This window comes from Falsihalocynthiibacter sp. S25ZX9, assembly GCF_041205405.1.
In the GTDB taxonomy this organism is placed as follows: domain Bacteria; phylum Pseudomonadota; class Alphaproteobacteria; order Rhodobacterales; family Rhodobacteraceae; genus Falsihalocynthiibacter; species Falsihalocynthiibacter arcticus.
Map to the genome: position 1 here is coordinate 1 of NZ_JBGFCD010000011.1, position 57,671 is coordinate 57,671.

At 54.7% G+C, this 57,671-nt stretch carries 54 protein-coding genes, 1 tRNA gene and 1 pseudogene (1 of these 56 running past the window's edge); 31 read left to right on the forward strand and 25 right to left on the reverse strand.

Features of this window, described 5'->3' with window-relative positions; translation table 11 throughout:
- Positions 1-220: 220 nt before the first annotated feature.
- The 4 genes from AB9F29_RS13080 to AB9F29_RS13095 all read left to right on the forward strand — a co-directional run bounded on the left by AB9F29_RS13080 (position 221) and on the right by AB9F29_RS13095 (position 2,474).
- Positions 221-550, forward strand: coding sequence for a DUF1330 domain-containing protein (locus AB9F29_RS13080; protein WP_335586530.1), 330 nt, complete (start codon positions 221-223; stop codon positions 548-550).
- Between the two features lie 87 nt (positions 551-637).
- Entirely contained in the window at positions 638-1,033 is a 396-nt protein-coding gene (locus AB9F29_RS13085) for a VOC family protein (protein WP_369755994.1), read from the forward strand.
- A gap of 296 nt (positions 1,034-1,329) precedes the next feature.
- Positions 1,330-1,788 carry an NUDIX hydrolase gene (locus AB9F29_RS13090; protein WP_369755995.1) on the forward strand — a complete coding sequence of 153 codons (459 nt, stop codon included), beginning with the start codon at positions 1,330-1,332 and terminating at the stop codon, positions 1,786-1,788.
- Positions 1,789-2,111: 323 nt separating this feature from the next.
- The gene (locus AB9F29_RS13095) at positions 2,112-2,474 is read left to right on the forward strand and encodes a nuclear transport factor 2 family protein (RefSeq protein ID WP_369755996.1); all 363 of its coding nucleotides are present in this window, start codon (positions 2,112-2,114) and stop codon (positions 2,472-2,474) included.
- Between the two features lie 267 nt (positions 2,475-2,741).
- Here AB9F29_RS13095 and AB9F29_RS13100 read toward each other — a convergent pair.
- Positions 2,742-2,855: pseudogene (locus tag AB9F29_RS13100) on the reverse strand (IS30 family transposase); the annotation flags it as partial.
- 4 nt (positions 2,856-2,859) lie between these two features.
- On the reverse strand, positions 2,860-3,837 hold the full coding sequence (locus AB9F29_RS13105; RefSeq protein WP_369755997.1) for a GlxA family transcriptional regulator: 978 nt from the start codon (positions 3,835-3,837) through the stop codon (positions 2,860-2,862).
- A 134-nt stretch (positions 3,838-3,971) separates the two neighbouring features.
- Between AB9F29_RS13105 and AB9F29_RS13110 the strand changes: the two genes are divergently transcribed.
- Positions 3,972-4,277, forward strand: coding sequence for a DUF1330 domain-containing protein (locus AB9F29_RS13110; RefSeq protein WP_369755998.1), 306 nt, complete (start codon positions 3,972-3,974; stop codon positions 4,275-4,277).
- A 485-nt stretch (positions 4,278-4,762) separates the two neighbouring features.
- Here AB9F29_RS13110 and AB9F29_RS13115 read toward each other — a convergent pair.
- From AB9F29_RS13115 to pdxH, 4 genes are all read right to left on the reverse strand, one after another.
- Positions 4,763-4,839: transfer RNA gene (locus AB9F29_RS13115), tRNA-Pro, on the reverse strand.
- A 41-nt stretch (positions 4,840-4,880) separates the two neighbouring features.
- Positions 4,881-5,366 (reverse strand): DUF192 domain-containing protein, encoded by a 486-nt coding sequence (locus AB9F29_RS13120; RefSeq protein ID WP_369755999.1) that lies wholly within the window; start codon positions 5,364-5,366, stop codon positions 4,881-4,883.
- A gap of 11 nt (positions 5,367-5,377) precedes the next feature.
- A complete protein-coding gene (locus AB9F29_RS13125) occupies positions 5,378-5,908 on the reverse strand; it encodes a cold-shock protein (RefSeq protein ID WP_369756000.1) in 531 nt (176 codons plus the stop codon).
- 125 nt (positions 5,909-6,033) lie between these two features.
- Positions 6,034-6,639: a pyridoxamine 5'-phosphate oxidase gene (gene pdxH / locus AB9F29_RS13130; protein WP_369756001.1), complete on the reverse strand. Its 606-nt coding sequence runs from the start codon at positions 6,637-6,639 to the stop codon at positions 6,034-6,036.
- 117 nt (positions 6,640-6,756) lie between these two features.
- On the opposite strand from pdxH, the gene fabI reads away from it, so the two are divergent.
- From fabI to trpE, 6 genes are all read left to right on the forward strand, one after another.
- On the forward strand, positions 6,757-7,566 hold the full coding sequence (fabI, locus tag AB9F29_RS13135; protein WP_039002141.1) for an enoyl-ACP reductase FabI: 810 nt from the start codon (positions 6,757-6,759) through the stop codon (positions 7,564-7,566).
- A gap of 3 nt (positions 7,567-7,569) precedes the next feature.
- Positions 7,570-8,181 (forward strand): LysE family translocator, encoded by a 612-nt coding sequence (locus tag AB9F29_RS13140; RefSeq protein ID WP_369756002.1) that lies wholly within the window; start codon positions 7,570-7,572, stop codon positions 8,179-8,181.
- A 36-nt stretch (positions 8,182-8,217) separates the two neighbouring features.
- Positions 8,218-8,721: a xanthine phosphoribosyltransferase gene (gene gpt, locus AB9F29_RS13145; protein WP_039002139.1), complete on the forward strand. Its 504-nt coding sequence runs from the start codon at positions 8,218-8,220 to the stop codon at positions 8,719-8,721.
- A gap of 15 nt (positions 8,722-8,736) precedes the next feature.
- Positions 8,737-9,921 (forward strand): aminotransferase, encoded by a 1,185-nt coding sequence (locus tag AB9F29_RS13150; protein WP_369756003.1) that lies wholly within the window; start codon positions 8,737-8,739, stop codon positions 9,919-9,921.
- Between the two features lie 88 nt (positions 9,922-10,009).
- Positions 10,010-11,863, forward strand: coding sequence for a SurA N-terminal domain-containing protein (locus tag AB9F29_RS13155; protein WP_369756004.1), 1,854 nt, complete (start codon positions 10,010-10,012; stop codon positions 11,861-11,863).
- Between the two features lie 61 nt (positions 11,864-11,924).
- The gene (trpE, locus tag AB9F29_RS13160) at positions 11,925-13,436 is read left to right on the forward strand and encodes an anthranilate synthase component I (RefSeq protein WP_369756005.1); all 1,512 of its coding nucleotides are present in this window, start codon (positions 11,925-11,927) and stop codon (positions 13,434-13,436) included.
- A 14-nt stretch (positions 13,437-13,450) separates the two neighbouring features.
- Here trpE and AB9F29_RS13165 read toward each other — a convergent pair whose 3' ends face one another.
- Positions 13,451-14,944, reverse strand: coding sequence for a divergent polysaccharide deacetylase family protein (locus AB9F29_RS13165; RefSeq protein WP_369756006.1), 1,494 nt, complete (start codon positions 14,942-14,944; stop codon positions 13,451-13,453).
- Between the two features lie 181 nt (positions 14,945-15,125).
- On the opposite strand from AB9F29_RS13165, the gene AB9F29_RS13170 reads away from it, so the two are divergent.
- From AB9F29_RS13170 to lexA, 6 genes are all read left to right on the forward strand, one after another.
- On the forward strand, positions 15,126-15,722 hold the full coding sequence (locus AB9F29_RS13170) for an aminodeoxychorismate/anthranilate synthase component II (RefSeq protein ID WP_369756007.1): 597 nt from the start codon (positions 15,126-15,128) through the stop codon (positions 15,720-15,722).
- Positions 15,719-16,735, forward strand: coding sequence for an anthranilate phosphoribosyltransferase (gene trpD, locus AB9F29_RS13175; protein ID WP_369756008.1), 1,017 nt, complete (start codon positions 15,719-15,721; stop codon positions 16,733-16,735). The genes AB9F29_RS13170 and trpD overlap by 4 nt, the downstream gene beginning before the upstream one ends.
- Positions 16,736-16,833: 98 nt before the next feature.
- Positions 16,834-17,643: an indole-3-glycerol phosphate synthase TrpC gene (trpC, locus tag AB9F29_RS13180; protein ID WP_369756009.1), complete on the forward strand. Its 810-nt coding sequence runs from the start codon at positions 16,834-16,836 to the stop codon at positions 17,641-17,643.
- Entirely contained in the window at positions 17,643-18,119 is a 477-nt protein-coding gene (moaC, locus tag AB9F29_RS13185; protein WP_039002132.1) for a cyclic pyranopterin monophosphate synthase MoaC, read from the forward strand. Before trpC ends, moaC begins: the two co-directional genes overlap by 1 nt.
- Positions 18,120-18,122: 3 nt before the next feature.
- Complete coding sequence (glp, locus tag AB9F29_RS13190) at positions 18,123-19,295, forward strand: gephyrin-like molybdotransferase Glp (protein WP_369756010.1); 1,173 nt, start codon at positions 18,123-18,125, stop codon at positions 19,293-19,295.
- A 171-nt stretch (positions 19,296-19,466) separates the two neighbouring features.
- Positions 19,467-20,162 (forward strand): transcriptional repressor LexA, encoded by a 696-nt coding sequence (gene lexA, locus AB9F29_RS13195; RefSeq protein ID WP_369756011.1) that lies wholly within the window; start codon positions 19,467-19,469, stop codon positions 20,160-20,162.
- Here the strand turns inward: lexA and AB9F29_RS13200 are convergent.
- The gene (locus tag AB9F29_RS13200; protein ID WP_369756012.1) at positions 20,156-22,279 is read right to left on the reverse strand and encodes a ComEC/Rec2 family competence protein; all 2,124 of its coding nucleotides are present in this window, start codon (positions 22,277-22,279) and stop codon (positions 20,156-20,158) included. The two genes, lexA and AB9F29_RS13200, sit on opposite strands and share 7 nt — an antisense overlap.
- A gap of 93 nt (positions 22,280-22,372) precedes the next feature.
- Here AB9F29_RS13200 and gltX point away from each other — a divergent pair, with 93 nt between their 5' ends.
- Positions 22,373-23,770, forward strand: coding sequence for a glutamate--tRNA ligase (gene gltX / locus AB9F29_RS13205; RefSeq protein WP_369756013.1), 1,398 nt, complete (start codon positions 22,373-22,375; stop codon positions 23,768-23,770).
- Between the two features lie 78 nt (positions 23,771-23,848).
- A complete protein-coding gene (gene gltA / locus AB9F29_RS13210; RefSeq protein WP_039002128.1) occupies positions 23,849-25,144 on the forward strand; it encodes a citrate synthase in 1,296 nt (431 codons plus the stop codon).
- A gap of 83 nt (positions 25,145-25,227) precedes the next feature.
- On the opposite strand, the gene AB9F29_RS13215 is transcribed toward gltA, so the two are convergent.
- The 10 genes from AB9F29_RS13215 to AB9F29_RS13260 form a co-directional block, all read right to left on the reverse strand.
- On the reverse strand, positions 25,228-26,004 hold the full coding sequence (locus AB9F29_RS13215) for an enoyl-CoA hydratase-related protein (RefSeq protein WP_369756014.1): 777 nt from the start codon (positions 26,002-26,004) through the stop codon (positions 25,228-25,230).
- 88 nt (positions 26,005-26,092) lie between these two features.
- Positions 26,093-26,566 carry a cytochrome c-type biogenesis protein gene (locus AB9F29_RS13220; RefSeq protein ID WP_335584195.1) on the reverse strand — a complete coding sequence of 158 codons (474 nt, stop codon included), beginning with the start codon at positions 26,564-26,566 and terminating at the stop codon, positions 26,093-26,095.
- A gap of 3 nt (positions 26,567-26,569) precedes the next feature.
- Entirely contained in the window at positions 26,570-28,555 is a 1,986-nt protein-coding gene (locus AB9F29_RS13225; protein WP_369756015.1) for a heme lyase CcmF/NrfE family subunit, read from the reverse strand.
- A gap of 91 nt (positions 28,556-28,646) precedes the next feature.
- Positions 28,647-29,216, reverse strand: a complete 570-nt coding sequence (locus AB9F29_RS13230) for a holin family protein (RefSeq protein WP_369756016.1) — start codon at positions 29,214-29,216, stop codon at positions 28,647-28,649.
- Positions 29,207-29,818, reverse strand: a complete 612-nt coding sequence (locus AB9F29_RS13235) for a holin-associated N-acetylmuramidase (protein WP_369756017.1) — start codon at positions 29,816-29,818, stop codon at positions 29,207-29,209. Before AB9F29_RS13235 ends, AB9F29_RS13230 begins: the two co-directional genes overlap by 10 nt.
- 90 nt (positions 29,819-29,908) lie before the next feature.
- Positions 29,909-30,346: a cytochrome c maturation protein CcmE gene (ccmE, locus tag AB9F29_RS13240; RefSeq protein ID WP_369756018.1), complete on the reverse strand. Its 438-nt coding sequence runs from the start codon at positions 30,344-30,346 to the stop codon at positions 29,909-29,911.
- A gap of 6 nt (positions 30,347-30,352) precedes the next feature.
- Positions 30,353-31,381, reverse strand: a complete 1,029-nt coding sequence (argC, locus tag AB9F29_RS13245; RefSeq protein ID WP_369756019.1) for an N-acetyl-gamma-glutamyl-phosphate reductase — start codon at positions 31,379-31,381, stop codon at positions 30,353-30,355.
- Between the two features lie 58 nt (positions 31,382-31,439).
- Positions 31,440-32,252, reverse strand: a complete 813-nt coding sequence (locus AB9F29_RS13250; protein WP_369756020.1) for a glutamate racemase — start codon at positions 32,250-32,252, stop codon at positions 31,440-31,442.
- A 39-nt stretch (positions 32,253-32,291) separates the two neighbouring features.
- Positions 32,292-33,161 carry a lysophospholipid acyltransferase family protein gene (locus tag AB9F29_RS13255; protein ID WP_369756021.1) on the reverse strand — a complete coding sequence of 290 codons (870 nt, stop codon included), beginning with the start codon at positions 33,159-33,161 and terminating at the stop codon, positions 32,292-32,294.
- A gap of 89 nt (positions 33,162-33,250) precedes the next feature.
- Positions 33,251-36,655, reverse strand: coding sequence for an indolepyruvate ferredoxin oxidoreductase family protein (locus tag AB9F29_RS13260; protein WP_369756022.1), 3,405 nt, complete (start codon positions 36,653-36,655; stop codon positions 33,251-33,253).
- Positions 36,656-36,812: 157 nt separating this feature from the next.
- Here AB9F29_RS13260 and AB9F29_RS13265 point away from each other — a divergent pair, with 157 nt between their 5' ends.
- The 5 genes from AB9F29_RS13265 to grxD all read left to right on the forward strand — a co-directional run bounded on the left by AB9F29_RS13265 (position 36,813) and on the right by grxD (position 41,571).
- Positions 36,813-37,715, forward strand: a complete 903-nt coding sequence (locus AB9F29_RS13265) for a LysR family transcriptional regulator (protein WP_039002117.1) — start codon at positions 36,813-36,815, stop codon at positions 37,713-37,715.
- Positions 37,716-38,123: 408 nt separating this feature from the next.
- Positions 38,124-40,283: a phosphoribosylformylglycinamidine synthase subunit PurL gene (gene purL / locus AB9F29_RS13270; RefSeq protein WP_369756023.1), complete on the forward strand. Its 2,160-nt coding sequence runs from the start codon at positions 38,124-38,126 to the stop codon at positions 40,281-40,283.
- Positions 40,264-40,824, forward strand: coding sequence for a hypothetical protein (locus tag AB9F29_RS13275; RefSeq protein ID WP_369756024.1), 561 nt, complete (start codon positions 40,264-40,266; stop codon positions 40,822-40,824). The genes purL and AB9F29_RS13275 overlap by 20 nt, the downstream gene beginning before the upstream one ends.
- Before the next feature lie 104 nt (positions 40,825-40,928).
- The gene (locus tag AB9F29_RS13280; protein ID WP_039002113.1) at positions 40,929-41,171 is read left to right on the forward strand and encodes a BolA/IbaG family iron-sulfur metabolism protein; all 243 of its coding nucleotides are present in this window, start codon (positions 40,929-40,931) and stop codon (positions 41,169-41,171) included.
- Between the two features lie 40 nt (positions 41,172-41,211).
- Positions 41,212-41,571, forward strand: a complete 360-nt coding sequence (gene grxD, locus AB9F29_RS13285; RefSeq protein ID WP_039002112.1) for a Grx4 family monothiol glutaredoxin — start codon at positions 41,212-41,214, stop codon at positions 41,569-41,571.
- Between the two features lie 55 nt (positions 41,572-41,626).
- On the opposite strand, the gene AB9F29_RS13290 is transcribed toward grxD, so the two are convergent.
- A complete protein-coding gene (locus AB9F29_RS13290) occupies positions 41,627-42,013 on the reverse strand; it encodes a cell division protein ZapA (RefSeq protein WP_039002111.1) in 387 nt (128 codons plus the stop codon).
- Positions 42,013-42,480: a hypothetical protein gene (locus AB9F29_RS13295; RefSeq protein WP_369756025.1), complete on the reverse strand. Its 468-nt coding sequence runs from the start codon at positions 42,478-42,480 to the stop codon at positions 42,013-42,015. The genes AB9F29_RS13290 and AB9F29_RS13295 overlap by 1 nt, the downstream gene beginning before the upstream one ends.
- Positions 42,481-42,763: 283 nt before the next feature.
- Between AB9F29_RS13295 and tkt the strand changes: the two genes are divergently transcribed.
- The 3 genes from tkt (at position 42,764) to gap (AB9F29_RS13310) (ending at position 47,378) form a co-directional block, all read left to right on the forward strand.
- Positions 42,764-44,785, forward strand: a complete 2,022-nt coding sequence (gene tkt, locus AB9F29_RS13300; RefSeq protein WP_369756026.1) for a transketolase — start codon at positions 42,764-42,766, stop codon at positions 44,783-44,785.
- Between the two features lie 280 nt (positions 44,786-45,065).
- Positions 45,066-46,070: a type I glyceraldehyde-3-phosphate dehydrogenase gene (gene gap, locus AB9F29_RS13305; protein ID WP_335584213.1), complete on the forward strand. Its 1,005-nt coding sequence runs from the start codon at positions 45,066-45,068 to the stop codon at positions 46,068-46,070.
- Positions 46,071-46,373: 303 nt separating this feature from the next.
- The gene (gene gap / locus AB9F29_RS13310; protein ID WP_039002107.1) at positions 46,374-47,378 is read left to right on the forward strand and encodes a type I glyceraldehyde-3-phosphate dehydrogenase; all 1,005 of its coding nucleotides are present in this window, start codon (positions 46,374-46,376) and stop codon (positions 47,376-47,378) included.
- Between the two features lie 80 nt (positions 47,379-47,458).
- Here gap (AB9F29_RS13310) and coaD read toward each other — a convergent pair whose 3' ends face one another.
- The 3 genes from coaD to AB9F29_RS13325 all read right to left on the reverse strand — a co-directional run bounded on the left by coaD (position 47,459) and on the right by AB9F29_RS13325 (position 49,429).
- Positions 47,459-47,947, reverse strand: a complete 489-nt coding sequence (gene coaD, locus AB9F29_RS13315; protein ID WP_039002106.1) for a pantetheine-phosphate adenylyltransferase — start codon at positions 47,945-47,947, stop codon at positions 47,459-47,461.
- Positions 47,948-48,043: 96 nt separating this feature from the next.
- Positions 48,044-48,478: a CBS domain-containing protein gene (locus AB9F29_RS13320; RefSeq protein WP_335584215.1), complete on the reverse strand. Its 435-nt coding sequence runs from the start codon at positions 48,476-48,478 to the stop codon at positions 48,044-48,046.
- Positions 48,479-48,538: 60 nt separating this feature from the next.
- Positions 48,539-49,429: a LysR family transcriptional regulator gene (locus AB9F29_RS13325; protein WP_369756105.1), complete on the reverse strand. Its 891-nt coding sequence runs from the start codon at positions 49,427-49,429 to the stop codon at positions 48,539-48,541.
- A gap of 111 nt (positions 49,430-49,540) precedes the next feature.
- Here AB9F29_RS13325 and AB9F29_RS13330 point away from each other — a divergent pair, with 111 nt between their 5' ends.
- From AB9F29_RS13330 to mmsB, 4 genes are all read left to right on the forward strand, one after another.
- Positions 49,541-51,040 carry a CoA-acylating methylmalonate-semialdehyde dehydrogenase gene (locus tag AB9F29_RS13330; RefSeq protein WP_369756027.1) on the forward strand — a complete coding sequence of 500 codons (1,500 nt, stop codon included), beginning with the start codon at positions 49,541-49,543 and terminating at the stop codon, positions 51,038-51,040.
- 118 nt (positions 51,041-51,158) lie between these two features.
- Positions 51,159-52,307 carry an acyl-CoA dehydrogenase family protein gene (locus AB9F29_RS13335; protein WP_369756028.1) on the forward strand — a complete coding sequence of 383 codons (1,149 nt, stop codon included), beginning with the start codon at positions 51,159-51,161 and terminating at the stop codon, positions 52,305-52,307.
- Entirely contained in the window at positions 52,304-53,356 is a 1,053-nt protein-coding gene (locus AB9F29_RS13340) for an enoyl-CoA hydratase/isomerase family protein (RefSeq protein WP_369756029.1), read from the forward strand. The genes AB9F29_RS13335 and AB9F29_RS13340 overlap by 4 nt, the downstream gene beginning before the upstream one ends.
- Positions 53,353-54,228: a 3-hydroxyisobutyrate dehydrogenase gene (mmsB, locus tag AB9F29_RS13345; RefSeq protein ID WP_369756030.1), complete on the forward strand. Its 876-nt coding sequence runs from the start codon at positions 53,353-53,355 to the stop codon at positions 54,226-54,228. The genes AB9F29_RS13340 and mmsB overlap by 4 nt, the downstream gene beginning before the upstream one ends.
- A 57-nt stretch (positions 54,229-54,285) precedes the next feature.
- Here the strand turns inward: mmsB and uvrA are convergent, their stop codons facing one another.
- Together uvrA and lpdA are read right to left on the reverse strand one after the other, a co-directional pair.
- Positions 54,286-57,147, reverse strand: coding sequence for an excinuclease ABC subunit UvrA (uvrA, locus tag AB9F29_RS13350; protein ID WP_369756031.1), 2,862 nt, complete (start codon positions 57,145-57,147; stop codon positions 54,286-54,288).
- Between the two features lie 170 nt (positions 57,148-57,317).
- Positions 57,318-57,671, reverse strand: partial view of a dihydrolipoyl dehydrogenase gene (gene lpdA / locus AB9F29_RS13355; protein WP_335584221.1) — the final stretch only. 1,038 nt of this gene lie beyond the right edge of the window; only the last 354 of its 1,392 coding nucleotides appear in the window; the start codon falls outside the window, past its right edge; its stop codon occupies positions 57,318-57,320.

The following is a 57,671-nucleotide window of genomic DNA, read 5'->3' on the forward strand; positions in this document are numbered from 1 at the left end:
CCGATCCCAAATCTCAGCACGCTGTTCAGTTGAATAATAAATCCTACGACGATATTTCATGGCAAACACTCCATCTCTTCCTAAAGATTAAAGTGTTGCGTCGACCAGTTGAGGCCACCGCCCAAGGTGGACTTTGAATGTGGTGGGCAGACAGGAGTAGAAATCCCTTCTATGCTTGTCCCCGCTAACCAACAAAAACTAAATAGTAAGGGAGTGAAAAATGACTGTTTTTTTAATTGCCGACGTAAAGGTAACTGACGACGCATGGATTCCAGAATATGCAACCAAGGTTCACGACATAGTTGCAAAACACGGCGGCAAGTATCTATCGCGCAGCGGAAATATCGAAACGATTGAGGGTGAGGGTCTGGATACAACCTTGATCGCTCTCATTCAGTTCCCGTCCCGAGAGGCGCTTGATGCGTTTGCAAATGATCCCGAATACGCTCCGTTCGGAAAAGCGCGACAAGCCGGAAGCGTGAGCCGCTTTCATGTCATCGACGATACGGATCTTGCGGGCGCAATACCGTATCTTCCCGCTGCAGAGTAGCTGTCCCAATTGTGATTAAATGATTTCAAAGAAAGTCTCGGGGGCTCTTAAGTCTGCGAGACGATTTCAATCTAAGGAAAACAGAAAATGGCCAAGGCAATTCATAGCATGATCCGTGTAAAGGACAGGAAGAAATCCGTTAATTTCTATGAAGAGGCTTTCGGCCTAAGTGTGGCAGATACTTTCGATTTTGAAAATTTTACCCTAATCTACTTGTCTAATGAAGAGACCGAATTTGAGGTCGAACTCACCGTCAACAAGGCACAGAGTGGTCCTTATGATCTTGGGGATGGATACGGCCATATAGCGTTCAGTGTTCAAGATATCCATGCGGAACACGAGAGGCTGTCCGCGCTAGGTTTTCTTCCTGGCGACGTCAAATCGTTAGATCACGACGGAAAAAAGCTCGCTACATTTTTCTTTCTAGAAGATCCGGATGGCTACAAGATCGAAATATTGCAACGCGCAGGTCGATACATCTAGATAACTGATTTACTGCAGTACGATAGCAGGTCAAAGGCCCGCATTGAAGTGCGGCAGCTTTGTCCGCAGAGCGGAAGTTGGAACCTAACGCAGCGAACGGCGGGTCTGAGCCAACTTTCGCCGCGATTGCTTACAAAGCCAACGCTAATTGGGAAGGCGAGCGGTCGCTGTGCGGACTTTCCTGCCGTTCGTTTTCTTAGTTTCAATGTCCGCCTATAAGCCTATAAGAAACTAGGAAGGTTGAAGCGAGCCAAAAAGTTCACTCATCGCTGCCATGAGCGGAAAGGCAAACAGGCGTGACAAAAGCTCCGAAGGTTGCTGCTTTAGCTGTGATAGTCCGCGCGGATCAGGTTCTGCTGGTAAGGCGGAAAAATGAACCGGATGCTGGTCTCTGGGGCTTTCCTGGCGGGCATGTGGACCTTGGTGAAACAGCCCTTTCAGCTGCAGCCCGTGAATTAAAGGAAGAAACTAGCGTCATTGGCCGTCCCTTGCGATATCTCACGAATGTTGACGTCATTATCAAAGACGGGTCTGGTTTCGTAATATTCCATTTTCTTTTGGCGGCAGTGCTGTGTGAATATTTTAGCGGTGAACCCAAGGCAAGCGATGATGTCAGCGAGGCCGCATGGGTCCCCGTCGATGACGTTTTTTTCGGAAAAATTTCTTGCAGTGAGCATGTGGATGACGTCATTCGTATGGCGACAAGTTCTCAACTGTTATCTCAAAATGGCCACTCTGGGCACTTCGATAAGTAGGTCGAATTGGGCTCGTTGCTTCCGTTAGCTGCAAAACCCACGAAGGTCGGCTCTGGGCCGTTCGCGTCGCCTAAATTAGGGCTCAGTTCGAAACCATCGTGCTAACGCAGCGTTCGACACGAAGGGCGGAAAGAAGTCATTCGCTGCGCGGTGCATCAAGGTCGGAAATGCGGACTTTCCGGTCATTGCCCTAAATCGTTGTGGGCCATGATTGGCTCCGCAAAACTTCCCATAGGCACAGAATGAGGTGCCCGTTACGATGATTACAACCTCTCGATTTTGTGATAAGATCAGACTCCAACAACAAAAGTCAGGGGAAGAACATGTCAGATATTGATACAGTAAAAGCTCTCGACGCAGCAATTATCGATGGGATTAACGCGAAGGATGCGAACAAAGCAACTGCACCCTATGCCAAAGACGGCGCGATCATGCCGCCCGGAGCACCGACGATGTCGGGTCATGATGCCATCCGTGGCTATTGGCAGGCAGCAATTGACGGAGGCCTGAGCGACGTCGTGGCTAGTCCCACCTCTGCTGATGTCAGTGGGAACTTTGCTGTGACGATGGGAACGCTTGCCGCCTCGATGGGAGGGCAAGAGCTCGCCGGGAAATACATTTTGTATCTCCGAAACGGTAACGACGGCTGGAAAGTCCAGTGTGACATCTGGAACTTTGACGCGTAAAGTTAGTGGGGGGGGGTATCCCCCCTGCCAACCAATTCGGCTATTCGGCGATCAAGTCAAAACCATCGGGCATCGGCATGGCGTTGAAAAACTTTGCGAAATTCGCCCAAACGGCGCAGACCTTCTCCTAGTTGCTTTCGATACTTCCCATTTTCATACCTAGCCAACCTTCTGGAAGGAGCTATTCGCAGCGCCTCGAACCAACGACAGCTGTGCTGAAAACGGACTCTCGCTCAGATACCGCATTCAACAATAAGGGCGGTGGGTTCAACTGATGGACGCAACACACTGTCCAAGCTTCTCAGCTGGGGTTTGATATTGCAAGTTCTTGCGGGGCCGTTCGTTCAGTTGTCGTGCGATTGCGTTGAGTTTCGCTTGAGACTGACTAAATCTGACCGAACTTTTGCCTGTAAACGACCGGTGTAACGCTGGTATTACTTTTGAAAACCCTCCGGAAGAAACTGACGTTCTCATAGCCAGCATTCCGGGATATGTCCTCAAACGATTGATCGGTATTTATTAGGGCCTTTTTTGCCGCTTCGATCCTTACTAGTTGCAAGTACTTTATGCCGGTCTCACCTGTCGCTAACTTAAAGCGCCGGTTAAACTGCCTCAGACTCACGCCGGTTCTTGCCGCGAGTTCCTGCAGATTGACGTTTTTTTGATAATTTTCCTCTATCCAGTCCTGAGCCTTCAGTATTCCTCTGTCACTGTGATTTTTTTCCGGGACGAACACAGAAAATGGCGCTTGGGAGATCCGGTCCAGATCCGCCATCGTGCAACGCGCGCTTTGCAGAGCAATTTCCCGGCCACAAAATTTCCGGATCAGATACAGCGATAAGTTCAAATCCGCTGTGATCCCGCCGCCACAGAACAAATTTCCCTCATCGGTGACCATCAGGTCTGTGCGCAGCTTTACTTTCGGATAGGTCTTTTTGAATTGCCGGGCCATACCCCAATGGGTGGTCGCGCTTTTGCCATCCAGCAGGCCTGTGGCCGCCAGAGTGAACGCGCCGGTGCAGACACTTGCCAAGTCCGCCCCCTTTTTACTCCATTTTCCGAGCCAGTCCACGCGTGCAATGTGGGCCTCGCTTTGCAGATCAAAAAAGAAACCCTGCGATGGGATAATGATCAAATCCACGTCCTTAATGTCGTGCATTGCGCAGGCAGGCACGACCGGAACCTGATTAAGCGCCATGACCGGTTGTCCGTCAGAGGTGACAATTTTTACCTCAAAAGCCGGATCAGGGCGCTTGCCCATTGTCACATTCCACATCACCCCCGCTTGCAGGAACATATCCATTGGCGAGGCGATTGTTGATAGAACGCACCCTTCCGCAGCCAGAATAACAACTTTTTTCATACCAAATATGTCCTGATCAGACTTTAAATAGCCTTTATGGCGCTAAAATCCAGTTCCGTCATGCCCTAATGTTATCCCATCGCCGTGCGGCCAAAAACCGCGCATTCCGTGGAATTAAACCTAAGGATGAATCAATGCCCGCATATATGATGTCGAAAGTGACCGTGACCAACAAAGAGAAATTTGAAAGCTACCTCACAGAAACAAAAACCGTAGGCGCGAAATACGGCGGCAAACCAGTGGTTGTCGGCTCGCAACCCAAGATGCTGAATGGCAAAAGCGATGGCCATCACATGGTGTTCGTCGTTGAATTCCCGACGATGGAAAAGCTCGACGCCTGGCATAGCTCAGACGAATACCAAGCGATTGTATCCCTGCGCGACGAAGGATCAGATCAACACATGGTGGCCTATCAAGGTAAGGTGATGTCGCCGTCATAACGATCCAAGATGGGCGTTATGCAGATTGCAGTGTGACGCCCTTAAATCCCAGTCTCAATACTCCGAGTTACCCAAATACTTGAACTAGGATGTTGAACGGCAGCTTTGTCCGACGTTTCAGTCGACAAAAATGCTGCACCATGCATCAATGGCCGCTTCGATGGGCTCACCGCAACATCCTGAGGTGGTCGTGAACGGCGGCTTTGGGCCGAAAGCGCCATTTGAGCCTCATCGCTCGTACGGCTGCTTTGTCCGCATATCAAGCATTGGTACATATGATAGCGAATAGCCGCTTTCACCAAAATCACTTTGTTAAAAAATCGCCGTCACCATTGCTGAAAACCTTGGCAAGCCACAACGAACTCATACGGTTACCGCAAGTATCTGCGTCGAAGAAAAGAACAAAATGATTAGGAAACCGTAAACCGTATATGTAAACGGCTTGCTGGGATTTGATGAAAAGCAATGTAAGTCATTGCTTTAATTGGTCGGGACGGAAGGATTCGAACCTTCGACCTACGGTACCCAAAACCGTCGCGCTACCAGGCTGCGCTACGCCCCGACTGAGGGCTTATTAACCACCAGTCGCGGGAATGAAAAGCCCTAAGACGCGTTGCAGGGCCAAGAAGTTGAAAATTGATCAAAAAAACTGTGACGAATTTGGCTTCCTGCTTTAATTCCAAGGGTTTCGGCCATGCCGCCGTTTATTTCAAGAACGGCGATTGATCCGTCTGGTCCGGGAATATGCGTCTCGTCCAAGGGTTTTGCGCGCTCGTGAATGGCCAAGACTTCGCCATTGGGGGCGATAAAAAGCAAATCGAGTGGAATCAATGTGTTTCGCATCCAAAAGGCCATGGGACGCGGCGAATCATACAGGAAAAGCATGCCCGACATCCGTGGCATTTCGGTACGGTGCATCAGACCTTGCGCACGGGATTCGTTGGTATCAGCGATTTCGATTTGAAACTGGGCCTGCCCCCATAGCCCGCGCAATTCGGCGGTGGTGGGGCTGCAATCGGCTAGTCCCGCCGAAGCTATAAACCCCGACAGAACAAAAGGCGCCGTAAAGCGCAAAACATGTGTAAACATGCGAGACGTTGTTAGGTTTCTAAATCGCTGGATAACACAGCCTCCCAAGATGTCACGGACGCGGCCATTTGGCCCCGTTCGCCGTCCACGACCCGCATAGCAACCGCTTCTCCGGGTTGAAGGTCTGCAAGCCCCGCAAGGTGCAACACTTCCACGTGTACAAAAACATCTTCAGGATAGCCAAAAACATTGGCAAATCCAAATCCTTTAGTGCGATCAAACCATTTTATCCGCGCCGGAAGTAAGGGACCGGCTTCTCTTGCAACCGAATCAGAATCCCCTTCGCCCGTATCACTGTTTTTTTGGGGCGGTTTGATGGCTAAAACCCGCGTGGCCTGTATGCCGCGGCTGGTATCATGGATCTCGATTTCGACTTCAGCCCCTTCTGAGATAGAGCTTTGTCCAAAATTACGCAGCACGTTTGCATGCAAAAGGATGTCCGGCCCGTCGTCGTCGCAGACGACAAAGCCAAACCCTTTTACAGGATCAAACCACTTCACGTACCCATGAACGATACGTCCTATTGTTAATTCTATTGTCATCCCAATACGCCTATTTGGCGCCTTTTATTATGTCCTGCCCACGGTCCTTTTCGGCAAACACCGCCAAGGTTACAAGAGGTAATTTGAGATGTAGTCTAGAAGAAGTTAACCCCACGTCAACTAAACTATGGGTTGAGACGCACAATTTTCCAATCGGAATCAGCGTCTTCCCGAGTCCAACGGAACCGGTCATGGAGGCGAAATTCGCCATCCGCCCAAAACTCGATCTCTGTTGGTTTAATGCGGAATCCCCCCCAAAACGGGGGCCGCGCGGGGGCTGGCCCCTTGGCGAGGGTGATTTTTGCTACTTTCGCGACCAATGCGGATCGTGAACTCAAAGGTTGTGATTGATCCGACGCCCATGCGCCGAGTCGGCTTTTCAGGGAACGGCTGGTAAAATAGGCGTCCGCCTGTGGCCCCTCCTCCCGCTCTACATTTCCCCGCACACGGATTTGCCGCCGCAAGCTCTTCCAATGCATCACAAAACTAGCGGTACCGCTTTGGGCGATTTCCTGCCCCTTTGCGCTGTTGTAATTCGTATAGAAAACGAACCCAGCGGACTCTATTTCTTTGAGCAAAACCATGCGCACATTGGGCATGCCTTGGGAATCCACAGTCGCCAAAGCAATGGCGTTCGGATCGTTCGGCTCGCTAGTTTCCGCCTCGGAAAGCCACCTTTGGGCAATCACAAAAGGGTCGTCACCCGCAAAAATATCTCTTGTCTCGCTCATGGTCGCCTCAAAGTTTTCTGACTGGTCTATTGGTTGGAGCACGCCAACAGACTTGATGCAACACTGACTATCGCTTATGGCAGGTATAATTTGGGGCGTATAAACGTAGGATAACACATGAAACTGATGGACGGTAAACGTGGCCTTATTATGGGGCTCGCCAATGACAAATCTATCGCTTGGGGCATCGCAAAGACCTGTGCTGAACATGGGGCCGAGCTGGCATTCTCTTATATGGGGGATGCTTTTAAAAAGCGCGTAGAGCCACTGGCCGCGACCTTGGGTGTGACCCAGCTTTTTGATTGCGACGCCTCTAACGCCGAGTCGTTGGACGCGATGTTCGCGGGCATCGAAGAAGCGTGGGGCGAAATCGATTTCGTGGTTCATGCCATCGGCTTCTCGGATAAAAACGAATTGCGTGGCCGCTATGTTGACACGTCGGCGGCAAACTTCCGCATGACGATGGATATCTCGGTTTACACGTTTACTGCCGTTGCACAACGCGCAGAAAAACTCATGAAATCAGGCGGTTCCATGCTGACCCTCACCTATTATGGTGCCGAGCAAGTCATGCCGCATTATAATGTCATGGGCGTGGCCAAAGCGGCGCTTGAGGCTTCGGTGAAATACCTCGCCGAAGACCTTGGCAAAGACGGAATCCGCGTGAATGCAATCTCTGCGGGCCCTATCAAAACACTGGCCGCTTCTGGGATTGGCGATTTCCGTTACATCATGAAATGGAACGAATTGAACTCGCCCCTGCGCCGCAATGTCACCCAAGAAGAAGTCGGCAAGGCTGCACTCTATCTGCTTTCGGACCTTGGATCTGGAACAACGGGCGAGAATCTGCACGTTGACGCGGGCTATCACGTGGTCGGCATGAAAGCCGTCGATGCGCCCGATATCGACGCGACAAAAGGCAGCTAAACCATGCCCCTCGCCGCCTTTATTGCTGTCGCGCTTCTGCACCTTATGGCTGCTATCAGTCCGGGCCCCTCGGTCCTGATGGCGGCGCGCACGGGAGTCACCCATGGCTTTCGCGCAGCAACGGGTGTGGCCATCGGCATCGGAATCGGCGGCGTTATTTGGGCGGCGGCGGCCTTATTCGGCCTGTCGCTGCTTTTCGCGTATGCACCAATTTTATTGACTGTTTTCAAACTCGCGGGCGGCGCTTTCCTCGTTTATATGGCGATTAAACTGTTCAAACAGGCCGATACCCCCCTCAATACGGGCACCTCTGTGACGGCACCAAGTCTGGGTCGCGGCGTCCTTTTGGGGTTGATCACACAGTTGGCAAATCCCAAACCCGCGATCCTTTTTGCAGCCATCTTTTTGGGGACAGTGCCTTCGGACGCAGGCGCAACTGTCATCGCTGCTTTGCTCGCAATTGTCTTCTTTAACGAGACTGTTTGGAATATCCTTGTGGGGCGGATTTTCTCTCTCGAACGCACGCGGCGCAATTATCTCAATCTCAAAGGCACCATTGATCGCATTTTCGGTGGCCTCTTGGGGGCTTTAGGGCTAAAAATCGCCCTTACCTAAGTTACTTTATCTGCATGCAACCATGAAAGAGCTGCCATGACCGATCGTTTGCCACATGAAAAAGGCTTCCACATTAGCTGGGATCAAATCCACCGTGACTCGCGCGCTTTGGCGTGGCGGCTTGACGGCAAGGGGTCTGTGGATGGGTCTTGGCGAGCTGTTGTTGCGATCACACGCGGCGGCATGGCCCCCGCAATGATCATGGCGCGCGAATTGGATATCCGCACCGTGGATACAATTTCGGTCAAATCCTACGACCACCAAGACCAAAGCAAGGCGGAAATCCTCAAAGCGCCCGACGCGGCCCTGATGGGCGATGGCGAAGGCATTTTGATTGTCGACGATTTGGTCGATTCTGGCCGCACCCTTGAATTGGTCCGCGCACTCTACCCCAAGGCCCATTTCGCCACAGTATATGCCAAGCCAAAGGGCCGCGCGATGGTGGACACGTTCATCACCGAAGTTTCCCAAGACACATGGATTTTCTTTCCGTGGGACATGGCATTGCAATACGTCCAACCCTATCGCGGCAAAGATTAATTTTTAAGGTACAGCATGAAATTTACCCTCAATCCTTTGATGGAATCCACTGCTGTGCCTCCGGTAATGGAAGCGCGACGTTGGCTTGACGGGGTTTCCTTCTCAGCCGACCAGCCGTTGATCAACGTCAGCCAAGCCGCTCCCGTGGACACTCCGCCCGCCGAAATGCGCGCCGCGATGTCCGAGGCAATTTTGACCCAGCCCGACTCGCATCTCTATGGTGCCGTTTTGGGCCGTCAGGATTTACGTGCCGCCCTTGCCGCGCGTTGGGCCAAGGCTTATGGCGGCGAAGTTATCGCAGAAAATGTCGCAATTACATCGGGTTGCAATCAGGCCTTCGCAGCAGTGATCGCCTGTTTGGCGGGCAAAGGAGATGAGGTCATCATTCCGACTCCGTGGTATTTCAACCATCAAATGTGGTGCGATATGCAGGGGGTGCGTGCCGTGCCCCTGCCAGCGCAATCTGATCTTTTGCCCGACCCCGACGAGGCCCGCGCGCTGCTTACGCCCCGCACAAAAGCCATCGTTCTAGTCAGCCCCAACAACCCCGGTGGCGTCGAATACCCTGCCGAGCTGATCGCCAGTTTCCGCGACCTCGCACGTGAAAACGGCATCGCCCTGATTATCGACGAAACCTATCGCGATTTTCACAGCAAAACCGGCGCGCCGCACACCCTTCTGAACGATCCCGATTGGGATGACACGGTGATTTCGCTCTATTCGTTCTCCAAATCCTACCGCCTCACGGGCCACCGCGTTGGCGCAATCATCGCCGCTCCGCGCTTTCTGGTTGAGGTCGAGAAGTTCCTCGACACCGTCGCCATTTGCCCCAATCAACTCGGCCAGATCGGCGCGCTTTGGGGGATCGAAAATCTTGACGATTGGCTCTCAGGTGAACGCCTCGAAATTTTGGATCGACGCGCCGCGATCATCGAAGGGTTCCCCGCGTTAAAAGCACAAGGTTGGGAGCTCATGGGGGCGGGTGCGTATTTTGCCTATTTGCGCCATCCGTTTCAAATACCGTCAAACGAATTGGCCAAAAACTTGGTTAGTACAGCGGGCGTTCTCTTGCTTCCCGGCACGATGTTCCGCCCTGCGGACGACCCAAACGGAACGCGCGAAGTACGCGTGGCCTTCGCCAATGTTGATCGTGCCGGAATAACGTCGCTGTTTGAACGTTTAACGGCACAAAAAACCTAACCTTTTACGCTCCCGCGCCCTTACGCCCTTGCTCCCGTAGAACCAAACCCTTAAACATTCTGCAACAAGCGAAAAAGGGTAGGAAAATATGGCTATTGGCGGCAAACGTGGCATCTCACAGTTCTTTGTGTGGATCCTAATTCTCGGGCTTATTGTCGGGCTTGCGGGCTTTAGCATTACGAATTTCGGCGGTGGATCTACCCCCGTTGCCAAAGTGGGCAAAACCGAAGTCACCGCCGATGAGTATTACCGCGCCCTCAACAGTGAATTGAATCGGTATACTGAGCAATTCGGCACGCAAGTGACCCTTTCAATGGCCAATCAATTTGGCATTGACCAGAACCTGCGCCAACAGCTTTACGCCACGGCCGCCATCGACAATGAGGTGAAAAACCTTGGCCTTTCCGTCGGCGATGAACAGGTCGCGCTTGAGTTGCTTGAGCAACCCGAGTTTCAAGGCATTGATGGCAATTTTGACCGTGCGGGTTATGATTTTTTCCTTCAGCGCAATGGCCTTTCAGAGAAGCAGTTCGAAAATACGCTGCGTGTTGAAACTGCGCGAACATTGTACCAGCAAGCCATGGCGACGGGTATTGTGGTTCCTGAATCGCTGGCCGATCTGTCGATGGAATACATTGCCGGACGCCGCGATTTTGCATGGGGTGTTTTGAACGAAACAAACCTCGCAGAAGACATTCCAGAGCCGACCCTTGAAGAGTTAACCGCTTATCATGCTGAAAACCCAGCGGATTTCACCCTTCCTGAGAAGAAACGCATCACATACGCGTGGGTTTCACCCGCCGATTTGATCGACACTATTGAGGTGCCAGAGGAAGACCTGCGCGCCCTTTATGACGACCGCGCGGAAATCTATATCGTACCTGAGCGCCGGATGGTCGAGCGTCTTGCCTATCCTGACCTCCCAGCTGCCGAGGCCGCAAAAACCCGTCTAGATGATGGCGCCGCGACCTTTGGTGATTTGGTCACTGAACGCGGACTGACACTCTCGGATATCGACTTGGGCGATGCAACTCGAGCCGATCTTGGCGATGCTGCAGACGCCGTTTTTGCCATGACCGAGCCGGGTGTTTTGGGACCCTTGGAAACCAGCCGCGGCCCAGCTTTGTACCGCATGAACGCCATTTTGACGTCACGCGAAACCTCCTTTGAGGACGCCAACGACGAGTTGCGCACAGAATTGGTGGAAGACGCCGCGCGGCGGTCAATTGAAGACAGTCTTGAAGATTTGGACGACCTTTTGGCCGGCGGAAACTCCCTCGAAGATCTTGCGAATGAAACCAATCTTACGTTGGGCACCATCGACTGGTCTGAGGATGTCACCGAAGGTTTGGCGAGCTATGACGCCTTCCGCACAGCTGCGGCAGAGCTGAATGCGGGCGACTTTGAAAAGGCGATCCTGCTAGATGATGGCGGTGTTTTTGCCATGCGTCTCGACGAAGTCCTTGCGCCCCGCTTGCAGGATTTGGCGGACGTGCGCCCCGAGGTTACCGCCGCATGGCGCGACGCGCAAATTCGTGCCGCGCTCACCGAAATGGCAACCACATTCTTGGCCGAGTTCGAAGCCAATGAGGCCCCTGAAACCATGGGCATGGACATCACCATTGAAACCGGCTTGACGCGCACCGCCTTTATCGACGGCACGCCGGACGATTTCTTGCAGCGTGTATTTGCGCTTGCGGATGGTGAAGTTGCGTCCTTCCCCCATGAAGACAGCGTTATTTTGGTGCGGGTGGACGGGCGCAGTGGTCCAGACATGGAAGACCCCGAAATCGTCGCCTTGCGGGAGAGTTTGGAACAACAGATGGCTCAATCCATGTCCAGTGACGTGTTGATTTCCCTGTCGGCAAAATTGACCACCGAGGCGGGATTGACGATCAATCAGGCTGTGATCAACTCTGTGCATGCAAACTTTCCACAATAATAACACAACCAGATAACGGCCCTGTTTTGCGGGGCCGTTTTTTCTTTCTATGGAGTTCTCCGTGTCCCTTACGCCATCTTTTGACAGTTTTGAAACGGGCTATAAAGCGGGCCGGAACCAAGTGGTTTTCACGCGCCTTGCCGCCGATTTGGACACACCTGTGTCGCTCATGCTCAAGCTGACACAGGGTCGCAAGGACAGCTTCGTTTTGGAAAGTGTGACCGGCGGCGAGACCCGTGGCCGCTATTCCATCATCGGCATGAAGCCCGATTTGATTTGGGAATGTGACGGAAAAAACAGCCGCCTAAACCGCGAAGCGCGCTTTGATCGCGAGGCGTTTGCGGCCTGTTCCGCAGACCCGCTGACTGCGCTGCGCCAAATTATCGAAGAGAGCCGCATTGATATGCCGCCCGAGTTGCCAAGTGCGGCTGCGGGCCTATTTGGCTATCTTGGCTATGATATGATCCGCCTTGTGGAGCACTTGCCCGACGTCAATCCTGATACGCTTGGCCTTCCCGATGCCGTGATGATCCGCCCCTCCGTGGTGGTGGTGTTGGACGGGGTGAAGGGCGAGGTCATTGTCGTGTCGCCCGCGTGGGCCAATTCGGGGCAATCCGCCCGCGCCGCCTATGCCCAAGCCGCCGAACGGGTGATGGATGCCGTGCGCGATTTGGAACGCCAGATGCCGGATGAAACACGGGATTTGGGGACCCAAGCCGAGCTTGGCGATTTGACGTCGAACTTCACCCATCAAGGGTATTTAGAGGCGGTCGAGAAGGCCAAAGAATACATCCGCGCGGGCGATATTTTCCAAGTGGTACCGAGCCAACGCTGGACCCAAGATTTCCCCCTGCCGCCTTTTGCGCTGTACCGTAGTTTGCGCCGCACCAACCCGTCGCCCTTCATGTTTTACTTCAACTTTGGCGATTTTCAGGTCATCGGCGCCAGTCCCGAAATTCTGGTGCGGGTGTTTGACAAACAGGTCACCATTCGCCCCATTGCTGGCACCCGTCCTCGTGGCAAAACCCCGCAAGAGGACCGCGAACTTGAGGCCGATTTGCTGGCCGACAAAAAAGAACTCGCCGAGCATTTGATGCTACTTGATTTGGGCCGCAACGACACGGGCAAGGTTTCAAAAATCGGCACGGTGAAGCCCACCGAGCAATTCATCGTCGAGCATTACAGCCACGTGATGCACATCGTTTCCAACGTTGTTGGCGAGTTGGCCGACGACCAAGATGCGCTCTCGGCCTTCTTTGCGGGCATGCCTGCGGGCACAGTTTCGGGTGCACCGAAGGTCCGCGCGATGGAGATTATCGACGAACTAGAACCGGAAAAACGCGGGGTTTACGGCGGCGGTTGTGGGTACTTTGCAGCCAATGGTGACATGGATATGTGTATCGCCCTGCGCACCGCGGTGCTTAAGGATCAGAAGCTCTATATTCAGGCCGGTGGCGGCGTTGTCTATGATAGCGACCCCGAGGCCGAATATATTGAAACCGTCAATAAATCGAAAGCGATACGGGCCGCCGCCGAGGGGGCTGGCCTGTTCACACGTTCGAGAAACTCCTAGATTTACCGCTAAATTTACTGCGGCGCGACCTCAAGCAAAACAGCCGAGATTGGCGCGATTTGAACCGAGGACGGACGGTCAACCAACGCCCAGGCTTTGAGCGCCGTCAGGGCGGTCACATCCCCGGGTGCAGTTACAACTGCCGCGCCTTTTTGCGTCGCCCTGAATATTGCCCGATTGAAAATCGTCCGCAGACGGTCTTGGGTTTCTTCGGGGGTGATCCCATAGAAAATCTGCACATGCGGTACGCCCGTTTTACTCGCCAATTGTACGGCGGTGTTTAGGCCAACATTCTCGGCCACGAGGCCATAGCCCCGATCGTGCAAAATCGCGATAACATGCTGCCACAGGCTGCGACTTGTACGGGAGGCTGTCTCGGAGGGCATTTCCATCATCGCAACGGCCATTGGCAAGCTCACTTGATACTGCGCGAGGGTCACTTCGACGTCCTGCGGCGATGCGTTTTCCGGCAAGCTGGACAGCACAATAATTTCCGCTCCGGCGTCGTAATACTCATAGGCCCGTGCAGAAGCGCCTTCCGAGGTGGGGTCGATCCCAATGCTGAGGGGCACGCCGAAATCGGCAATCAGGGCCAAGCGGTCGGCGTCTTCGCTGCGATCATCGCCTTCCAAAAGAAGAATACCGATCAGGGGTTTTCCAGTGGCTTGAAAGGGCGCGCGATTGTCGCGCAAAGCGCTGGGTGGGGGTATTTCGATTGTGTCGCTCCGAGCCTCTTGTTCGTCGTCTTGTGATACGCTGGGAAGACGGTTGATGCGCACACTAGGGGCGCGATTTGCAAGGGCGTTTTCTTGGTCGTTGAAGGTCCCGACGGGCGTGCCGAATCCCTCGGTAACGACAGGACGTTCGGTGGCACGTGGAGGTTGCGGGCTTTCAAACTGAACGCTCGGCGGCCCGTCCTCAGATTCGGCGTTGGATTGGGTGCGTTCGGGTTTAGATTGGGGTTGGGGCTGGTTTTCCTGTGGCAAAACTGCGGTCGACTCTGCGGGTTGCTCAAGCGTGCGGGCAGCGGGTGACGCAGGTTGGGTTTGTTGAGCTTCGATGGGCGCAGCATTCTGGGTCAAAACATCTGACTGTTCTTCGCTCTGCGGCGCAGGAAGGCCGGTTGCCCCCTCGCTCACATCCACGGTGGGATCCACAAGGATGACGATTTCAGCTGGAGTTGTTTCAAGCGGTGTTTGCACGGGTTTGGGCAAAGCGGGATCCACCACAATCGCGGGCGTGGTGGTGACAAGATCAGGCTCTGCTGGTGTTTCTTCAACGGCAGGCGTCTGCGGTGCATCTTGGGTTTGAACGGGGCTTTCGGATTGCGCGGCCTCAACCTCAGCGGGCACTTCTGGCGCCGCAACTTCTGGCGCGTCTTCTTGGCCCACAATTGGCGCCTCGGAATATTTCGCAGGATCAACATCAGGCGCAACAACAACTGCCACCACAATCAATGCCAATGCACAGGCCAACCCCAGCAATGCACCCTTTAACACTCCACCCATAGGTCCCGTCCTTTTGCCTGTATCGGCATGCTCTATCGGCCAATTTCCCCAAGTTTACAATGGTTCAAACATCAATTACTCACCGAATTCCTCGGTTAAGCCCTTGACCCTTGGGCGGCTCTCTGAACAACTATACCGCGATGATTGCGGGGAACCACCCCCTATTCCTAAAGGTGACAAAATGCTCCTGTTGATTGATAATTATGACAGCTTTACCTATAATTTGGTCCATTATTTGGGCGAATTAGGCGCAAATGTTAAAGTTATTCGCAATGATGACATGAGTGCGGTGGAGGCCATGGCTCTGCGTCCCGAAGCGATCTTGCTTTCGCCCGGTCCGCGCACCCCTGATAAGGCGGGCATTTGTTTGGATATGGTCAAAGCGGCCGCCGATGTGGAAATGCCCCTGATGGGGGTCTGTTTAGGGCACCAAGCGATTGGCGAGGCCTTTGGCGGTGATGTGATCCGCTGCCACGAAATAGTGCATGGCAAAATGGGCGCGATGCACCACGACAACACGGGCGTTTTCGCGGGGTTGCCAAGCCCATTTAAAGCCACGCGCTATCACTCACTGGTGGTTGATCCGGCCACCCTGCCCGCCAGTCTCGTCGCCAACGCGCGGCTTGAGGATGGCACGATTATGGGGCTGCATCACGCCACCTTGCCGATCCACGGTGTTCAATTCCACCCCGAGAGTATTGCCAGCGAACACGGTCATGCCCTGCTGAAAAACTTCCTCAATCTGCTCCCCTCCACACAGGAGCGCGCAGTCGCATGAGTGAAGCCATGAAGCCCCTGATTGCTGCCGCCGCGGAACGGTCCTTGAACCCTGAAGAAGCGCGCGCAGCTTTTGAAATCCTGTTCACGGGCGAAGCCACCCCAAGCCAAATCGGCGGCTTCCTAATGGCGCTGCGCACACGCGGCGAGACGGTCACCGAATACGCCGCCGCCGCCACGGTCATGCGCGAAAAATGTAACCCCGTGACCGCGCCCGATGGGGCGATTGATATCGTGGGAACCGGCGGAACCGGCAAGCCAACCTTGCAAATCTCCACCGCCAGCGCCTTCGTTGTTGCGGGCGCGGGGGTCGTTGTGGCCAAACATGGCAATCGCAAATTATCCTCAAACTCTGGAGCTGCGGATTCCCTGACGCAAAATGGCGTTGAAGTGATGGTCGGCCCCGCGGTTGTCGAGCGCGCCCTCAAGGAAGCGGGCATTGCCTTTATGATGGCACCGATGCACCACCCCGCCACCAAACACGTCATGCCCACCCGCTCGGAATTGGGCACCCGCACAATCTTCAACATCCTCGGCCCTTTGACCAACCCAGCGGGCGTAAAACTGCAATTAACCGGCGCGTTTAGCCGCGATTTGATCCGGCCTATGGCGGAAACGCTGCTGCGCTTGGGCACAAAACGCGCGTGGTTGGTGCATGGATGCGACTGCACGGATGAGCTGTCGATTACGGGCGTGAGTTGGGTCGCAGAAGTGCGCGATGGCCGGATATTCGAATTCGAAGTGCGGCCAGAAGATGCGGGCCTACCGACCCACCCATTTTCTGCGATCACGGGTGGCACCCCGCAAGAAAACGGCGATGCCCTCGCTGCCCTGTTGGCGGGAGATAAATCCGCCTATCGTGATGCGGTCTTGCTGAATTCGGCCGCCGCCTTGGTCATCGCAGGAAAATGCAATACATTGCGCGACGGTGTAGCCTTGGCTGCGGATTCGATCGACAGTGGCAAAGCGATCAAGAAGCTGATAAAATTGGCTAAAATTACTTCAGGGGTCTAGGCTTTCCCGCCGCATTTTCCCTGGTTTTTTGCGCGATTAAATCTTGGGAATGTACCTTTAAAGTTGCCCGCCGCCCTACCAAGGAATAGATAGAATTTATGAGCACAGTATTAGACAAAATCAAAGCCTATAAACTTGAGGAAATCGCCGCCGACAAGGTCGCGACACCCCTCGCCGAGATTGAAGCCCAAGCCAAATCCGCACCACCAACGCGCGGTTTTGCTTCCAGCTTGTTTCGCGCCACCCAACAAGGGTATGCACTGATTGCCGAGATCAAAAAAGCGAGCCCCTCCAAAGGGTTGATCCGAGAAGACTTTGACCCTGCCGCCCTTGCGCAAGCCTATGAAAAAGGCGGCGCAACCTGTCTGTCCGTCCTGACGGACACGCCGAGTTTCCAAGGCGAGAAGGTGTTTTTGACCCAAGCACGTTCGGCAACCGAACTTCCCGTACTGCGCAAAGACTTTATGTATGACACCTATCAAGTGGCCGAGGCCCGCGCGCTCCATGCCGACGCCATTCTGATCATCATGGCCACCGTTTCCGACGCCCAAGCCGCCGAACTTGAAGCGGCCGCAGTTGAATGGGACATGGACGTGTTAATCGAAGTCCACAACGAAGAAGAATTGGAACGCGCCGCCTTCCTTGACTCGCCCTTAATTGGCATCAACAACCGCGACCTCAAAACCTTCGAGACAACGCTCGACACCACGCGCAACCTTTCCAAATTGGTGCCCGCGGGACGCACGATTGTTTCCGAAAGCGGCTTGTCCAACGCCAAGGATTTGGCCGATTTGGCCCGTTACGGCGCGCGCACATTCCTGATTGGCGAAGCTTTGATGCGCCAAAAAGATGTCGAGCATGCGACACGGACGTTGCTCGCCAACCCGCCCATGCCCTCGGGTTTTTAATGGCGGGTCTGACGCATTTTGATGGGGACGGACATGCGCATATGGTGGATGTCTCCGACAAGGCTGTCACTAGCCGCGTCGCCACGGCGCTGGGTCATGTCAAAATGCTGCCTGAAACCCTTGCCATAATCACAGAGGGCCGCGCGAAAAAGGGCGATGTCCTTGGCGTCGCACGGCTGGCGGGAATTATGGGGGCAAAACGCACCTCCGATTTGATCCCGCTGTGCCATCCGCTTCCAATCACCAAAGTGTCGGTGGAACTGACGCCTGACCCCGCTTTGCCAGGGGTGCAAATCTCGGCGACGGTGAAAACCACGGGGCAAACGGGCATCGAAATGGAAGCCCTCACGGCGGTCTCGGTGACCGCGCTCACCCTCTATGACATGGTCAAAGCGGTTGAAAAAACCATGGTCATCGGCGACATTCGACTGGTGATGAAATCCGGTGGTAAATCCGGCCTTTTTGAAGCGGAATAACCCATGATTTCAGTTGAAGAGGCGCTCGCAAAGACATTGAATTTGGTTAGCGAGCTTGAGGTGGAATCCGTCCCGCTTCAGGAAGCCGCAGGACGTGTTTTGGCCCGCGATATCGTCGCCACCCGCAGCCAGCCCCCTTTCGCCAGCAGCGCCATGGACGGCTATGCGGTCAAGGGTGTCGAAGTCGAGCCATATGCGATGTTTTCCGTCATCGGCGAGGCCGCAGCGGGGCACGGATTTTCAGGCAACGTTGGCGCGGGCGAAGCGGTCCGCATTTTTACCGGCGCGCCGATCCCCAAAGGCGCAGATTACGTTATCATCCAAGAAGATGTCGCCGTGCGTGGCAAGTTGATCACCCTTGATAGCGAGATCGAAAATCACGATTACGTCCGCCCTCTTGGCGATGATTTCGCCGCTGGCGACCGCATTCAAGCGCCGCGCGTGTTACGCGCAGGCGATATCGCCCTCGCCGCCTCGATGAACGCCCCCACACTCCAAGTTTACCGCCGCCCGATCGTGGCCCTTATCGCTACAGGCGACGAGCTGGTTATTCCCGGCGAAGTCCCGGGACCGGACCAAATCATCGCGAGCAACAGTTTTGGCCTCAAAGCGATGTTGGAGGAAGCCGGCGCACAGGTTCGCCTGCTTCCCATCGCGCGCGATACAAAACCCAGCCTGACCCAAGCCTTCACCTTGGCGAAATCCGCCGATTTGGTCGTCACCATTGGCGGCGCGTCGGTGGGCGACCATGATTTGGTCGCAGATGTCGCGGCGGAATTGGGCATGGAACGCGCGTTTTACAAAATCGCCATGCGGCCCGGAAAACCCTTAATGGCGGGGCGCGTTTTGGACGTGCCTATGGTTGGCCTTCCCGGAAATCCGGTATCCTCGATGGTCTGTGGACAGATCTTCCTCGTGCCAATGATCCGCAAAATGATGGGCCATCCGGATGTGCTGCCGCGTGAGTTAACGGCCAAATCAACCCAAGACATGCCCGCAAACGGACCTCGCGCCCATTATATGCGCGCAATTATTTCGGAAGACGGCATCACCCCGCTTTTGCGCCAAGACAGCGGCCTGCTGACCGTTTTATCGGCAGCAAACGCCCTCCTAATCCGCGCCCCTCATGCGGGAAAAATCGACGCCGGCGCGATTGTCTCTTACTTGCCAATCTAAATACGCGCGTCACACGGTTGACACAAAACAAGAACATGGGTAGAACATAGGAGAACACAGGCGAAATTCGCGTGTGTTAACAATTGAATGCCCATCGTGCTGTGCCGCCCGCACACCCAAAGCTCGTAACATTGGCCTTTGAATGTTGGCCACGGCAAGAGGATGAGACAGATGCTGACGAAAAAACAATTGGAATTATTGGCTTTCATCGACAAACGGGTTGAGCGCGATGGCGTTCCCCCCTCGTTTGATGAAATGAAAGATGCCCTTAATCTTCGCTCCAAATCCGGCATTCACCGCTTGATTACGGCGCTTGAGCAGCGTGGATTTATTCGTCGGCTTGCGCACCGTGCCCGCGCCATCGAAATTGTGAAACGTCCGAATGTCCTTGAAAATCAACGCCAGAGCAGTTTTTCACCGCGTGTTATCGAGGGCGACCGCCCCGAGACGCCCGCAGCGGCGATTGACATCAAACAATCCTATGCGATTGAATTGCCCGTTATGGGACGCATCGCAGCAGGGACACCCATTGAGGCCATTTCGGAACAATCGCACAGCGTGGCCGTTCCCGGCCAGATGATCTCAAGCTCTGGGCATCACTACGCCCTTGAAGTCAAAGGGGATTCCATGATCGACGCGGGGATCAACAATGGCGACGTGGTGGTCATTCGTGAAACCAGCGACGCTGAAAACGGCGATATCGTTGTGGCCCATGTCGAAGGCTATGAGGCGACTTTGAAACGGTTCCGCCGCAAAGGGGATATGATCGCCCTTGAGGCCGCGAACCCCGCTTATGAGACCCGTGTTTTGCCCGCAGGCCACGTGAAAGTTCAAGGGAAGCTCGTCGGGCTGATTAGAACCTATTGAGTTTTCTGCGTTATTTTTGAGGAATTATTGGCGTCGCTCTTTTTAAATGAGCGGCGCTTTTTCTTTTCAACGGGCGACCATAGGCGCTGCCCTTCGAGTTGATGTGCGGTGATCATTTTAAGACCCGACGGAGTTTGATACACAGCAATGCTCCCTGTTTTGCGCAACGTTATGGGATCAATAAGCATACACCCCTCCAGCGGCTCGCTTTTGACGTTGGTGACAACCAAATCATGGGTTCGACACCCCGCCTCAAGCAGTTCATTCGCCTTTTTACCCGAAAGCTGGAGGATGCTATATCCGTTAAATTCCGTTGAAACCTTACCTTTCGCACGCTCAAATTTTCCGCGCTCGGACGCGACCAACTGCGCGCTCCCGTCTCCGTCGTTTTCAAGCCAACTGTCGGCGACAAAACTCGCCCCTTTGGCTTTGCTTAACGCGCGCCCCTGTGGTGTCATCACACCCACAAGCGTGCCGGTGTCAGAAATCAGGATGTCTGGACGGGTTGTTTGGCTCCATATGGCAAATCCGCCAATAAGAAGTGGCACGCCCAACAAACGCCCATATCCCCGCCAAATGATCAAAATGACACCGCCCAAAGCAAGCAAGGGCAGGACGATGGGATCGGGCGTCACCACCAATCGCAAGGCCCCTTCGAGATGCGATACGCGCTCGGCAACTTCAAGAATCCACCAAATACCCCAGCGCATGACCTCCAGCGCCAGCCCCTGCAAACCAAAGGGCACGAGCAACACCGCCACCACCGCGGCAGGCATGACCAAAACCCCCATAAGGGGAACGGTAATGACATTAGCGATCAGCCCGTATTGCGCGATTTGGTTGAAATGCACGGCTGCAATTGGGGCCGTTGCGAGGCCCGCGATGAAGGATGAAAGCACAACGGCGAGCGCGCCACGCAGGAATTTGGGAATCGGGAGGGAAGGAAAATCCCGCATCGCGCCAAAAACGGCCACCAAGGCTGCCGTCGCCGCAAAACTCATCTGAAATCCAGGACCAGTGAGGCTCTCAGGCTGAAGGACAAGGATAATAATCGCGGCAATGGCGACGGCACGCAACGTCAGCGCCCGCCGATTGAGCAGGATCGCGGACAGCATCACCGAGACCATAATGAAGGCGCGAATGGTCGCCACATTGCCGCCCGACATCGCCAAATAACCCGCCCCAAAGGTCAGAGCGACGAGCGCCGCAACTTTTTTAACTGGAACACGCATGGAAACGCTCGGGAAAAACGCGAAAATAATCCGCACGGCCGCGAAAACAAACCCCGTCAACATCCCCATATGGAGTCCCGAAATGGCAAGCAGATGTGCGAGATTACTGTTGCGCAGGTTTTGGAGGGTGGCGCGCGACATATCGGAGCGATCCCCTGTTAAAATCGCGGCGGCAAATGTCCCTTCCTCGCCGGGGATGGCCGCTTGAACGGCGGTCGAAATTTTGCGCCGAAAACGGTTTATCAAGAGGCCCGCTTTCCCGTGACGTGCAGCAGTCAAGGCGAGAACGGGGCTGCGGGTATAGCCAACCGCACCAAGCCCTTGAAACCATGCCATTTTGCGAAAGTTAAACCCGCCCGGTTCCACCGCACCCGAGGGCGGCGAAAGATGGCCCGAGAGGATGACCGTCAAGCCAAGATCCAGAGCAATGAACCCCTGATCGCCGTGCAAGCTAACGCGCACCTTGCTTGGCGTGCGTTCAGGCGATAAATTGTCGAGAATGACGCGATCGAGCGTCAGGCGGGTTGCTTCTGAGGCGGAGCGATCAATCTTGATGATCCGCCCTTGAATAGGGCCGTAATAACGAAACGTAAGTACCGGTTCTGAAACGGCATGACTGCGCGCACCGGCGAGTAAAACGCCAGAGAATACCAGCGCGATGGCCAACAGAAACGGTGCAAAGTTCTCGCGGATGGTGGAAGCCGTGAGAAATAATCCAACAGTCACAAGGACAAGCAAACCATAATGTGCGATATTGGGCTCAAACCTTAGGGCAAAATATAGCCCGATCCCCATACTTAAAAATACAGGCACCCAAGGGAACAGGTGCCCCCTCTGCCCCGCAATTAGAGGCTGTGTTTTCCAACTCTGCAGGTTAATCTGCACGTTACGATTCTGCCTTCTTGTCCTTCGGGCCATGGCGGCCTAAAACCTGCCTTAAGTCTTTCCACATCTTGGTTTCTAGAAAGTTAATGCCCCATGTCTCACGTCGTCACCCGCATCGCTCCTTCCCCCACTGGCTATATGCATATCGGGACGGCGCGCACGGCGTTGTTTAACTGGCTTTATGCGCGGGGACGGGGTGGAAAATTTCTGCTGAGGATCGAGGATACGGACCGCGCGCGCTCAACCCCTGAGGCGTCTGAGGCCATTCTGCGCGGCATGGCGTGGCTTGGGTTGGACTTTGATGGAGAGGCCGTTAGCCAGTTTGAGCAGGCCGCGCGTCACCGCGAAGTTGCTCTTGAAATGCTGGCCAAAGGTGCCGCTTATAAGTGTTTCTCTACTCAGGACGAGATAGCCGCTTTCCGCGCCGAAGCGCAGGCGGACAAACGCTCGACCCTTTTTCACAGCCCTTGGCGCGATATCCCCGCCTCCGAACATCCCGATTTGCCCTTTGTTATCCGCCTCAAGGCGCCGCGTGATGGCCAGACGGTCATTCACGACGAAGTTCAAGGCGACGTGACCTTTCAAAACGCCGATCTCGACGACATGATTTGTTTACGTTCCGACGGTACACCGACCTATATGCTGGCTGTGGTTGTAGATGATTATGATATGGGCGTGACCCATGTAATTCGGGGGGACGACCACCTCGCCAATGCCGCACGTCAGTCGCATATCTATCACGCGATGGGATGGTCCCTGCCCGTTTACGCGCATATTCCCCTTATTCACGGCCCTGACGGCAAGAAATTGTCGAAACGCCACGGGGCGACGGGCGTCGAAGAATACCAAGAAATGGGCTACCTCGCGGCGGGCATGCGCAACTATCTCGCACGACTTGGCTGGAGCCACGGCAACGACGAGTTTTTCACCGATGCCCAAGCTTTGGAGTGGTTTGACACCAATGGGATTGGCAAATCACCGTCCCGTTTGGATTTCAAGAAACTCGACAATATTAGTGGCCAGCATTTTGCCGTCGCGGACGATGCTGCACTGCTGCAAGAAATGTCAGAATATCGCGCGGTACAGGGCGAAATTCCCTTTGATGAGACAACAAACGCGATGTTTTTGACGGCGATGTATTGCCTAAAGGATCGCGCGAAGAAGTTCGGTGATCTCGTTGATAAAGCACACTTTATTACCGTGAACACACCAATAATCCCCGATGAAAAATCGGCAAAAAACCTTGATGATGTATCCCGTGGTATACTGATGGAATTGACGCCGCAGTTGCAAAATGCTACTTGGGACCGAGAGACTCTAGAGGCCATCGTGGCCGGGGTCGCTGAGGCTCATGAAATTGGCCTAGGTAAAATAGCAGCGCCCCTTCGCGCCGCTCTGGCGGGACGGACGGCAACCCCCAGTGTATTTGACATGATGCTCGTGTTGGGCCGCGATGAAACCATCGCTAGACTCACACAAGCATCCAACTAAGAGTGGGTTTCTCCCTCTTTTGGAACGTTAACATTTGGTCCGCATGATCCGCATGGGACCGATTTGAGAGGAACTAAAATGGTAGAGAGCACTAAAAGCGCGACGCTGACAATTGACGGAAAATCCTATGATTTGCCGATTTACAGCCCCACCGCAGGGCCGGACGTTATCGATATTCGCAAATTATATGCCCAATCTGGCATGTTCACGTTTGACCCTGGCTTCACGTCGACGGCCTCCTGCGAATCCGACATCACCTTCATTGATGGCGCCAAAGGTGAACTATTGCACCGTGGCTATCCCATTGACCAGCTTGCCGAAAAATCTCATTACCTCGAGGTGTGCTATCTGCTTCTTTATGGTGAATTGCCAACGGCCCCCGAAATGGAAGACTTTGAGAGCCGCGTGACGAATCACACGATGGTCCACGAACAAATGCACAATTTCTTCCGTGGGTTCCGTCGCGACGCGCACCCAATGGCGACTTTGGTGGGCGTTGTTGGTGCGATGTCGGCGTTTTATCACGACTCAACCGATATCAACGACCTGATGCAGCGCGAAATTGCATCGGTGCGGATGATTGCCAAACTGCCGACTATTGCTGCGATGGCTTATAAGTATTCCATTGGTCAGCCGTTCGTTTATCCGCGCAACGATCTGGATTACGCGTCAAACTTCTTGCACATGTGTTTCGCGGTTCCCGCGGAATCCTATGAGGTGAACCCCATTCTGGCCCGCGCAATGGACCGTATTTTCACGCTCCACGCAGACCACGAGCAAAACGCCTCCACATCAACCGTGCGTCTTGCCGGTTCCTCTGGTGCTAACCCCTTCGCCTGTGTCGCAGCGGGCATCGCCTGTCTTTGGGGGCCAGCTCACGGCGGCGCAAACCAAGCTTGCCTTGAGATGCTACAAGAAATTGGCACCGTCGATCGCATTCCAGAATTTATCGCGCGCGCCAAAGACAAGAACGATCCCTTCCGCCTTATGGGCTTTGGCCACCGCGTATACAAAAACTTCGATCCCCGCGCGACCGTGATGAAGAAATCGGCGGATGAAGTTCTTGAATTGCTGGGCGTTGAAAACAATCCAACTCTGCAGGTCGCCAAAGAACTCGAACGCCAAGCTTTGAACGACCCATATTTCACCGAGAAAAAGCTCTTCCCAAATGTGGATTTCTATTCTGGCATCATCCTCGAAGCGATGGGTTTCCCAACGTCGATGTTCACACCAATCTTTGCGCTCAGCCGTACCGTTGGTTGGATTTCGCAGTGGAAAGAAATGATCGGCGATTCCCAGCTGAAAATCGGTCGCCCGCGCCAGCTTTATACTGGTGCAACACGGCGGGACTATACCGACGTCGAAACGCGCTAAGCGGGTTCAGTCACAAAGAAAAAAGCGCCTCCAAGTGGGGCGCTTTTTTTTGTTTCTAACAATGGATACTTTCTGAGCGGGGATTATCGACCCTCAAATTTCGCTGTGCGTTTTTCCAGAAAGGCAACGACGCCTTCTTTGAAATCTCGGCTTTGTCCCGCACGTCCCTGAAGCTTGGCTTCAAGCGACAACTGCTCGTCCAAAGTATTGTCAAAACTGGCCCGTAGCGCTTCTTTGATGTGCGCGTAGGCTTGGGTCGGACCCTTGGCTAGGGTTTGCGCCCGTGCATTCCAGTGCCCCGCAAAATCTTCATCTGCGACGGCCTCAAAAATCATCCCCATGTCGCTGGCCTCTTCGGCAGTGATAGGCTCGGCAAAAAGCGCCGCCCCCATCGCCTTCGCAATGCCGATTTGTTTAGGCAGCCAATAGGTGCCCCCTGCGTCTGGGATGAGACCAATGCGCGCAAAAGCTTGCAGAAACACAGCACTTTCCGTTGCAATCACCACGTCGCAGGCCAGTGCAATATTAGCACCCGCGCCTGCCGCCGCACCATTTACAGCTGCCAAAGTGGGCACAGGGCACTCGTAAATCGCCCGCAATAGGGGCTCATATTCGTCGCGCAACGTCCGCTCTAAATCCGCATTTGCCGCTGAGACTTTATCGCCAAGGTCCTGCCCCGCGCAAAAGGCGCGCCCCTGCCCTGTCAAAACCACAGCCCGCGCGTTGAGTCCCATATCTAACAGGGCATGGGTCAGTTCAGCCCGCATGAGGGGGTTGAGCGCATTCATAACATCAGGGCGATTCATGGCAATAACAGCCAGCCCATCCCGCAGGCTCACTCGGATCATTTGATAGTTCATTGCAGGCTCCCTTGCCGATTTCCCTAAAGGTAGTGAACCAATGGGTTCAGAAAAAGGGCAACCTAGCGTAAATCTTTTAAAAATGGCGTTATCGGTTAATAATATCGTCCAAGCGGGCTGTTTCTTCCTCGGAGAGGTTGTCGACAGCCGGGTTTGATCCGTTTTCCTGCCGCCGCGCCGAGCGCCGCAAAAAAGTCACGGCAACCCCAAAAGCCAACAAAAACATCGCCGGTCCGGCAAACCACAAAAACAGGTTCATGCCCGTTTTTGTGGGGCTCAGGAGCGCAAATTCGCCATAACGATCAACGATATAGGCGACGGTTTGGTCGTCAGTGTCCCCTGCAACCAAACGTTCCCGCACAGCAAGGCGCAAATCGCGGGCGATGTCGGCACTGCTTACGTCGATGTTCTCGTTTTGGCATTGCATGCAGCGCAGCCCTTTGGAAATTTCCCGTGCACGCGCCTCCAAAACGGGGTCACTTAGCATCTCGTTGGGCTCAACGGCCCCCGCTTGAAAAACGGGAAGCATAAGAAGAATGACGACCAATATGATTTTTTTCATCGATTACTCCGCAGCCTGAGGTGCGACAGGGATCAACTTGCGCCGTGACACAGCCCCCACACGATACCGTCGATCCGACAGGCTCAATCCACCGCCAAACGCCATGATGATCGCCCCCGCCCAAATCCAATTCGCGAAGGGTTTGATATAAGTGCGAACCGCCCAACCACCATCGATTTGCGGATCGCCAATCACAACATAAATGTCGCGCAAAAAGCCATTGTCGATCGCGGCTTCGGTCGTGGGCATGCCTTGAACAGGATATACCCGTTTTTCGGGGTACAGCACAGCCACCGTCTTCCCAGCCTTACTTACCTGCATTTCCGCCAAGATTGTGGAATAATTCGGGCCTTGCCCCTGCGTGACATCCGCCAAGGTTATCTCATAGGCGCCCACTGTGAAGGGTTCGCCAACTTGGGTGACGCGGATGTCTTCTTGCTCCCATGCCGTCAGCATCGAAATCCCCAAAATCGTAACGCCAAACCCCGAGTGAGCAACGCTACGCCCCCAATCCCCGCGCGGGAGACGAAGCATGCGCCCAAGGCGCTCTTGAATGGATTGTCGTTTGCTTCCCGTACGTTGCCAAAGGTCCGTTGCGGCACCAACCAAGACCCACGACCCAAGGAACACGCCGATGGGGGCCATAATGCTGCGTTCTGATTGAATGGCCCAAACCAAAAGCGCCAAGGCAACAGCGAGCAGCAACCCTGCGCGTAGCGGGCGCAAGGCTTTGGACAGCTTCGCACGTTTCCACGGCAGGAGCGGCCCAATCGGCAGCAACAAGGCAATCGCGATAACAAAAGGGGTAAAGGCCGTGTCAAAAAACGGCGCCCCAACCGAGAGTTTGCGATCAAAGAACAACTCCGCAATCAGCGGCCAAATCGTCCCGACAAACACCACGAAACTGGCGACAGCCAACAGGATATTATTGAAAACAAGGGCGCTTTCGCGGCTCACGACGCCAAAAACGCCTTTGCTCGAAAGGACATTGGCGCGCGCAGCAAACAGCGTGAGAGCCCCGCCCATAAACAACCCAAGCAATGCGAGGATAAACACTCCGCGTTCAGGGTCGGTCGCAAAGGCATGCACTGACGTCAAAACACCAGAGCGCACGATAAACGTACCGATCAGGGAGAAGCCAAACGCCAGAATTGCCAGCAAAATTGTCCACGCCTTGAGGCTTTCGCGTTTCTCAACAACCACCGCAGAGTGCAGCAGGGCCGCCGCAATCAACCAAGGCATAAAGCTTGCGTTTTCAACAGGATCCCAGAACCAATAGCCGCCCCAGCCGAGTTCGTAATAGGCCCACCAAGAGCCAAGCGCGATGCCGATTGTGAGAAATATCCACGCCGCCAAAGTCCACGGGCGCACCCACCGACCCCATGCCGCATCAACCCGCCCTTCGATGAGCGCAGCAACGGCAAAACTAAACGCCATGCTGAGGCCAACATATCCGAGATATAAAAACGGGGGGTGAAACGCGAGTCCGGGGTCTTGGAGCAGTGGGTTGAGGTCTCCGCCATCAAAGGGCGGCACGGCAACTCGCGTGAAGGGATTCGACGTAAAGAGGATAAACGCGTAGAAACCAACGCCAATCGCCCCCTGAACCGCTAAAACACGGGCGCGCAGAGTTGCGGGCAAATTGTCACCAAACCATGCAGCACAGGCCCCAAAGCCGGCCAAAATAAGCACCCAAAGCAACATGGAGCCTTCATGGTTGCCCCAAACTCCCGCAACTTTATACAACATTGGCTTAAGGGTGTGTGAATTCTCGATCACCAGTTTCAGCGAAAAATCGGAGGTGACAAACGCATAGGTCAAAGCCAGAAAGGCATAGAAAACCAACAAAAACTGGGCCGTTGCAGCGGCAGACCCCACGGCCATCCACCCACTCCAGCCTTTATGCGCCCCGATAAGGGGAACCGTCGCTTGGACAAGTGACAACAAAAAGGCGAGGATAAGGGCGACATGGCCAAGTTCAATAATCATGCGGCGAATATGGCGACTCTTTCCCCTTTGATCAACGCAATACGCACGGTTTTACCCGCGCGTAATGTCACATTTAGATGATAGGTTCTGTTTAGGCTTTTGCCATCCGCCACGCACTCAACGCGGCATTTGCATCGGGAGTTAAAGCTTCGCTCGCCTCTTCAGGCTTTGCTCGGGCAACGCCTGGACTGGTTGGTGCTAGGTGGCGCAATTCCTCAAGGTTGCTCAAGACTTGCGGCACCCGCACCATCGTATCCGTTAACGACTGTTGAAATTGATACGATTTCACTTGATGGCGGGCGCCAAAGTAAAACGACACAATCACCCCAAGAAGCCACCAAAGCGGTTCTGGCACTAAAACAAGCCCCTGCATTCGACTGGCAAACCAAATGGGATCGACCATCGAACTCACGAACAATCCCAAAATCCCAATCGCCATCGCGGGTCTTGGGAGTCGGTTCAACCCATCCATAAAACGATCGAAGCCGCCTTGCCTTGGCTGCGCAAACTCGGCTGCATGTTGGGAAAGGGCCTGCCCTTGCAAATTGGTGGCCCGTTGTGCACCGGCCTCGGCATTCTCGCGAAAGACTTCTGCGGTTTCACGGACAATATTACGACCACCGCCAAAAAGCATTGAAAAGACAGTATTTATCAACCCCATGACGATGTCCTCGCTGTGTGTTCGGCTGGCGAAAGGTGATATTGTTTTCCGATGAAATGTTCCGCGCGGATAATCCATCCACCTTTGCCACCATCGTTGCGTCGGGCGTATTTGCGACTGGCTGGGCGGGCATCCGCGAGGCGGTAATAATAATTGCGCCGCGCGATTCCATAGGCATCCGCGATATAATCTGGTGCCATTTCATAAGCTTTTTCCGCCGCGGCAATCGTCTGTGGACCAACCGCGCCATCGACGTCCACTTCAAGCCCCATTTCAAGCAGCAACCGTTGCAAGACCTTCACGGCATTGCTCCCCGCATTAACATACATGTCAAACACGGTGGCCTGTAACACGCTAGGAAGGTTGGATAAGTTAGGTCGGAGAAAGTAATGTTCAACGAAAACAGACTGCGCGTCTTGACGGGTCAGCGCTTTGACATCGGCGATATCTACGATGCCATCTCGGGTCAAATCCATGCCCAAACGTTTCAGCGTGTGGATGGTGACCCCAAACTTCGTCGCCCCCCCCGGATCATCAGGGTCGTTCACGAACCCGCCTTCGCGGGCGACGATTTCTTTGGCGATTTCTTGGACTGCTTGCACGATACCCCCAGCTCTGAGGGATCAGTCCCTCACCCGAGAGATTCGCAATAATCAGTTTATAATCTGGCAGGGGTGCGAACGTTGCGTGCGCTATTCGCCTTGGTAAACGCCTTGTTCCTTAAGGGCGTCGATAACCTCTTTCGGCATGTAGGTCTCGTCGTGTTTCGCAAGTATTTCAGTAGCTTGAAAGACGCCGCTCACGTAAGAACCCGTGCCAATCATTCCCTGATTTTCGCTAAACAGATCCGGCAACACTCCGTTGAAAGCGGCGGGAATATCCGCGCCACCATCGGTCACTGTGAACCGAATTTCTTGTCCGACTCCGCGTTCGATACTACCTTCAAGCACCAATCCCCCAATGCGAAATACCTCGCTCGGTGCGGGCGGTTCCGCGAGAATTTGAGAAGGCGAGCGAAAGAAATTGATCCCATCGCGCATCGCATAGCCAATCAATCCCGTCGCCAAAATGAGCGCAACAATGGCGAGGGCAATGACTTGGATTCTACGGGTTTTTTTAAGACTTTTCATTGGTTTTTACGGGAACACAGGGGCCATCATCAGGCCTGCGGTCTCGTCCTCTCCGAGCATAAGGTTGGCGTTTTGCAACGCTTGCCCGGACGACCCTTTGGTCAGGTTGTCTAGCGCAACCATCACAATGGCCCGTCCTTCGATCCTGTCACCTGTCACACCAACGTGGCAAAAATTGCTGCCCCGAACGTGGCGCGTACTTGGCGTTTCTCCGAAGGGAAGCATTACCATAAACGGTTCATTTTCATAGGCTTGCACGAGGGATTGATAAACCGCTTCCGGAGAACCTTTAACGTAAACCGTTCCCAAAATCCCGCGGTTGGCAGGGATCAAATGCGGCGTGAATTGCACGCGTACAGGTTCGCCCGCAATCGCCGAAAACTCTTGATCGAACTCGCCCAAATGCCGATGCGTACCCCCAACGGCATAACCATGCGCCCCTTCGGACAACTCGGCATGCAACAGGTTTTCCTTGAGCGAGCGCCCAGCCCCAGACACGCCCGTGATCAAGTTAATGATAATATCGTCCAACGCAATAACACGATCCGCAATCAAGGGCCGCAACGCATATTGGCCCGTCGCGGCATTACATCCCGTGCCCGCAACCAAGCGCGCCCCACGGATATCGTCGCGATAAAATTCGGTAAGCCCGTAAACCGCCTCTTCCTGAAGCTCCAACGCGTCATGCACCCCGCCATACCATTTGGTATATTCCGCAGGGTCCCGCAGCCGGAAATCCGCCGAAAGGTCGACTATTTTCAGGTCCTTAGGCAATTCGCGGATCACGGCTTGGCTTGTCGCATGTGGTAAAGCACAAAAGCACAAATCGATCTCGGAGAAATCCACTTCCTCGATTGTGACAAGCTCTGGTAAATCCAGATGCCGCAAAAACGGGAAAACCTGCGCCATCGACTGGCCAGCCTTGCGCGAGGCCGTCAAAGCCTTGATTTCCATATTTGGATGACTTGCGATCAACCGGACGAGCTCTGCGCCCGTGTAGCCGGATGCGCCAAGGATAGCGATTTTATGGGTCATTTCAGGGACCTTATGTATGTTCGGAATGTATGTAGTGTGTAATCAGGCCGGGCGCAATTCATGCCGCCGCAAACGTGATCTTTCGTCGCAAGAACTGAGTTGCCCGACTGCTCACCCGCGCGGGATCGCCCGTCGTCAAAAACATGGATTCTGTGCCGGACCCTTTAAGGTTGGGACGACGCGTGAGGTAATCAGCAAGGCTCTCTGCCACCAAATCTGCCTGTGAATACACTTTCACATCCGCGCCCAATGCGTCCTGAAATTGCTTTGCCATCAAGGGGTAATGCGTGCACCCAAGGATTGCCGCCTCCGGTTTTGGCATCCGCCGTTTCAGGGCATCAACATGGCTGCGCACCAAGGCTTCGGCAAGAATTTCGTCCCCGTCCTCAATCGCGTCAACTACTCCGCCACAGGGCTGCGCCTCGACATCAACTCCGATCGCACGAAACGCCAATTCACGTTGAAACGCACGGCTCGAGACCGTCGCCGGAGTCGCAAAAAGCGCGACATGCTTCACAGCAACTTCGCGCGGCGGCGAATTATCGCCCCACTCACGTTCTGTTAGGGCCTCAATGAGGGGAACGAATACGCCCAGAACCCGCTTGTTCTCGGGAAGCCAGCTCTCCTGCATCCGCCGTAAAGCTGCAGCCGAAGCGGTGTTGCAGGCCAAGATAACCAGATCGCATCCAGCCTCCCAAAGGCGTTCAACCCCTTGCGTTGTAAGGTTATAAATATCATCGGCATCCCGCACGCCATAGGGGGTATGGGCGTTGTCACCAAAGTAAACAAACGGCACATCTGGCATACGCTTTTCAGCCGCATCCAAGACCGTCAGCCCACCTAATCCAGAATCAAAAATGCCAACTGCCATGACGTATCCTTTCGGTGCGTATTTTTCGCGCCGTTTAGTTTAAACACGATACTTGTCTTCGAATTCATACCCATAGTCTAGCGCGTTCAGGGGCGTCGGCGACAGATCGTATGTCGCATGTCGCAAAAATCCCATCATTGCCTTGGGATCTCCCGCGTATACTTCCAAATCCCGTTGCGCGATGGGTGCGCCAACGGTCACGTCCACCCGCGTTGAAATGCGGGCGCGAAACTCCGAAATCAAGAGGCCAAGACGCAGGTTTGCATGCAAATGGCTTGCGATTTGAAACAGCCGCGAGTTTCGACCGTGAAAATAGACAGGCACCACTTCTGCGCCGGATTTTTGGATCAATTTGGCCGTGAAATTTCGCCAGCTTGGGTCCATCGCAGGAGAAAAGAGCTTTGCAGAAGTTGAAACAGTTCCCCCGGGAAATACCCCCATAACACCGCCATCCGCCAAATGGCGAAGCGCCTCCTTGCGGGTGTCCAAATTCACCTTAAGCGCTTCCTTTGTTCCCAAAAAGCTGATCGGAAGGATAACCCGATCAATATCGGGCGCTTGCCCAAAAACCGAATTGGCCAATATGCGAAAATCTGCGCGGTTCCGCGACAGGAAATGCCCTAAAACCAAGCCGTCTAAAATCCCGTAAGGATGATTTGCAACAAAAATGACAGGGCCGGTTTTGGGGATTTCTGACACAGCCCCATTTAAGTGAAGGTCTATTGCGAAACGGTCGACCATGACTTGCCATATGTCGGCACCCTGCGCCAAATCCGCTTCATAGCCAACAGCACGGCGGATGATTTTGCCGCGCCCTGTCGCCCCTTCCAGAAGCCGAATAACAGCTCGCCCACTTAGCGATTGAGCAGAGCTCGCATAGCTAATGTCCCGTGTTATATTTTTGCGCACGACGTCCTCAGATATTGCTCAATTTCGCAATACGGGGTCTGTACCTCCCGCGCCAGAAAAACTTCAACGCGGGAGGGTGTTTTTTGATCTTATTCCGCCGCCATTGCCGCTGGAGTCCCGCCTGAGCGAATCCCCGAGAGCAATTCTTCGCGTCGTTTCATGGCCTTAACTTCGTTTTGTGCCTTAACTGGCCCATACCCGCGAATATCTAACGGGAGTTCGGCAAGGGCGACCACAAGGCCCGCAGTTTGCGACGAAAAGAGCGGCAAAACAGCTTCCAGATCGTTCTCATATTGTGCGATCAAAGCCCGTTCCATTTTGCGCTCAGCAGTCCGCCCAAAGGGATCAAACGCCGTCCCCCTCAGAAATTTCAACCGCGCCAAAACAGTGAACATGGGCCGAATCCACGGACCAAATTCGCGCTTTTTCGGGCGTCCATCACTGCTCTTTCCCCCGATCATTGGCGGTGCCAAGTGGAACGTCATTTTGAAATCGCCGTCAAACTCGACCCGCGCCTTGGCTTCGGTTTCCAAATGAAGGCGCCCGACTTCATATTCATCCTTGTACGCCAAAACCTTGTGATAGCCTTTGGCGACGGCTTCTTTCAAAACCGGATCACTAATGCTGTCTAAACGTGCACGGTATTTTGCCGCCAAATCCGCGTCTTGGAAGGCTTCAAGATGGGTTGCACGATAGTCGATCAACGCGTCCAAACTCAGCGGAGCTTCAGCAGGTTTCGCACAGGCCTCTTGGGCTTTCTCAGGATACAGTGCAGCCCAACGACCGATCTCAAACGCGCGTTTGTTCGCGTCAACTGCAGCCTTGTTCAGCACAATCGCCTCTATGATCGAAGCATAGGTGAGCGGCACAAGGCCACGCTGCCAAGCCGCCCCGAGCATCATCATATTCGAGAAAATACTGTCTCCGAGCAAAGCCTTCGCTAGGGCCGAGGCATCGAACATCTGCAACCGATCTTGCAGGCGGGCCTCCAAAGCCAGCGCAAGTTGATCCATTGGCAGTTTGAAGCCCGTGTCGCGGGTGAAATCGCCGGTGATAATCTCGTGGCTGTTGACCACTGCACCGGTTTTTCCAACCTTCATTAGGCCAAGCGTCTTGGCCCCCGCCGTTGTTACCAAATCGCCGCCAATCACCGCATCCGCCTCGCCTGTCGCCACGCGTATCGCACTGATATCGCTGGGAGAGTTCGCCAAACGACAATGGATATGCACGGCTCCGCCCTTTTGCGCCAGCCCCGCCATTTCCATCATGCCAGCGCCTTTGCCGTCCATATGGGCCGCCATAGCGAGGATCGCACCGATGGTGACAACACCTGTTCCGCCGACGCCCGTGATCACGATGTTATGGGTGCCGGAAATCGTCGGCAAAACGGGGCAAGGAAGCGCTGGTAATTCCAAGGTCGCCGTGGCCGCTTTGCGCACTTGCGCGCCTTGCAGTGTCACAAAAGACGGGCAAAAACCATTCACACAGGAGAAATCCTTGTTGCAACTGCTCTGATCGATCGCGCGTTTGCGGCCCAATTCGGTCTCAACAGGAACAATCGAAACACAGTTGCTTTGCACGCCGCAATCACCGCAGCCTTCACAAACATCCGTGTTGATGAAAACCCGTTTGTCGATGTCAGGAAACGTGCCGCGCTTGCGCCGACGCCGTTTTTCCGCCGCACAGGTTTGGATATAAAGGATCGCAGAAACACCTTTGATTTCGGCGCATTTCTTCTGCACATCCATCAAATCATCACGGGGGTAAATATCCAGCCCTTTCGGGAATTTTGCGAAATCCACGTCTTCTTTTTCGTCATAGACAACGGACAGATGCTCCACCCCCATCGCCTTGAGTTCCGCCGCAATCCGATGCGCTGAAAGCCCGCCTTCGTTGGTTTGGCCACCCGTCATGGCGACCGCGTCGTTATAGAGGATTTTGTAGGTGATATTGGTGCCCGCCGCGAGGGCTGCACGAATAGCGAGGATACCCGAGTGGTTGTAGGTTCCATCGCCTAAGTTCTGGAAAACATGCGCAGTTTTTGAGAATGGCGCCTCGCCAACCCAATTCGCACCCTCGCCGCCCATTTGGGTAAACCCGGTGGTCTCGCGATCCATCCATTGCACCATATAATGGCAGCCGATCCCCGCATAGGCGCGATGGCCTTCGGGCACTTTGGTCGAAGTATTATGCGGGCAACCAGAACAGAAATACGGCAACCGAGCGGCAATTTCCTTCGCGTTATCCGCACGTTGCGCGATATCCAACATCTCAAGCCCTTGCTTGACGTCCTTTGTCCCGCGCCCTTCCTCAATGAGGATTTTGCCAATCTTTTGCGCAATCATAATCGGGTCGAGCGCGAAGCGTGTTGGAAAGAGTTCTTCCTTACTCGCCCCCTTGCGCCAGCCGTAAACACGACGGTCATGAACATCATCAAAGATAGCCTCTTTGACCTGTACTTCGATCAATTTGCGTTTTTCTTCCACGACAACAATCAGGTCTAACCCCTCGGCCCACTCATGGAAGCTCAGCATGTCCAGCGGCCAAACCTGCGCCACTTTATAAGTGGTGATGCCAAGGCGTTCTGCCTCCTCAGAATCCAATCCGAGCAGTTGCAGCGCATGGGTCAGGTCGAGCCAGTTTTTCCCCGCCGCAACAAATCCGATTTTCGCACCCTCTTGGCCCCAAACCCGTTTGTCGATCCGATTGGCGCGCGCAAAGGCTTCGGCAGCCTTGCGTTTATAATCAATCATGCGGGCCTCTTGGGCCACAGGCGTGTCGCCCAAACGAATATTCATGCCCCCCTCAGGGCCGTCAAACTCCGGCGTCACAAACTCCTTTGCAAAGGGATCGCCATTCACAATCGAGGTCGCCTCAACGGTGTCTTTCATGGTTTTTAAGCCAACCCAAACGCCCGCAAATCGGCTCAGCGCCCAGCCATACAGGCCCAAGTCCATGATTTCCTGCACGCCAGCGGGCGAAACAATCGGCATATAGGCGTCGACCATCGCCCAATCGCTTTGGTGCAACGTGGTCGAGCTTTCGCCGGTGTGATCGTCGCCCATCGCCATCAAAACCCCGCCAAGCGCGCTGGTCCCCGCCATATTGGCGTGGCGCATCACGTCGCCCGAACGATCCACCCCCGGCCCCTTGCCGTACCAAAGGCCAAACACGCCATCGTATTTGCCTTCGCCGCGCAATTCTGCCTGCTGGCTGCCCCAAATTGCGGTCGCCGCGAGGTCTTCGTTTAATCCGGGCTGGAATGTGATCTGATGCGCATCTAGGTCCTTCTTGGCTTTTTGCATTTGCAAATCGACGGCCCCAAGCGGCGACCCACGATAGCCCGTGCAATAGCCAGCGGTGTTATGCCCTGCCGCCACGTCGCGGGCGTGTTGCATCATCATCAAACGCACAAGCGCCTGCGTCCCGTTCAACAAGACTGTCGACGTCTCTAAATCAAAACGGTCATGCAAAGTTATTTTCTGCTTAGACATTGGGCTTATCCTCCTCAAAGCGATCACATTTTGATAATAGGTCAAAAAGACTGACCTACAAAATGTTTTTTTTATAAGTTTGGGATTTGCAAACATGTTAGCGTTAATTGTATTCCAACGCATGAAATGACCCTAAACAGAGATTGAATACGCAAAGATGGACTGGGATAAGCTAAGAATATTTCACGCAGTGGCCGCAGCAGGAAGCCTAACGGCGGCTGGCGAGACCCTCCACCTGTCGCAATCGGCGGTTTCAAGACAGATTCGCGCCCTTGAAGACAGCCTCACGGCCACCCTTTTTCACCGCCACGCTCGCGGACTGATTCTCACCGAGCAGGGGCAATTCCTGTTTGAAGCCACCATCGCCATGAGCAAACGGCTTGATGCGGCCTCCGCGCGTATTCGCGATAGCGATGATGAGGTCTTTGGCGAATTGCGTGTGACAACGACGATTGGCTTTGGCTCGCTCTGGCTCGCGCCGCGCCTGCCTCACCTTTACAACAAATACCCCGACCTCAAGATCAACCTGATGCTTGAGGAGAGCGTGCTTGACCTGCCCATGCGTGAGGCCGACGTGGCCATCCGCATGAAAGAGCCAAGCCAAGCCGACCTTATTCGCAAACGCCTGATGTCGGTAAAAATGCGCCTCTATGCAACTCAGGACTATATTGACGAATACGGCGCTCCCGAAAACTTGGTCGGCCTCAAGGGGCATCGCCTCATCTGTCAAAGCACCAAAAGTGCGCAAGTTGCCGCCAGTTCCGGCTTCGTGCAACACCTCATGACCTATGAGCCAAGGCTGTCGCTGACGGTGAACAACTACTTCGGCGTGCTCCAAGCGGTGTTGTCTGGATTGGGTGTCGGTGTGCTCCCTGATTACGTCATCGAAGACTTCCCGAATCTGGTGCGCGTGGTTCAGGACGCCGAAAGTAACGAAGTGCCTGTTTATCTGGCGTATCCTGAGGAATTACGGCAATCCAAACGGATTGCGGCCTTCCGCGACTTCGTAACCGAGGAAATATTCGCCCATCGCAAGAGGTTACAGGATGATCGCGCCTAAAAAACAGGCCCTTTCTGGATCGATTTCACGCATATTTATGTGAGATATGCGCCACACGCATAGCGGGATTGCGCTCTCGCAGCAGAAAAAACTATTGTAACGCGGCTTTAGTGCCCATAAATGAAGCTAGAAGTTAATGCTGAGGCAACTCACATTACTTCAACCTCCCTGTTGTACTTGGGCCGAGCATTGTCTCGGCCTTTTTTTTCGGCCTTTTTTCTGCAGCTGCGAAATAGATGCCGAAACCTTGGGCAGTTTGAAATTCGCACGGTATTTAAGCACCGCGCAAGGCACCCCAAACACAGGTCCCGCGAAAAACACCTGTTAATTGCGTCGCAACCGTCGCGCCCCCTTCCCCTTGGCCCGTTATTTGCTTATTGAATGCCCAACTTCAAAATGGGGACTGAAATGCAAGAGCCAACCATCACCGAAGACCTGATTGCGAGCCACGGACTTAGCCCCGATGAATACGCGCGCATCCTCGACATCATCGGTCGCACGCCCACCTTCACCGAGCTTGGTATTTTCTCGGCCATGTGGAACGAGCACTGCTCTTATAAGTCCTCCAAAAAATGGCTCCGCACCCTGCCCACTGAAGGCCCGCAAGTGATCTGTGGTCCTGGCGAGAACGCGGGCATCGTTGATATTGGCGATGGACAATGTGTGGTGTTCAAAATGGAAAGCCACAATCACCCAAGCTACATTGAGCCCTATCAAGGGGCGGCAACGGGTGTTGGCGGCATTCTGCGCGATGTCTTCACCATGGGCGCACGGCCGATTGCGGCAATGAATTCGCTCTCCTTTGGTGTTCCTGCGCATCCGAAAACCAAATCCGTGCTCAACGGCGTGGTTGCGGGCGTTGGCGGCTATGGCAACTGTTTTGGCGTCCCAACCGTGGGTGGCGAAGTGCGCTTCCACGAGGCCTATAACGGCAACTGTCTGGTCAATGCCTTCGCGGCGGGCCTCGCGGATACCGACAAGATTTTCTACTCCGCAGCTTCCGGCATCGGCATGCCCGTCGTGTATCTCGGCGCAAAAACCGGCCGTGATGGCGTCGGCGGCGCGACGATGGCCTCGGCGGAATTCGACGACACCATTGAGGATAAACGCCCCACCGTTCAGGTCGGCGACCCCTTCACCGAAAAACGCTTGATGGAAGCCACGCTTGAGCTGATGGCCACGGGCGCTGTGATCTCGATCCAAGACATGGGCGCTGCGGGCCTCACCTGCTCCGCCGTTGAAATGGGCGACAAGGGCGGTTTGGGTGTCAAACTCAACCTCGAAGATGTCCCCCAACGCGAAGAAAACATGACCGCCTATGAAATGATGCTCTCGGAAAGCCAAGAGCGCATGTTGATGGTCCTCAAACCCGAACTCGAAGCCGAAGCCCGAGCGGTTTTTGTCAAATGGGACCTTGATTTTGCCATTGTCGGCGAAACCATCGCCGAGGACCGTTTCCTCGTGCTTCATAATGGCGAAGTCAAAGCCGACTTGCCCTTGGCAACGCTCTCTGGCTCCGCGCCTGAATATGACCGCCCTTGGGTCGAAACACCCGCTGCCGAACCCCTCGGCGATGTGCCCAGCATTGATCCCATCGACGGCCTCAAAGCGCTGATTTCCTGCCCCAACTATGCCTCCAAGCAATGGGTCTATGAGCAGTATGACACGATGGTTATGGCCGACACCTCCCGCAATCCGGGCGCAGGTTCTGGCATTGTCCGCGTGCATGGCACCGACAAACAGCTGGCCTTCACCTCCGATGTGACGCCGCGCTACGTCAAAGCCAACCCCTTTGAAGGCGGCAAGCAAGCCGTCGCCGAAGCCTATCGCAACCTCGTGGCCGTCGGCGCGCGTGGCCTTGCCACCACCGACAATATGAACTTCGGCAATCCCGAAAAGCCCGAGATCATGGGCCAATTCGTCGGCGCGATCAAAGGCATCGCCGAAGCCGTCCTCGCCTTGGATATGCCCATCGTTTCGGGCAACGTTAGCCTTTATAACGAAACTGACGGCACAGGCATCCTTCCCACCCCAACCATCGGCGCAGTCGGCCTGATCGCGGCGGGCGAAGAAGCCATTTCGGGCGAAGTTCGCGACGGCCATGTGGCCATGGTTATCGGCGAAACCTTCGGCCACCTCGGCCAATCCGCTCTCCTCGCCGAAGTCTTTAGCCGCGAAGAAGGCGACGCGCCGCACGTGGACCTCGCCGCCGAGCGTAAACACGGCGATTTCATCCTCGCAAACCGCAACTTGATCAAGGTTTGTACCGACCTTTCCGACGGTGGCCTTGCCCTTGCGGCCTTTGAACTCGCCGAGGCCGCAGGCGTTGGCGTTCATCTCACCAGCGACGAAACCCCGACCCTCTTTGGCGAAGACCAAGCCCGCTACCTTGTGGCCTGTAACTTCGATCAAGCCGAAGCGCTCATGAGTGCCGCTTGGGCCGCTGGCATCTATATTGAAAGTGTCGGCAAATTTGGCGGCGATACCGTTCAATTTGGCTCCTCCTCCGCCCCGCTTTCTGAGCTGTCTGCAACCTTCCGGTCGACCTTTGCCAACACCTTCGACTAAGCCGCATAATCGGGCCAAGAGCCAAACCGCTCTTACGCCCGACTGCCAAAACTGCGCCGCGCTGTGTTGCGTGGCGCTGCATATCGAGAAATCTACCAAGTTCGCCCTTGAGAAACCCGCAGGCGTCGCCTGTCCCAATCTCGCGCCAACAGGGCTTTGCAGAATACATGACACGCTCAAGGATAAAGGCTTTTCGGGCTGTATTGCCTATGATTGCCTTGGCGCGGGGCAACGCGTGGTTCAGGATCTCTATGATGGGATTTCTTGGCAACAAGACCCAAGCTTACTGGCACAAATGAGCGAGGATTTTGCCAAAATGCGCAAAATCCATACGTTGCTCGAATTGCTCTTTACCGCGCAGACCCTTGCGCTCCCGCCCACTCAATTACAAACCTGTGACAGCTTTATTGCACAGCTTTTCCCCCAAACAGGTTGGACCCGCGCGGAGTTTGATGCGTTTCCAATCCGTGACACCCAAAAACAGGTGATGGATTTCCTAGCTGCGCTTAAATCTCACTTATCGGCGCAACAAACAAAATAGCATTGACCGCCTTGCGACATCGCGCCGTTCAATCACTGTGGCTCTCCTCTTGAATCACAGTGAACACGGCGTTATCTCTTGGGCAACGAAAGAGGACCCTCCCTATGGCGATGCAAGCCCACGATATCGAAGACCTGATCCGCGCGGAATTTCCGAACGCCAAAATTTCCATTACGGATTTGGCTGGCGACGGAAACCACTGGGCGGCAGAAGTGACCGACGAAAGTTTTCGCGGCAAAAACCGCGTCCAACAACAACGCGCCGTTTACGCGAGCCTAAAGGGCGCAATGGATGGCAACGCGGGCGCACTTCACGCCCTCGCCTTGACCACCAAAGTTCCAGAATAACGGGCCCAACCGCCCCTCCCAAAATGTAAAGGATGCTCCGATGAGTGCAGACACAAAGATCAAAGAAGCCGTCACCGCGAACGACGTTGTTCTCTTTATGAAGGGCACAAAAGACGCGCCACAATGCGGGTTTTCAAGCCGCGTTGCTGGGGTTTTGAACTTCATGGGCGTTGAATTTAGCGACGTGAACGTTCTGGCCGACGAAGAAATCCGCCAAGGCATCAAAGACTATTCCGATTGGCCGACAATCCCCCAGCTTTATGTAAAAGGCGAATTTGTGGGCGGCTGTGACATCATCACCGAGATGACGCTTTCTGGCGAATTGGACACGCTTTTCGCTGAAAATGGTGTGACATACGACAAAGACGCTTCCGATAAAATTCGCGCCGCAAACGCGTAAATTTCACACCCCTGTTTTATGCCCGTCAAACCTCGGTTCGGCGGGCATTTTCATATCAGGCGTTCATTTTTTCTTCGACTTCTTCCGCAAGCGCTTCGGCCCGCGCGGCCAATTCGGCCATCGTCTCGAAAATCTGCTGCGGAATCACCGCCACTGGCTCTGTCACGGCGGGGCGGTCGCGCAATTCAGCAATCAACTGTTCTTGGGCTTTGGATTTCTCGTTTGCTTGCGCCAAACGTTCCTCAAGACCGGCCGTTTTATCCGCAAGCATCAGGCCCGCCATCAACAACATCCGCGCTTCGGGCATGCGGCCAATTTGCGACGACAAAACCGAGGCTTCGGCATCCAAAAGCGCTGCTGCGGAATGCAGGAAGTGGTCTTCGCCCTCCTGACAACTGACTTCAAATTCGCGACTACCAATAGTGATTTTAACTTCGGGCATTAGGCTTCCTCCCCAATAATCTGGTTGAGTTCACCAAGCAAACTGTCCATTTCGTGGCGATCAGAGGTGTGTACGGCCCGCAAGGCCTCAAGCTCCACCAACATCGACTTATTGATCAAATGCGGTTCGCCAACATTCGACTGATTGGCTTCACGCAACGCGTGGATGCTCTCGCGTAATTGCTCGTTCACGCCTTTGAGGCGGCTCACGTCGCCCTCAAGCTGACCATATCCGCTTTGCAATGTGGCCACGCGCTTTTCAAGTTGCGCCATTTTTTCTTCTTGTTTGGTTTTGATCGCCCGCACCCGCTCTTCAAGCTGTGCATTGACTGTGCGCTCGGATTCCAGTGCGGCTTCTAGGGCGCTGGTATCTGCAGTACTGGCGCTCGCCCCACCGGCATTCAGTCGTTCACTAATTTTGGTCAGGGCGGCCGTAATTCGGCGCTCATACTCAACAATATCGCTCATTTGCCTGTCTCCTCTTCGTGCGCCACAAGAAAGCTCGTTTTGGGATCATTTGGTCCCATTTGGGTCATTCTTGCCCGAACTGTCAACGACCCGCGCGTCCCAAAGGCTGTGCGAATCGCCGCTCATGCGCGGCTCAAGGCTAGTTTATAGCGGAATTTGCGGAAATGCGCCCCCTTTTGGACCAATAGCGTGGCTCAATAGGCTGATCTTTCTTGATCTTCACGCTTGGGCTGCTATCAAACGCGCAATGAACTCTTCTAGGCCCGAACCAAAGGAAAACAACGTGGATATTGCTACCCTTCGTAAAGAGCATCCTGAACACTGGAACAAGGCCGCCGCAATTCGCGTCCTGACACTAGATGCCGTTGCTGCTGCCAATTCCGGTCACTCCGGCATGCCGATGGGCATGGCCGACGTCGCGACCGTTTTGTTTGAAAAGCACCTAAAATTCGATCCAAAAAACCCACAATGGCCTGACCGCGACCGTTTCATCCTTTCTGCGGGCCACGGCTCGATGCTGCTTTATTCGCTGCTCCACCTCACCGGCTATGCGGATATGACCATCGACCAGATCAAAAACTTCCGCCAATGGGGCGCGATCACTGCGGGCCATCCTGAGTTTGGCCACGCCACTGGCATCGAAACAACGACTGGCCCGCTTGGCCAAGGTCTCGCAAATTCCGTCGGCTTCGCCATGGCCGAAGAAATCCAACGCGCCCATTACGGCAAAAAAGTCGTCGATCACTATACCTATGTGATCGCGGGCGACGGTTGCCTGATGGAAGGCGTTTCCCACGAAGCCATCGCCCTTGCAGGTCGCCAAGAACTCTCGAAACTCATCGTGTTCTGGGACAACAACGGCATCACAATCGACGGTAAAGTTGAAATCTCCGACCGTACGAACCAACCCATGCGCTTTGAGGCGTCTGGCTGGCACGTGCAAGAAATCGACGGCCACGATCCTGTTGCGATTGATGCCGCCATTGCTGCCGCGAAAAAAACCGACAAGCCTTCGATGATCGCTTGCGCGACCCATATCGCTCTTGGTTCCTCCGCGCAGGATACGTCCAAAGGCCACGGCGCTTTGACGGATGCGACCCTCATTGCCGACACGCGCAAAGTCTACGGCTGGGACCATGCGCCCTTCGTCATCCCCGCCGACGTCCAAGCAGGCTGGGCCGCTATCGGCGCACGCGGAGCCTCTGAATTCACAGAGTGGACCGCCCGTTTCGAAGCCATGCCTGGTGGCAAACAATCCGACTTCACCCGCGCCTATGCGCTTGATGCGCCGCAGAAAATCTCTGCCGCCGTTAAAGCCTTGAAAAAGAAAATCTCCGAAGAGCAGCCCAAGGTTGCCACACGGAAATCTTCTGAAATGACCCTCGAAGTCCTCAACCCCTTGTTGCCCGAAACCGTTGGCGGCTCTGCCGACCTCACCGGTTCGAACAATACAAAAACGCCAGATCTGGGTGTCTTTACCCCCGAAGATCGCAAGGGTCGCTATGTCTATTACGGCATCCGCGAGCATGGCATGTGTTCGGCAATGAACGGTATGGTACTGCACGGCGGTGTACGCCCCTACGGCGGCACATTCATGTGTTTCACCGACTATGCCCGCCCCGCAATGCGCCTTGCGGCCCTGATGAAAATCCCCACGGTTTTCGTTATGACCCACGACAGCATCGGCCTTGGCGAGGATGGCCCAACCCACCAGCCCGTTGAGCACCTCGCGATTTCGCGTGCCACGCCAAACACTTACGTCTTCCGCCCTGCGGATACCGTAGAAACCGCCGAAGCATGGGAAGTGGCCCTTACGGTCAAAGACACCCCATCGGTCATGGCGCTTTCACGTCAAAACCTGCCAACGGTACGCCTTGAGCACAAAAACAAAAACCTCACAGCCCTCGGCGCTTACGTCCTGCGTGACGCAACTGCGAAACGCGAGGCCATCCTGATGGCCTCGGGTTCTGAAGTTGAAATAGCGCTCAAAGCTGCGGATATTCTTGAAAGCGAAGGCATCGGCGTACGCGTCGTTTCCATGCCTTGTATGGAACTGTTCGAAGCCCAAGACGACGCCTATCGCAAACGCATCCTCCCTGGTGGCCCAGTTCGGGTTGCAATTGAAGCTGGCGTACAAATGGGCTGGGATAAATGGCTCACAGGCGAACGTGGCAAATCCACCAAAGCGGCGTTTGTTGGCATGACGGGCTTTGGCGCTTCCGCCCCTGCCCCCACGCTCTATGAAAAATTCGGCATCACCGCAGAAGAGACCGTCAAGAAAGTCAAAGAGCTTCTGGGCAAATAAGCCCCCTCTGAAACCGTTCAAATCGGCCCCGCTAACGATCCGTTGGCGGGGCTTTTTTGTGGCCACCCAAATGTGAACGCGGTGTTTCACCCTATCGCGCCCTGTTACCGCAACCATCAATTTTAACGCGAAAACTGTTAGCGCCAACACCAAAAGATAACGCTAACATGCTGCAATTAAAGCGTTATAGCGCTTTATCCGAGGCAAGCCCGTCCTGTATAACCCCCTTAACAGCCAAACCGTCAGAGGCCCCTGAAGGACGCTGCCAGAGGATAATATTATGACCGTGACACTCGGGATTAACGGATTTGGCCGCATTGGCCGCTGCACTCTTGCCCATATTGCCGAAAGCGGACGCAACGATGTCCAAGTCGTAAAAATCAACGCCACAGGCCCCATCGAAACCAACGCCCACTTGCTCAAATACGACTCCGTCCATGGACGGTTTGCCAATGACGTGCGCGTTGACGGTTCGACCATGGATTTAGGCCGTGGCCCAATGGATGTCATGAGTTCCTATGACCCAAGCGAGCTTGACTGGTCGGGATGCGACGTCGTGCTGGAATGCACCGGCAATTTCAACGATGGCGAGAAATCCGCCATTCACCTGAAACAAGGCGCGAAACGCGTGCTTATTTCCGCCCCCGCCACCAACGTCGCCCGTACGGTTGTGTATGGTGTCAACCATCGCGACCTGCTGCCCCAAGATACGATTGTCTCCAACGGGTCCTGCACCACCAACTGCCTCGCCCCCCTCGCCAAAGTCCTCAATGACGCGGTGGGAATCGAAAGCGGCATCATGACCACAATCCACAGCTACACAGGCGACCAACCCACCCTTGATCGCCGCCACCCTGACCTTTATCGCGCCCGCGCCGCCGCCATGTCGATGATCCCGACCTCCACGGGTGCAGCAAAGGCCCTCGGCCTCGTCCTCCCCGAACTCGACGGCAAACTCGACGGCACCTCCATGCGCGTGCCCACGCCCAATGTCTCCGCCATCGACCTTACTTTCGTCGCGGAAAAAGACGTGACCGCCGACGACATCAACGAAATCGTCGCCGCCGCCGCCAATGGCCATATGGGCGCGGTCCTCGCTTATGACCCCGAACAAAAAGTTTCCATCGACTTCAATCACACCCCACATTCGTCTATCTTTGCCCCAGACCAAACAAAAGTAGTGGGCAAACGCCTTGTGCGTGTGCTTGCATGGTACGATAACGAATGGGGATTCTCCTGCCGTATGGCCGATGTCGCGGCGGCAATGGGGCGTCTGTTGCACTAAACAGGCGTCATTTCTGGCGCAGACGAGCCGGAGACCTATGAACAACACCCTCGCAATCAGCCTCGGCGTCTGTATTTTTATTTTTCTGGCCGTCGATTATACTTTTTTCGACTGGGCCATGACGATTGTGCTTTGCCAAAAATTTTGGGAATTAACGGATTACATCGCCTTCTGGCGCTGACAGCGTATACATCACAATATTCTCACCGCATTTTGCAGGGCGTCACTTGCAACAGAAGCTTGTTAGCGTTAACACACATGTGGCCCCCACTCACTTGATTTGATGTCCAAGGAGACTCACACATGTCTGTAAAAGTAGCGATCAACGGTTTTGGACGGATTGGGCGCAATGTCCTGCGCGCAATCATCGAATCCGGCCGCACTGATATCGAAGTTGTCGCGATCAATGATCTTGGACCTGTCGAAACAAACGCCCATCTTTTGCGCTACGACACGGTTCACGGACGCTTCCCCCATGACGTAAAAACCACAGGCTCCACCATCGACGTTGGCCGTGGCCCGATTGAAGTTACCGCGATCCGTAACCCCGCCGAATTGCCGTGGGGACACGTGGATATCGTTCTGGAATGTACCGGAATCTTTACCGCACGCGACAAAGCAGCGATCCACCTTGAAAACGGCGCGAGCCGCGTTCTGGTCTCAGCACCCTCCGCTGGTGCCGATAAAACAATCGTTTATGGTGTGAACGATGGCGTTCTTACCGCAGACGACATCATCGTTTCCAACGCGTCTTGCACGACCAACTGTCTTTCGCCCGTTGCGAAGGTGTTGAACGACGCTATTGGCATTAAACGTGGCTTCATGACGACGATCCACAGCTATACGGGCGATCAACCTACGCTCGACACGATGCACAGCGATTTGTATCGCGCCCGCGCCGCAGCTTGCAACATGATCCCGACATCGACCGGCGCTGCCAAAGCTGTGGGCCTCGTGCTTCCAGAATTGAACGGCATCCTCGATGGGGTCGCGATCCGCGTTCCGACGCCCAATGTTTCTGTTGTTGACCTCACATTCGAGGCCAAACGCGACACAACTGTCGAAGAAATCAACGCCGCGATTTCCGCAGCGGCGGCCTCCGGTCCCCTCAAAGGTATCCTTGGTGTTACCGACGAGAAACTCGTGTCGATGGACTTCAACCACGACCCACGTTCCTCGATCTTCGCGACCGATCAAACCAAAGTTATGGACGGCAACCTCTGCCGCATCCTCACTTGGTATGACAACGAATGGGGTTTCTCAAATCGTATGGCAGACACAGCCGTTGCGATGGGCAAACTTATCTAAGCACGTCGTTCTAAGCATCCAAACACAAAAAGCCGCCTTAAAAGGGCGGCTTTTTTCATTATAAAACAAATATTTAAAACTTAATACTTCGCCAACAACGCCGCATTCACGGCGGGGGTTACGAATTTACTCACATCGCCATCAAGGCGCGCGATCTCTTTCACCAGCTTGCTAGCAATCGCTTGATGTTTGGCGTCTGCCATCAGGAAGACCGTTTCAATTCGACTATCCAAGGCGCGATTCATCCCGACCATTTGATACTCATATTCAAAATCGGCCACCGCGCGAAGGCCGCGCACTATAATCTGCGCATTCACGTCATTTGCGCATTTAATCAACAGATTTTCAAACGGATGCACCACAATCTCGATGCCGACCTCCTTGGCCAATGGCGCGCATTCCGCCTCGATCATCGCGACCCGTTCGTTCAAGTCAAACAACGGCCCCTTGTCGCGGTTGATTGCAACCCCGATGACCAGCCGATCAACCAATGCACTTGCACGTCGAATAATATCAATATGCCCATAGGTAATCGGGTCAAAAGTTCCGGGGTAAAGTCCAATCCGCATCTGCGGCCCTCCATTGCCAATATTTTGGGCACGCAACATTATTGCGCCACGGAATGCAAGCCCTCAACCGACTTGCACCCCTTTTTCTTTGCAAGGCTAGTGCCCCATAATCATCCCTTGAAGCGCGTCTTTTTCCATCGAAAGCTCCGCGAGCTTGGCCTTTACAACGTCACCGATCGAAATAAGCCCTACAAGTTCGCCATTCTCCAACACTGGCATGTGGCGAAAACGCCCGTCTGTCATACTTTGCAAAATATCGTCAACGCGATCCGTCAACGTACAGGTCACCAGCTTTTTGGTCATCACGTCTTCGAGCTTGTCCGTCATACATCCGGCACCGCGCCGCCCCAATTCGCGCACGATATCGCGCTCCGAAAGAATCCCATCGGCGGATTTACCATCGTTAGAAACCACAATCGTCCCGATTTTCTTGGACGACAAAAGCGCTGCGGCCTCACTCAATGTAGCGTCCACAGTGAGGGTAATCACGCCATCCGTCGCCTTGGATTTCAAAATCTGTTGTACGAGCATGGGCAGCACCTCCTAAAGTTGAATTATATAATCTTACGTTCGCTTCCAATTCACGCGCTGTCAAGATTGCGCTTCAAGATGCGCAATTTCTCGACGCACCCCTTGGGACAGTAAATCAGCAAACGTATTGAGCCGCGTGACGCGCCGATCATCAATATGGCGGACCAAATAAAAACTTCTCGTTAACGAAATATGATCGGTGAGAATTTTTCGCACATGCGGCGCCGAGGGGATGGCAAAATCATGCACAATCCCAAGGCCGCCCCCCGTGCGCACCCAATTAAACTGCACCGACACCGAATTTGATCCCAGCGTCACGCGCTCGGCGCCTGCTTCGGCCAGATAGTCGAGTTCCTTGTCAAAAATCATATCCGGAATATAGCCGATCATCCGATGCCCTTTGATATCCTTCAATTCTTCAACCTTGGGATGGGCCGCAAGATAGGCCTCACTGCCCGCCAAATGCAGGTGATAATCCGAAAGTTTCTGAACCGTTAGCCGCCCCGCCGTCGGCGGGCTTACCGTAATCGCCATATCCGCTTCGCGTTTAGAAAGGTTAAACACCCGCGGCAAAGCGACAATTTGAACATCCAAACCCGGATGGTCCGCACATATTTGTGCACAAATCTGAGGCAGTAAATAATTCGCACAGCCATCAGGCGCGCCAATGCGGATCACCCCCGACAAGCCCTGCGCCGCGCCGCGCAAGTCCGCGACCGCCGCCCCCACGGATTGCTCCGCCTGTGCCGCGTGGTCTACCAAGCGTTGCCCCGCATCTGTCAGCGCATACCCCTGTGGCGACTTAGCAAACAGCGGCGTTTCAAGATCGCGCTCCAAGCGGGCAATCCTGCGCCCGACCGTCGCCGCATCAATCCGCAGGCTTTTCCCCGCCCCCGAAATGCTCTCGCTGCGCGCCACTGAGAGGAAAATCCGCAAATCGTCCCACTTAATTTCCATGCCGCCCCGATACCTACAAAAATGCAAAACCTCTTTGGATAAATGCCTATATATTTCGCATTAATGCAAGACTAAGTTACAGGCAACCGAAAACAAGGAGCCCCCATGATCGAACTCACCCATTTCATCGACGGCAAACACGTCAAAGGTACATCAGGACGTTTTGCCGATGTCTTCAACCCTGCGACTGGCGAAGTTCAAGCCAAAGTTCCTTTGGCCTCCAAAGCCGAGCTTGATGCCGCTGTTGCTTCCGCCGCTGCCGCGCAGCCAAAATGGGCCGCGACCAACCCACAACGCCGTGCACGTGTGATGATGGCGGCCGTTGGCCTGATCAACCGCGACATGGATAAACTCGCCGAAGCCCTTTCGCGCGAGCACGGCAAAACATTCGCAGATGCCAAAGGCGACGTGCAGCGCGGCCTCGAAGTTATCGAATTTTGCATCGGTGCTCCCCACCTTCTCAAAGGCGATTTTACCGACTCTGCTGGCCGTGGCATCGACATGTATTCCATGCGCCAAGCTCTTGGTGTTGTTGCAGGCATCACCCCTTTCAACTTCCCCGCCATGATCCCTCTCTGGAAAATGGGCCCCGCCCTCGTTTGCGGCAACGCCTTCATCCTCAAGCCTTCCGAGCGCGACCCATCCGTGCCTTTGATGCTTGCTGAAATCTTCCAAGAAGCAGGCCTTCCTGATGGCATCCTTCAAGTTGTTAACGGCGACAAAGAATCCGTCGATGCTATCCTCGACAATGAAACCGTCCAAGCCATTGGCTTCGTTGGCTCCACCCCAATCGCCTCCTACATCTACTCGCGCGGCTGTGCCAACGGCAAACGCGTTCAGTGTTTTGGCGGCGCGAAGAACCACATGATCATCATGCCTGATGCTGACCTTGACCAAGCCGCTGACGCCCTCATCGGCGCTGGTTTTGGCGCGGCTGGCGAACGCTGCATGGCGATTTCGGTGGCTGTTCCCGTCGGCGAAGAAACCGCTGACAAACTCATCGAAAAACTGATCCCCCGCATTGAGGCCCTCAAAGTCGGACCTTACACAGCCGGCGATGACGTGGATTACGGCCCTGTTGTAACGGCCGCCGCAAAGGCAAATATCGAAGCCCTCGTGGAAACCGGCATTGCCCAAGGCGCGACCCTCGCGGTTGATGGCCGTGGCTTCTCGCTGCAAGGCTATGAAGACGGATTTTTCGTTGGCCCACACCTCTTTGACCACGTCACACCCGACATGGACATCTACAAAAAAGAGATCTTCGGCCCCGTGCTTTGCACCGTTCGTGCGGCGTCCTATGAAGAGGCTCTCGGCCTTGCCATGGACCACGAATACGGCAACGGCACCGCGATCTTTACCCGCGATGGCGACACGGCGCGTGACTTTGCGCACCGCATCAACATCGGCATGGTCGGCATCAACGTGCCAATCCCTGTGCCGCTCGCCTACCACACCTTTGGCGGCTGGAAAAAATCCGGCTTTGGCGATTTGAACCAACACGGGACTGACTCGTTCAAGTTCTACACCCGCACCAAAACGGTGACCTCGCGTTGGCCCTCAGGCCTCAAAGAAGGCGGCGAGTTCAACTTCAAAGCGTTCGATTAAATAACAGAGGCCGGCGCGCAATCGCCGGCCTTTTTCTTGCGACGATTGACCTTGCAATACTCTTGCAACATTGAAAAACTAAACAAGCGTTCAATTCAAGCGGTACGGAGGAAACCCCATGGATTTTGCTTTGACGGACGAGCAATCGACAATATTTGAGATGGCCTATGCCTTTGGCCAAGAGCGCATCGCGCCTTTTGCGCGCGAATGGGAGGCCGCAGGAGACATCCCGAAATCCCTCTGGCCCGAGCTCGCTGAACTCGGTTTTGGCGGCTTGTACGTTCGCGAAGAAAACGACGGCACCGGCCTGTCCCGCCTCGACGCAACCTTGGTGTTTGAGGCCCTTTCGGCGGCCTGCCCCTCAGTTGCTGCGATGCTCTCGATCCACAACATGTGCGCCGCGATGATCGACAAATTCGGCTCCGACGCGTTGCGTGAAAAGTACCTCCCCTCCGCAATTTCCATGGAACGCGTGTTCGCTTATTGCCTCACCGAACCCGCCTCAGGGTCCGACGCCGCCGCCCTCAAAACCCGCGCGGTCGAAACCGCCGATGGATTTTCCCTCACCGGCACCAAAGCCTTCATTTCGGGCGGTGGCTATGCCGACGCCTATATCGTGATGGCTCGCAGCGACGGTGACGGCCCCAAAGGCATCTCGGCGATGATTGTTGAGGATGGCACCGAGGGCTTAAGTTTCGGTGCTCTTGAGGAAAAAATGGGTTGGAGAAGCCAACCCACCCGCCAAGTGCAGTTGGACAATTGCAACATTCCCGCCGAAAATTTGCTTGGCGAGCGCGGCAAAGGTTTCACATATGCAATGGCAGGGCTGGATGGTGGTCGTTTGAACATCTCCGCCTGCTCGCTAGGGGCGGCACAAACTGCCCTTACATCTACCCTGCAATATATGGGCGAACGCAAGGCTTTCGGTAAACCGATCGATCAATTTCAAGCCCTGCAATTTCGCCTCGCGGACATGGAAATCGAGATGCAAGCAGCCCGTATTTTCCTGCGCCAAGCCGCGTGGAAACTCGACCAAGGCGCGCCCGATGCCACGAAATTCTGCGCCATGGCCAAGCGGTTTGTAACCGAAGTAGGCAGCAAAACCGCCAACCAATGTCTGCAACTTCACGGCGGCTATGGATATCTTTCCGACTATGGCATCGAGAAAATTGTGCGCGACCTGCGCGTGCATGAAATCCTCGAAGGGACCAATGAAATTATGCGCATGATCGTCGCCCGCGCCCTTCTGACCGAGCGCAACTCATGAGCCTCATTCATGCACGCGTGGTGGGCAAAATCGGCCACATCACCCTGAACCGACCCGAAGCTTTGAACGCCCTCTCTGCCGATATGCTCGCAGAATTCGCCCCCGTCATGCGGGCATGGGCTAAGGACGACAGTATCGCGCTGGTGGTTCTAGATGCTGCGGGCGACAAGGCTTTCTGTGCTGGCGGCGACGTCGCCGAAATCTACAACTGGGGCACCAGCGACCAAGTCGAAAAGGCCCAAACCTTCTGGCGCAATGAGTACCAAATAAACGCCGAACTTTTCGAATACCCTAAACCCCTGATCAGCCTCATGCACGGTTATGTCATGGGTGGTGGCGTCGGCCTTGGCTGCCACGCCTCCCACCGCGTCGTTTGCGAATCCACCCAAATTTCCATGCCCGAATCCGTCATCGGTTTGGTGCCTGACGTCGGCGGAAGCTGGCTCCTCGGCCAAGCCCCCGGTCGCCTTGGCGAATACCTCGGCGCAACGGGTGCACGTATGGGCCCCGCTGACGCAATTTACGCTGGCTTTGCCGATGGATACATTCCGCGCAAAAACTGGCCCGCCCTGATCGAACGCCTCGCAGAATCCGGCGACTACACACTGGTTGAGGCAGCATTTGAGTCAGCCCCCGAAGGCAAATTCAAAGCGATGGCACGCGATATCGATGCCCATTTTGGCGGCGAAACCATGGGCGATATCCTCCGCAGCCTTTTATCCGAAGACACTGAATTCACCCAGAAATCCTTCAAAATCATCGCAGGAAATTCGCCCCTCTCAATGTGCGCCACGACCGAACTGATCCACCGTCAGCGCCGTACCAATCACACAATTTGGAACGTGCTGGAACTGGAATATCGCTTCACCCACCGCGCGATCACAGACTCCGATTTCCTCGAAGGCGTGCGGGCCCGAATAATCGACAAAGACAACGCCCCGAAGTGGCAACACGCCGACGCCCAAGCCGTCCCCCCGATGCTCGTTTCACAGCTTTTGATGCCACTGGGCCGCGACAAATTCACCAAAGATAGCGAGGCTAACCTATGAAAATCGGATTTATCGGACTAGGCAACATGGGCGGTCCCATGGCTGCCAATTTATCCGCAGCGGGCCACGACGTTACCGGTTTTGATCTGGTCACCCCTTGCCCTGAAGGCGTCGCAAAAGCTGACAATGCGCAAGCCGCCGCTCAGGGTGCTGACGTCGTCATCACCATGCTGCCCAACGGCGCAATCCTGCGCTCTGTTGCGGCGGAAATCATTCCCGTCATGGCCAAAGGCAGCTGCTTTCTAGATTGCTCCACTGTGGATGTCGAAAGCGCGCGCGCCGTCGCCGATCAAGCCCAAGTGGCAGGCCTCTTGGCCGTCGATGCGCCCGTCTCCGGCGGCATCGGAGGTGCCTCAGCGGGCACGCTCACCTTCATGGCTGGCGGCACAGACGAGGGCTTTGCAATGGTAGCCCCCCTCTTTAATATTATGGGCCAAAAAGCGGTGCATTGTGGCGAGTCAGGCGCGGGTCAATCCGCCAAAATCTGCAACAACATGATCCTCGGCGTGACCATGATTGCCACCTGCGAAGCCTTTGCAATGGCTGACAAATTGGGTCTCGATCGGCAAAAAATGTTCGATGTGGTCAGTACTTCTTCCGGCTCAAGTTGGTCCATGAACACCTATTGCCCCGCGCCTGGTATTGGCCCCCAAAGCCCCGCCGACAACGGTTATAACCCTGGCTTTGCAGCGGAACTGATGCTCAAGGATTTGGGCCTCTCCCAACAAGCCGCCGAAAATATCGACGCCGACACCCCGATGGGCGCCCTCGCCAAGGCGCTCTATGCGGAATTCGTCGAAAATGAAGGCGGTCGCGGCCAAGATTTCTCCGCTATGTTGCCGCGCTTTGAAAAACGTGGCCGCACGAGCTAACCTCGCCTAAGCGCCGCCGATGTCGAGGGCTCGATGCCCTCGTCATCGGCCCCTTGCCTATTCGGCTGCAACTTTGCGCTTTTCAAGCATCGGCTTTAGGTACTGCCCCGTATAACTCGCCTCAACTTGGGCAACCTTCTCCGGCGTCCCCTTGGCCACAATTTCACCCCCGCCATCGCCGCCCTCAGGCCCGATATCAATGATGTAATCCGCCGTTTTCACCACGTCGAGATTATGCTCAATCACCACAACCGAATTGCCCTGATCCACCAACTCATGCAGCACCTCAAGCAGTTTGCGCACGTCCTCAAAATGCAGTCCCGTCGTCGGCTCATCCAGAATATAAAGCGTGCGTCCCGTCGAGCGTTTAGCCAGTTCCTTAGATAGCTTCACCCGTTGCGCCTCGCCGCCCGAAAGAGTCGTCGCCTGCTGGCCGACCTTGATATAGCCCAGCCCCACACGCACCAGCGCATCCATCTTGTCGCGAATGGGCGGAACCGCTTGGAAAAACGTCTGCGCGTCCTCAACCGTCATATCAAGAACGTCCGCTATGCTCTTGCCTTTAAACTTAACTTCCAGCGTTTCGCGATTATACCGCGCGCCCTGACAGGTCTCGCAGGTGACGTAAACATCGGGCAAAAAGTGCATCTCGATCTTGATCAACCCGTCCCCCTGACAGGCCTCACAACGTCCACCCTTCACGTTAAAGCTAAACCGTCCCGGCTTATACCCACGTGTTTTCGACTCGGGCAGCCCCGCAAACCAATCGCGGATCGGCGTAAACGCCCCCGTATAAGTCGCCGGATTTGAGCGCGGCGTACGGCCAATTGCCCGTTGATCAATGTCGATCACCTTATCCAAATGCTCCAACCCTTGGATCGTTTCACAAGGTGCGGGCGTCTGGCGCGCGCCATTCAAACGCATGCTGGCCGTCTTGAACAAGGTCTCGATCGTCAGTGTCGATTTACCGCCGCCCGACACGCCGGTGACACAGACAAACATTCCCAACGGGAACTCGGCTGTCACACTTTTGAGGTTGTTCCCCGTGGCCTTAACGACCTTAATTTTCTTGCCACTTCCCTTGCGTCGGACTGCTGGAATTGGAATTTCGCGCGTTCCCGAAAGATACTGCCCTGTCAGAGAGGCTGCGTTGGCGATGATCTCCGCAGGCGTCCCTTCGGCCACAACACGACCGCCGTGAATCCCCGCCCCAGGACCAATATCGAACACGTAATCGGCCTCGCGTACCGCCTCCTCGTCGTGCTCGACGACAATCACGGTATTCCCTTGATCTCGCAGGTTTTTAAGCGTCGTTAGCAAGCGCCCGTTGTCGCGCTGATGCAGCCCAATGGAGGGTTCATCCAACACATAAAGCACCCCAGTCAACCCACTTCCGATCTGACTGGCAAGGCGAATACGCTGGCTTTCCCCGCCACTTAACGTGCCGGAATTGCGGCTCAAAGTGAGGTAATCCAGCCCAACATTGTTGAGAAACCCAAGCCGTTCGCGCACTTCCTTCAAGATCGCCCGTGCGATCTCGTTTTTCTGCTTCGAAAGGGACGCGGGAACGTCCTCACACCATGCAAAGGCCTCGCGGATCGACATCTGAACGACCTGCCCAATGTGCGCGCCCCCGATTTTAACCGCCAGAGCCTCTTCCCGCAGGCGGAATCCCCCGCATGCCCCACAAGGTCGATTGTTTTGATAGCGTTCAAATTCTTCGCGAATCCAGTTGGAATCCGTTTCGCGATAGCGCCGTTCCATATTCGGAATCACGCCCTCAAATGTGCGGGTAACTTCATAAACGCGACCACCTTCGTCATAGCGGAAGGGGATTTCCTCTTTGCCAGAGCCGAATAAAAACACCTGCTGCGCCTTCTCAGGCAGGTTCTTCCATGCGATATTTTTGTCAAACTCGTAGTGTTTGGCGATGGCCTCGATCGTTTGAAGGAAATAGGGCGACTTCCCTTTGCGCCAAGGGGCAAGTGCGCCGTCGTAAACCTTCAATGTACTATCAGGCACCACCAAACGTTCGTCAAAAAACAGCTCCATCCCCAACCCGTCACAGGTCGGACAGGCCCCAAACGGTGTGTTGAACGAAAACAACCGTGGTTCAATCTCGGGAATGGTGAATCCCGACACGGGACAGGCGAATTTCTCGCTAAAGGTGTGGCGCTCGGGTTCCAGCCCCTCGGCAGGAACGGTTTCCAAAATGGCAATGCCGTCGGCCAAATCAAGGGCCGTGCGCAGGCTGTCTGCGAGTCGGGTTTCCATGCCTTCGCGCACGACCAAACGGTCGACAACCACATCGATATCATGGCGATATTTTTTGTCCAGTTTGGGGGGCTCATCGAGTTCATAAAATTCGCCGTCAACCTTTACGCGTTGAAAGCCCTGCTTGCGTAAGTCGAGGAATTCTTTGCGATATTCGCCTTTACGGTCCCGCACAATCGGTGCCAAAAGATAGCCGCGCGTGCCCTCTTCCATGGTCATCACACGGTCGACCATATCTTGCACTTGCTGTGCTTCAATCGGCAGGCCAGTTGCCGGAGAATACGGTGTCCCAGCGCGCGCAAAGAGCAGGCGCATATAGTCGTAAATTTCCGTCACGGTCCCGACAGTGGAGCGCGGATTTTTACTTGTGGTCTTTTGCTCAATGGAAATAGCGGGGGACAGTCCGGAAATGTGATCCACATCCGGTTTTTCCATCATATCAAGGAACTGCCGCGCATAGGCCGAGAGCGATTCGACATAGCGGCGCTGCCCTTCAGCATAGACCGTATCAAAGGCGAGGCTCGACTTACCAGACCCAGAAAGACCAGTAATTACAACCAGTTGATCCCGTGGGATGTCGACATCAATTGACTTCAAATTATGTTCGCGCGCACCGCGAACTTCGATGTATTTCTGCTCGGCCATGATCCACCTCTTAAGACTTGTTTAAGAGATAGGGCAAAGTTGCGCCGGTTCCAAGAGGCTTTGGGAACAGAAGGCGAACGAAACTCGCAAAAACATAGGATTTGCACCACAAAGCTCAAAAGGCCGGAGGTAATCCCCCGGCCCTTTGTCTTTAAAATTTAAACCACTCGCTAGATATGGATGGCACGCCCATAGGCGGCGAGCACACTTTCGTGCATCATTTCGCTTAGGGTCGGATGCGGGAAGACCGTGTTCATCAATTCTTCTTCCGTGGTCTCAAGCGTGCGTCCAATGACATAGCCTTGGATCAGTTCCGTCACCTCGGCCCCAACCATATGCGCGCCCAGAAGTTCGCCCGTTTTCGCATCAAATACGGTTTTTACCAGCCCTTGCGCCTCGCCCAATGCGACCGCTTTACCGTTGCCAACAAATGGGAATTTGCCAACTTTGACGTCATAGCCAAGCTCTTTTGCCTTATCTTCGGTATAACCCACGCTGGCGACCTGTGGATGGCAATAGGTACA

Excerpts from the sequence above, each read along its gene's own strand:
- trpD (WP_369756008.1), top strand. The coding sequence starts at position 15,719 with ATGAGTGAAGCCATGAAGCCCCTGATTGCTGCCGCCGCGGAACGGTCC.
- AB9F29_RS13155 (WP_369756004.1), top strand. The coding sequence starts at position 10,010 with ATGGCTATTGGCGGCAAACGTGGCATCTCACAGTTCTTTGTGTGGATC.
- AB9F29_RS13165 (WP_369756006.1), bottom strand. The coding sequence starts at position 14,944 with ATGGGTGGAGTGTTAAAGGGTGCATTGCTGGGGTTGGCCTGTGCATTG.
- gltA (WP_039002128.1), top strand. The coding sequence starts at position 23,849 with ATGGTAGAGAGCACTAAAAGCGCGACGCTGACAATTGACGGAAAATCC.
- AB9F29_RS13265 (WP_039002117.1), top strand. The coding sequence starts at position 36,813 with ATGGACTGGGATAAGCTAAGAATATTTCACGCAGTGGCCGCAGCAGGA.
- AB9F29_RS13225 (WP_369756015.1), bottom strand. The coding sequence starts at position 28,555 with ATGATTATTGAACTTGGCCATGTCGCCCTTATCCTCGCCTTTTTGTTG.
- pdxH (WP_369756001.1), bottom strand. The coding sequence starts at position 6,639 with ATGAGCGAGACAAGAGATATTTTTGCGGGTGACGACCCTTTTGTGATT.
- AB9F29_RS13290 (WP_039002111.1), bottom strand. The coding sequence starts at position 42,013 with ATGCCCGAAGTTAAAATCACTATTGGTAGTCGCGAATTTGAAGTCAGT.
- gltX (WP_369756013.1), top strand. The coding sequence starts at position 22,373 with ATGTCTCACGTCGTCACCCGCATCGCTCCTTCCCCCACTGGCTATATG.
- AB9F29_RS13110 (WP_369755998.1), top strand. The coding sequence starts at position 3,972 with ATGCCCGCATATATGATGTCGAAAGTGACCGTGACCAACAAAGAGAAA.
- AB9F29_RS13335 (WP_369756028.1), top strand. The coding sequence starts at position 51,159 with ATGGATTTTGCTTTGACGGACGAGCAATCGACAATATTTGAGATGGCC.
- gpt (WP_039002139.1), top strand. The coding sequence starts at position 8,218 with ATGACCGATCGTTTGCCACATGAAAAAGGCTTCCACATTAGCTGGGAT.
- AB9F29_RS13150 (WP_369756003.1), top strand. The coding sequence starts at position 8,737 with ATGAAATTTACCCTCAATCCTTTGATGGAATCCACTGCTGTGCCTCCG.
- AB9F29_RS13105 (WP_369755997.1), bottom strand. The coding sequence starts at position 3,837 with ATGAAAAAAGTTGTTATTCTGGCTGCGGAAGGGTGCGTTCTATCAACA.
- grxD (WP_039002112.1), top strand. The coding sequence starts at position 41,212 with ATGAGTGCAGACACAAAGATCAAAGAAGCCGTCACCGCGAACGACGTT.
- gap (WP_335584213.1), top strand. The coding sequence starts at position 45,066 with ATGACCGTGACACTCGGGATTAACGGATTTGGCCGCATTGGCCGCTGC.
- AB9F29_RS13140 (WP_369756002.1), top strand. The coding sequence starts at position 7,570 with ATGCCCCTCGCCGCCTTTATTGCTGTCGCGCTTCTGCACCTTATGGCT.
- mmsB (WP_369756030.1), top strand. The coding sequence starts at position 53,353 with ATGAAAATCGGATTTATCGGACTAGGCAACATGGGCGGTCCCATGGCT.
- AB9F29_RS13340 (WP_369756029.1), top strand. The coding sequence starts at position 52,304 with ATGAGCCTCATTCATGCACGCGTGGTGGGCAAAATCGGCCACATCACC.
- AB9F29_RS13085 (WP_369755994.1), top strand. The coding sequence starts at position 638 with ATGGCCAAGGCAATTCATAGCATGATCCGTGTAAAGGACAGGAAGAAA.
- gap (WP_039002107.1), top strand. The coding sequence starts at position 46,374 with ATGTCTGTAAAAGTAGCGATCAACGGTTTTGGACGGATTGGGCGCAAT.
- AB9F29_RS13095 (WP_369755996.1), top strand. The coding sequence starts at position 2,112 with ATGTCAGATATTGATACAGTAAAAGCTCTCGACGCAGCAATTATCGAT.
- AB9F29_RS13295 (WP_369756025.1), bottom strand. The coding sequence starts at position 42,480 with ATGAGCGATATTGTTGAGTATGAGCGCCGAATTACGGCCGCCCTGACC.
- AB9F29_RS13260 (WP_369756022.1), bottom strand. The coding sequence starts at position 36,655 with ATGTCTAAGCAGAAAATAACTTTGCATGACCGTTTTGATTTAGAGACG.
- glp (WP_369756010.1), top strand. The coding sequence starts at position 18,123 with ATGATTTCAGTTGAAGAGGCGCTCGCAAAGACATTGAATTTGGTTAGC.
- fabI (WP_039002141.1), top strand. The coding sequence starts at position 6,757 with ATGAAACTGATGGACGGTAAACGTGGCCTTATTATGGGGCTCGCCAAT.
- AB9F29_RS13250 (WP_369756020.1), bottom strand. The coding sequence starts at position 32,252 with ATGGCAGTTGGCATTTTTGATTCTGGATTAGGTGGGCTGACGGTCTTG.
- AB9F29_RS13320 (WP_335584215.1), bottom strand. The coding sequence starts at position 48,478 with ATGCTCGTACAACAGATTTTGAAATCCAAGGCGACGGATGGCGTGATT.
- AB9F29_RS13330 (WP_369756027.1), top strand. The coding sequence starts at position 49,541 with ATGATCGAACTCACCCATTTCATCGACGGCAAACACGTCAAAGGTACA.
- uvrA (WP_369756031.1), bottom strand. The coding sequence starts at position 57,147 with ATGGCCGAGCAGAAATACATCGAAGTTCGCGGTGCGCGCGAACATAAT.
- AB9F29_RS13170 (WP_369756007.1), top strand. The coding sequence starts at position 15,126 with ATGCTCCTGTTGATTGATAATTATGACAGCTTTACCTATAATTTGGTC.
- purL (WP_369756023.1), top strand. The coding sequence starts at position 38,124 with ATGCAAGAGCCAACCATCACCGAAGACCTGATTGCGAGCCACGGACTT.
- AB9F29_RS13125 (WP_369756000.1), bottom strand. The coding sequence starts at position 5,908 with ATGACAATAGAATTAACAATAGGACGTATCGTTCATGGGTACGTGAAG.
- AB9F29_RS13215 (WP_369756014.1), bottom strand. The coding sequence starts at position 26,004 with ATGAACTATCAAATGATCCGAGTGAGCCTGCGGGATGGGCTGGCTGTT.
- trpC (WP_369756009.1), top strand. The coding sequence starts at position 16,834 with ATGAGCACAGTATTAGACAAAATCAAAGCCTATAAACTTGAGGAAATC.
- AB9F29_RS13230 (WP_369756016.1), bottom strand. The coding sequence starts at position 29,216 with ATGGGGTTGATAAATACTGTCTTTTCAATGCTTTTTGGCGGTGGTCGT.
- argC (WP_369756019.1), bottom strand. The coding sequence starts at position 31,381 with ATGACCCATAAAATCGCTATCCTTGGCGCATCCGGCTACACGGGCGCA.
- coaD (WP_039002106.1), bottom strand. The coding sequence starts at position 47,947 with ATGCGGATTGGACTTTACCCCGGAACTTTTGACCCGATTACCTATGGG.
- AB9F29_RS13220 (WP_335584195.1), bottom strand. The coding sequence starts at position 26,566 with ATGAAAAAAATCATATTGGTCGTCATTCTTCTTATGCTTCCCGTTTTT.
- AB9F29_RS13120 (WP_369755999.1), bottom strand. The coding sequence starts at position 5,366 with ATGTTTACACATGTTTTGCGCTTTACGGCGCCTTTTGTTCTGTCGGGG.
- lexA (WP_369756011.1), top strand. The coding sequence starts at position 19,467 with ATGCTGACGAAAAAACAATTGGAATTATTGGCTTTCATCGACAAACGG.
- ccmE (WP_369756018.1), bottom strand. The coding sequence starts at position 30,346 with ATGAAAAGTCTTAAAAAAACCCGTAGAATCCAAGTCATTGCCCTCGCC.
- AB9F29_RS13080 (WP_335586530.1), top strand. The coding sequence starts at position 221 with ATGACTGTTTTTTTAATTGCCGACGTAAAGGTAACTGACGACGCATGG.
- moaC (WP_039002132.1), top strand. The coding sequence starts at position 17,643 with ATGGCGGGTCTGACGCATTTTGATGGGGACGGACATGCGCATATGGTG.
- AB9F29_RS13280 (WP_039002113.1), top strand. The coding sequence starts at position 40,929 with ATGGCGATGCAAGCCCACGATATCGAAGACCTGATCCGCGCGGAATTT.